Source organism: Streptomyces sp. NPDC005262, from assembly GCF_042872425.1.
Lineage (GTDB): Bacteria > Actinomycetota > Actinomycetes > Streptomycetales > Streptomycetaceae > Streptomyces.
On record NZ_JBIAKK010000024.1, the window covers coordinates 56349 to 98197 of the forward strand.

The following is a 41849-nucleotide window of genomic DNA, read 5'->3' on the forward strand; positions in this document are numbered from 1 at the left end:
AGGCCTGCCGTAGCTGTGCTGAACTGATCCTTGTGCGGGCGCCGAGATGCTCGACAGTAGCCGCATTGTTGATCGGGACATCAACCGGGCCGCCGGGCAGCAGGTAGTCGATGGCCGTGGTGCGCTGGTTGTCGTTGGTCAGATCGGTAGTCACGATGCGAACCTCAACACTCGACGTGCTTGCTCCGATGGCGTTGGCGGTTTCGTCCAGTTGGTCGGCGGTGAGTGCGGTCTCGCCAACAAGTCCAGCCGTCATGCATGAGGGTTCCTTTCAACGCGGAGTGTGGGATGGGCTCTCCCACGCCCCGTGGCGCATGACGCGACTCCGATGAGCGAGAGGGGCTACGGGATTGCCTCTGCACCTGTCTGATGAGCGTCGATCCTTCGCGCTGTCTTACCGAAATTTCGCTATCACCTTTGACGGCGGCCGCTCGACAGCAGGTCAGCAACCCCAACCACCCTGGTTGAACCGTTCGCTTGACCGGCCCGGTCACTGATCGTTTCAGAATGAGTTATTGAGAGGTGAGAGCAGGTCAACTCCCCAGACTCGCGAGGCTGAGTACTTCTGTCCAGACGTCGATTGAGCACGACCTGGCAAAGCCATCCGGCGTTCCGACGTGGTTGCCTGTAACGGCGCCTCCGAAGCGCGCGACACGTTTGCCGCAGCACGGCCAGGAAGGTAGTGCCGACGGGCCATTGGCCCTAGACCTACTTGGCGCATCGTCGGCTCACCATCCTTAAAGGTGCGCCGCCCCTCGGCGTCGTACCACGCTCACCGGCGCAGGCAGCGGCGGGAGGACGCCGCGGTCGCGGTAGACCGCCTCGACGACGTGGCCGTGCTGATCATCCGACGCACATGACGGCGCCCGCGTCCTCACACACCCTCCGTACGGACCCGACTGCAGGACCCCGCTCTCGCTCATTCGCCGAGCGGTGTGTTTGTCAACGGTCATTGAAATGCCCAGGTGGGTGGTCGGTGGGTGTCGGGGCTGGTGGCCATCAGAAATCCATGCCTGTGGCCAGTGGTGTTCCTGGGGTGGGGGTCAGTGCAAGGGGACCACGCCCTTGCCGGCGAGGGCTTCGGCGAGGCGGTGCGAGTCTCCGGTGGTGGTGACGAGGTGAGCGTGGTGCATGAGTCGGTCGGTGCTGGCTCCCGCGAGGGTCTTGGGCATGATCGTGTCGAAGCCTGAGGGGTGAATGTTGCTGGTCACCGCGATCGATCGGCGTTCGTAGGCAGCGTCGATGATGCGGTAGAACGCCTCGGCGGCGTCCTCCCCGACCGGCAGCAGGCCGATGTCGTCCACGACGATCAAGTCCGCGCGGCAGATCCGGGCGACGGTGCGGGCGGTGGACCCGTCGACCTTGGACTTGCCGATCGCGGCGCTGAGGGTCTCCAGGCTGAACCAGGCCACCTTGAGGTCCTTCTCGATCGCGGCCTGGGCCAGGCCCTCGGTGAAGTGGCTCTTGCCGGTGCCCGAGGGCCCGGCGATCACCAGATTCTCCGCGCGACCGATCCATTCCAGGGTGGCCAGGGAGTTCTGGGTGGGTTCGGGGATGGTGGAGTCCTCGGCCCGCCAGGAGGCCAGGGTCTTGCCGGTGGGGAAGTTCGCCGTGGTGCGTCGCAGTCGGCGGGTGGCGGCGTCGCGGCCGGTGACCTCCTCGGTGATCAGAAGCCGCAGGACCTCGGCGGGGTCCCAGCGTTGCGCGCGGGCGGTGGCCAGCACGTCGGGGGCGGCTTTGCGCATGTAGGGCAGGCGCATGCGGCGCATCAGCCTGTCGAGCTCCTCGGGCAGTGCCGGAGCCTGGGGAAACGTCATGGTCGAAAATTCCTTCGCGGGTCATGGAGGGCGCCGATAGGCTCGACGGGTGATCAATTTGGTGGTGCGTGGAGACAGCGGAAAGGCCGTGGCCCGCGCCAAGGCCGGCGTGGATTGGATGGTCGGCTTCCCGGATTTGAGTGCGCCGGAGTTCCCGATGCTCTGGGCCCTGACTCCTTATGGGGATGCGGTCTTCAACCAGCGGCAGATTCCGCTGCTGCTGGCCGAGCTCGACCGGATTCCCGCTGCCTGCGGTGGCGAATGGGTCGGGCAGGCCCGCGAGTTGTGCCAGGTCGTCCAGCGCGGGACGCACCTGTATCTGTGGTTCGTCGGCGACTGACCGCGGTCAGTGTTCCGTCAACTTCCTTGTTGCCGTTGATTGTTGGTCCAGGGCCTGCCAGGCGATGGTGCCGCTCTGGACGGAGTGGGCCTCGTTCGCGCGTACGACCTCTTCAGTCGGTTTGCTGGCCGCGAGATGCTCCAGGATGGAGAGCAGGTCGTCGTCGGCGAAGCGTCCGGCGGTGGCCGCCAGCCCGAGGGCCTGGTCGACCTGGTCGGAGCCGATGACGGTGGCGAGCTCGACGGCGCGGGCCATCTTGGCGCGGATGCGGACCGCGCCGGCGGGTCCGGCCTCCTTGAGCCAGCGCCCGGCTCCCGGGCCGATGCCCACGAACGCGATCTCCGCTTCCGAGCGGGGTTGCAGGCGGGGCTGGTGGACGCTGCGGCCGTCGGGGTGGTCGGGATAGTGCGCGTCGATGATCTGCGGAACCCCCGGGGTGGAGAGCTGGTGGCGCCAGATCTCCGACAGGTCACCGGAGTGGGTGCGTGCGGTGATGGACAGTTCCTCGCCGAGCACCCGGCACCACACCCGGGCGCCGGTGTAGCCGGGCGGGGTGGAGTAGCGCACCGCTTGGAAGCTTATGGTGCGGTCCGAGCCGACCAGCCGTTCCTCGCCCAGCGCGAATGCCAGCGGCTCGGCGGGCAGGACGTGCAGCGTGGTGCGTTCGATGTCGAGGCGGTCCGCGGGTATCTGCCCGGTCGCCCGGTGGCGGCGTGTGTTCACCGCATCGCACCAGGTCAGGCAGGCATCCGCGAGGTCGGCGAAGGAGTCGTAGGCAGGCAGCAGGTTTGCGTCGGTGGGCACCAGGTCGGCCTTCGCGATCCGGACCGTGGCCTCCGCACCGCCCTTGGACTCGGGGTCGTAGGGCACGCAGCTGACCACTTGACAGCCGTAGTGTCGGCCGGCGGCGACCATCTGCGGATGCCGCACCGGGATTCCAGCGATGTGCTCGACGGTGACGGTCTTCGCGTTGTCGGTCAGCACGTAGGTCGGCGCCCCGCCGATCCGGCGCAACGTGGTGTCCAGGCAGGCGACCAGGGTGCCCAGAGTGCAGTCCCAGACCGGGATCACCACCCGGAACCTGGACCATGACAGCCATGCTCAGAACAACCACGTCCGCCGCCCGCCGATGCGCGGGCCCTCGCCCCAGTCGAACTGCAGCCACCGCCCCGGCTCGGGGATCCACGGACGGTAGGTCCGCCGTTTGCCCGCCTTCCATGCGGTCTTCGCCGCGTTCACCGCCCGCCGGGTCGAGCGCGGGCTGCCCCGGTAGCCCATCTTCACCAGCTTCTCGTGAACAACATCGGCGCGGATCGTCGCCTTGGACTGCTCGACCCACTCCTCGGTCTTCTCCAGGAACGCATCAATCATCTTCGGTCGCGGCTCGCGTTCGTACGGGTTGCGCCCGTCGGCGCGGGCTTCGACATACCGCTTGACCGTCTTCGGGTCGTGCCCCGTCAGGGTGGCCGCCGACCAGACCGTCTCGGTCAGGTCGTACGCCTCAAAGATTTCCATGATCTCTCTGTCAGACTTCGTCACAGGACCTCTTCGACCGGTTTGCTCATGCGTGGAAACATCAGCAAACCGGACGGAGGGGTCTCCTTCAGATAAGGGAGCGATCAGGAACAACAGGCCGTCCACCTGGATTTCCGGTGGCCATCAGCCTGGACTCGACTGGCCGCGCACCTGGAGCTTTCCATGGCCGCCGACAGTGTTCTGGAGGACTCAGTCAAGCCGGCCGCGGCAGGTGCCCTCCGGCCCTAATCACCCCAAGCCCTAGTTTGGAAGATCGCGTACGTGGATGACGCCTGGCTGCGGAGTCGCTGACCTGCGATGTCGTGCGGGATTCCCCGTGGCTTCCCCTTGTCCACCGGGGTGCGTGGCGGTCCGGGGGCCGTTTCGGCTGCTCGGTCGAGTGGCCGACATGGTCGCGGCTCGGCTGTCGCGTCGACTGGGCGCCGGGTTCCAGCCTCCGGTCGTGGCTCGTCGGGGCGGCGAGGCCCAGGCCGGGTAGGCCGAGAGTCGGAGGCAGGACAAAAAAGGGACCTTGAGGTCCACTCTGAATCCTGCTAGCGTTCGCACCGGTAATCTGGTCAATGTGGCGGAACAGGCGAGCGACAAAAACGGCTCCCGGTTGACTGAGCGCGGCCGGGCGACTCAAGAGCGCATTTTGAGGGCCGCCGCCGACATGATGTACGTCAAGGGTGTGGGTGCCACGACCCTCGACGATGTCAGGGCGGCCAGCGGAACGAGCAAATCTCAGCTCTACCGCCACTACCCCGACAAGGATGCGTTGGTGCGGGACGTCGTCGCGTTGCAGGCTGCAGAATTGCTCGAACGCCAGCACCAGCTACTGCGGCGGCTCAACTCCCTGCGCGGGCTGGAGCGCTGGCGGGACGCGGTGGTCGAACACAACGCGCTCCGAAACGGAGCGTACGGCTGCCCGCTCGGCTCCCTTGCAAGCGAGCTGGCCGATCAGGACGAAGAGGCACGCAAGGCGATCGCGCGGTACTTCGGCACCTGGGAAGGGCTGCTCGAGGCCGGGCTCGCGCGGATGAAGGACTCGGTAGTCCTCCGTGCCGACGCGGACGCTGGAGAGCTCGCCACCGGCCTCATGGCCGCCCTTCAAGGCGGCTATCTCCTTGCCCAGACGGCCCGGAACATCCAACCCATGAGGATCGCCCTCGACATGGCGATCGGCCACATCAAGACTTATGCCGTGCCTGCCGAGGGCGGCAATCCGCCCGCAGGGGACACGGGAGGACGCTAAAACCGTCCAGGACGAGGCGGCGCCAAGACGGCCCGGTACGGCACCACAGGCGGTTGCGTCGCGGTCCCCCTACCGGCTGGGCTTCACCATCCTCCCGGCAGGCCAGGGGCGCGACGGCGGGAGGACGTGTTCGTCCGCACGCCCCACTGCCCGCATGCGACCCCAGGTGCCGACGAAAAGCGGCGGCCCCCGCGTAAAGGCAGATCGCTTTCCGTCGAGCTCTCCGGCCGGACGAACGCGCACGGGCCGCCCGCTCGCCACTGCATGCCTTCCTCCACACCTGAGGCCACCGAATGGTTCGCCAACCGCCGCCAGTCGCGGTTGCGCGAGCACGCCGCCGCCCGCGAGGACCGTGGGTGCGAGCCTGCTTGCTGTGTCATGAAGAGTTGCCCGACCGCGGCCAGGACGGCGCCGGTCTGGCATACCAGCGCAGCGCCGTAGCAGCCGTGTAGCGCGAGGTGCCAGTGGGCTTGGCCCAAAAAAAGGGACTATTTAGTCCGGAAAATTGGAGCGACCTGCGGTACGTTTGGGGAAGGCGGTCCCTGGCGGACGGCCAAGTAGTCAAGCTTCACAAGGATCCCCAAGGCGGTAGGCACCATGTATGTGGGCGCCCAGTTCTCAGTGCTCGACCCGGTCCGGCTACACAGGCAGGGGGGCGAGGCCGGAACCGGTCAGCCGAGGCAGTGCGCCGTGCTCGCTTCGCTGTTGCTCAGGGCGGGCAAGCCTGTAAGCCTCTCGAAACTGGTGGAGGACGTGTGGGGCGACGACGCTCGACCATCGGCCGTAGGCTCCGAGCGCACGTACGTCTACAGGCTCAGGCAGGCACTTGGGGAGCAGAATGACCGCACCGTGAGCCTGGTCGACGGGGGCCGTCTGCTGCGCATCCAACCGGACGCTCTGGACCGGAACAGGTGCAAGGAAACGACAGCAAGGGCAAGGGAAGCCCGCAGCATCGGCGACTTGGCGTCCGCGGCGAGCCGGCTGACCGAGAGCCTCGAGATGTGGAAAGGAGTGACCCTCGCCGGGGCCCAGGGCCGTTCCCGGGCCAGCAGCGCAGCGCCGGCCCGCTGTGTACCTCGCAGACGTCGAGGGCATCCCCAACCGCGAAATCGCAGAAACGATGGGAACCCTGCGGGCACCGTGATGTCGCGCATCCGCAGAGGGCGCCAGCAGCTCCGCCAGCCGCTGCCGCAGTACACGCCCGGGCTGTGCACGGCGTGACAGCCTGCCACCGGCGTGGTGGGTCGCAGGCCTCCACGGTCAGCCTGCTCACCAACCAGTCGCCACGGTACGGGAAAGCGCGCCACCCGCCGTGCGTGAGTCCTTTTCCGAAATGCGTCGGAAGCCCTGTGCGTGAATCGCAGGATGCGCGCACGGCGAAAGAAAAAACAGCGACTTCGCGAAGACGTGCTGTAGGTGGTCTCGTGATTGGCTTGCCCGCACGAAATGACCTGGGGATTGAGAACCATGCACTCTGCGGATGTTAGAAGAACGTGTCGCTCGGCTCCGGATGGACATGCCGGAACCAACGGCAGCCCCCTGGCCGCAGGGCCCGCCACGGGCCGACGGCAGCTCGACCCGGAGTCCGCCGCCTGGGTGGGCGCGCTCGAGGGCGGCGGGGGGTCGCAGTACGAGCAAGCCTGCACGCAGTTGCACGAACTGCTGGTGCGGATCGCCATGGACGAAGTGTTCCGCCGGGGTCCCCGTTACCGAATTACCGGGCCCGAGCTGAACGATCTCGCCCACCAGGCGGCTGCCGACGCACTGATGAGAATCACGCACAAAATCCAGGAATTTCGAGGCGACGCCAGGTTCACCACATGGGCGTTCCGATTCGTCGTACTTGAAGTGTCCAGCAAGCTGGGCCGCCATTTCTGGCGTCTTTCAAATACCTGGTTCGATTTGGACGAATGGGCGCAAGTGCCCGACCGCTCCGGTACCGACCCGGTCAGCCACTGGCAGGCGCGAGAGCTGGTCGAAGCCGCGCGCAACGCGGTCGAGACAGCACTGAGCGCCCACCAGCGGCAGGTCTTCACCGCTGTAGTCAACGGGGTCCCCCTGGAAACGCTCGCCAGTGAGCTGAAGACAAACCGTAACGCGCTCTACAAGACGATGTTTGACGCCCGTAAGAAACTGCGAGCTCAGCTGATAGCCGGCGGACATCTCAGCGCTGCCGACTGATGCAGCGGCGACGACGTCGGCCCGAGCAGCGCTGACCTGGGGCTCGCACCGCAGCCGAATACGCCCCGGGGGCCTGGCAGTCGTCCTCCCGGCGCGGACGGGAAAGACTGCGCCACCCGCAACTCACCTTCCCGAAGGGCCGGAAGTAAGAAATCGCCACCCCCGGGCGCTCACCTCCGAAGGGGCCCACGGGGGCAGACCCTGACAAGTAAGGACGGCGGCGCTCGTCGGGCAGACGGCCCTCGTGCACCTGAGCGAGTACGTACCGAGCGCCTCGGAGACAGTGGAGGTTGAGATGGCGTCCGTAGGGCTCGGCGGCCCAGATGCGGACGATACCCGCGCCGGGCATGTCGACGGAAACCCGGATGTTTGATCGGGAAACGGTCCATCCGTGTGGACGGACGCGCGCATACCCGCCGGTCATGACCAGCGCGGATTTGGCCGCCTGTGTCGCACCGTCCGCGCAACTGTCTCCGCTCCCTGTCGGCTTCCGTCACTGTTGCCGGCGTACTGGCGCGGCCGTTCGTGGCGGTCATGCGATAGACGCCACCTCGAGCCTCGGCCGGCCGGTCGGGGCACTCGGATCGATAGAGGAGTTGATCACCTTGGACGGACAAGAGCTGCAGAAGATCGCGGGCGACTGCACTGCGGAGCTGCCCGGCGCCGACCTGGAGCATCGTTTCGGCCCCGACTGGGACCTCTACAAGGTGCGCGGCAAGGTCTTCATGCTCATGACCGACATGCCGGGTCGCCCCGTCGTGATCCTGAAAGCTGATCCGGACGACGCCGCAGCCCTGTGTGAGCGGCACGCGGACATTACCCCCGGCTATCACATGAACAAGAGGCACTGGATCACGGTGGGAGGCGGGGGCACCATCGACGAGAAACTGGTGAAGGAACTCGTGATGGACTCCTACCGTCTCGTGGTCGGCGGGCTTCCGAAGTCCGAGCAGCCCGTGGATCCGCGCACCTACGGCCGCCGCGTCTAACCCGCGTCATGCCCATCCGCGGCGAGAAGCTCCAGGACAGAGCGCGCGACGCAGCACTGGCGCTGCCCGGGGTCAGTCCCCGGCGCCCGTTCACCGTGCTGGACGTCTGCAAGGTGGCGGGCAAGGTCTTCCTGATCATCACGGACGACCCGGACGAACGCATCGTCACCCTCAAGGCAGAACCGGAGTACGGGCGGCTGCCGCAGCACGAACACCCGTCGATCGCCGCGGGCCTGCCAATCAGGCTTTCGTTACCCGGCCCTTGGCGGAGTAGTCACCCCGAGGTGGAGCGCCCTGGTCGCCACGCTTCCCGATAGGCCGATCACCCTCGCCATCGACGGACCTGCCACCTGGACTGGTCTGCGGCCCTCAAGGTGCTGAACTCGGCGCTGGAGGGACGCGGGCTCACCGCCTCGGCAACCGATCTCCGGGCCGGCCTCGCCCTCTGACCGCGGATCCTCCAGCGCACAGGGTCCGGGCTCGCCGACGACCTGGACTTCGACCGGCTCGCCAAAGGCACCCTTGCATCCGCCGTGTTCTTGGACCGCGCAGGTATGCCCCACTTGGCTCAGGAGGCACCGACCGCCTGAGAAGTGTGTCGTGGAACTGCGAAGGTGGGCTCAGCCCCGAGCGAAGGCGGCGATGTGGTCCAGGGCCATGTCCAGCGCGACGGCCATCGGCTCGGAGCTGTGAGCGTTCTGTGCGAGCACGTAACCACCCTGCAGAGCAGCCAGCAGACCAGTACCCAAGCGTTGTGGGTCCGCGTCCTCGGCGAGTACGCCGAGGACGCGGAGCCGGGTCAGTGTTTCGATGAGCATTCGCCGCCAGGCATCGAATGATGCGTTGAGCGCTTGGCGGGACCGCTCGTCGTTGTCGGACATCTCAATCGACATTGCGCCCAGCGCGCATCCGTATGAGCCGTCCTGCAACGAGTTGGCGTGGACCAGGGCGTCACGCCAGCGGCGCAGACCGGTGAGGGTCTTCACGCCGCGCAGACGCTGTTCCTCGCGGGCCAGGACGAACTTCGACTGCAGGTCGATCACGGCGTGGATCAGCGCGAGTTTGTCCTCGAAGTGGTAGTACAACTGCGACTTACTCGTGCCGCTCGCCAGCCGGACGTCATCGAGCGTGGTGGCGTTGACGCCCCTGATGTAAAACAGTTTGGCCGCCGAATCAACGATCCGTGAACGGGTCTCCAGGCCGCGCGGCGTGGGGCGAGCATCGCTGGTTCCGGGCACGGTGTCTCCCTCGGGCATGTCACTCACTCGTGCTGCTCCGCCGCGGAGCGCATCACGACCGCGGTGCCTTCGACCTCCAGGCAGAGACTGAGCAGGATCAGTTGTGGCACCAATACGAGCATATACGCCGGTCGGTGACTGATGACGTCCTTGCGAACCCTTACGTAAGCGCCGCTGTCATCGCGGTCTGCAAACCAGGACCGGACCAGGCCGACGTCGCTCAGTCCGGCGCCCACCCGCCGCAGCGCCTCGCACACGTTGTCCGAGGCTTGCCTGGCCTCCTCGGCGAAATCCTCCGGCGGGGTTCCGTCCGGCCGCGATCCCGAAGTGCCGGAGCGGACGACCTGCGTGGCGCCGGCCGGGATCGTGACCGCATCGGAGTGAGTGCCGATGCGGCGCGACGTCCTGGCGTCGATGAGCTGTGCTGCAGCGGTCATATCAACCAGAACCTTTCGTAGACGGATGCGAGACGGAGTAGCCGGCAGATCCGAAAGACCTTGCCCTCCCTCCAGTCCGCCCTCATCAAGCTTTGGACTAAATCGTCCACAAAACTCGATCGACCAAGCCCTGAGCCGGACTACCTCGAGTCGGTTTGAACTCTGCCACTCCGGCCGGTCGAGTCGCTCGTTATGCCGCCCTCACATGGCGCTGACCTGCAAGTATAGCGATCCGTTGCGACATCTGCCTGCCTGTAGGCAAGCTGACGTGCACGGTTCGTCCGGGGAGGGGTTGCGCTGAAGTTTCTGGTCTGTATAGTCCTTCTTAAGTGGTGTTCGAAGTGGCGAAGAATCTGGAACTCGGCACCGACGGAGTTACCCCTCGCAATGCAGGTCAGTCACCAGGCGCCCGGCGCAAACGAGGCCACCGGCCAGGCTGCAGCCGGCGTCGGGCCTGCGGCGGAGCTCCGAAGCACTACGAGCCCGACCTGGGCTCTACGACGACTACTCACACCCCCCGATCGGAGTCGATTCGCCGTGTCACGACTGAATGTTCCTTCTCCAGAGGATGTGCCTGACGGCTCGCAGCGGATACTCGACAACGTTGGTGCGCAGCTGGGCTTCGTCCCGAACATGTTCAAGACCATCGCGTCGAACCCGACCGTTCTTGAGGTCGTTACGAACCTGCAAGGCGCCTTCAGCCGGGTTCTCGATGCGAGGACGCGGCACAGCATCGCGCTGGCCGTGTCTCAAGCCAACGGCTGCAGTTACTGCCTGGCGATACACACCCATGTAGCGACCGAATTCGCCGGCATGTCGAGCGACGACATCGAGCTCGGCCGCATCGGGAGCTCCGTCGATCCCAAACGCGCCGCGGCCGCTCGCTTTGCGCAGCAGGTGGTCGAGAGCCGCGGGCGGGTCAGCGACGCCGAGCTCGCGGGTGTGCGGGACGCCGGGTACACCGACTCGCAGATCCTGGCGATCGTCGCGGTGGCGGTGCAGTTCCTGCTCACCAACTTCATCAACAATGTCAACCAGACCGACATCGACATCCCCGCCGTCGACTCGGTCGCGACGACCGTGCCCCAGTGAATCCGCAGCCGGACCCGACAGGGCCCGGCGCGGCACACGAGAGCGTGATCGAGCATATGTGCCGCTCCTAGCTCGAAGTTGCCTCTTCGGCAGGGGAGGGGTCATCGAAACACCCCACTGCCGTGTTGTTGGAGAGCCGGGCCCTGCTGTGGGCCAGGACCGCGAGTCGATCCACGCTTTCTTCGCCGCCCGTCGCCGCGCAGGAGTCTTCGAGTACTGGGTGGCCTGACGCGACACCAGCGGGCATCAGTTGACCTGGGAGTACGCGCGCCAAGCCGACGGGCGAACAGACGTCGAGTCCAAGGACATCGTCCACGGATTCAGCGCGCATCATCTCGTCCGTTGGGGCTGGGGCGACTTTAAGAAGCTCCACGCCGCCGCCAACAACACCCCACCCACCGGTTGATCTTCGAAACCTCGACGCGCCCCAGGCGCACAGCCGGCAAACCCCTCACTGAGTCAACGATCATTCAGGAAGGCTCGACATGCCGGGCTCCGAACTCTATGAGAAATTCATGGCGCTGCACACCCGCGACGGGGGCCTCGTCATGCCGAACGCATGGGACGGCCTCTCGGCGCTGATGCTGGCCGATGCCGGTTTCGAGGCGATCGCGACATCGTCTGCGGCGATCGCCGCCACGCTCGGCCGCCTCGACGGGCGTCACGAAATCACCCGCGAAGAGCACCTTGAGCATGCGCGGCTGCTCGGCCGCCTCACCGGGCTGCCCGTCAACGGAGACTTCGAGGACGGGTATGGCGACATGCCTCAAGACGTCGCCGCGACCGTTGAGGCCGCCGTGGAGTCTGGCCTGGCCGGTATCGGGGTGGAGGACACCTCGGGCGATCCCGAAAAGCCGATCCGTGACTTCGACGAAGCAGTCAATCGCGTACGTAGCGCGGTCGACGCTTCGAAGGGGCGCATCGTCGTTACCGGCCGCACCGACAACTTCATCCAGGGACGGCCCGATCTTGACGACACCATTCGGCGTCTGACGGCCTTCGCTGAGGCGGGCGCGGATGTGGTCTACGCGCCGTTCCCACCCGACCGCGAAGCACTCGTAGCGATCGTCACCGCGGTCGCCCCGACACCGGTCAACGTCCTGGTGTCTCCGTCGGACAAGGTGCTGACCGTCGCGGAACTGCAGCAGGCCGGGGTCAAGCGCATCAGCCTGGGTCCGTTGCTCTACACCCACGCGATGGGCGCACTCGAACAGGCCACGAAGGCGCTCCTCGCGGGCGACCTCACCTCGGCGACGACAGGTATGAGCTTCGCGCGCGTCAACGAACTGCTTGCCCACGGCAAGAAATAACCCAAACAGCACGAATCACTGACTCTTCACCCGGTGATCGCAAGACAAAGGCAGGTTGGCATGAATCTCGACAAGCTCATGAACAAGCACCTCACCAGGTACTTCGACCCCAGCAAGACCATCCCGGAGGAGACACTTCAGCAACTGCTGGGGTTCCTGCGCTCCACGCCGTCATCGACGAACGTACAGCCCAACCACTTCTATGTCCTCGCCACGCCCGAAGGCAAGGAGCGGCTGGCGGCCAATCTCGGCGAACGATTTCAGGACAACAGCGAGAAGATCCTGAACGCTTCACACACCGTCATCCTCACCACCAGAGCGGATCTTCCCGACAGCCACCTCGATGCGGTGTTCACCAAGGAGAGGGCCGACGGGCGGTTCGCCGACCCGGCGAAGCACGAGCGGTGGGAGTTCATGACCCGCGACTTCCTCAACTTGCGCAAGTACGGCTACAAGGACGTGAACCACTGGATGGAAAAGCAGACCTACCTGGCCATGGGTCTGACCATGATGGCGGCCGCTGAGCTCGGCGTCGAAGCCATGCCGCTCGAAGGGTTCGACCCGACCAGTGTCGACAAGGCGTTCAAGATCCGCGAGACCGGACACACCACGACAGTGCTGCTGGCCCTCGGCTACCCCGACCCCGCGAAGGTGTACGCCAGCCCGATTTCGCGCTTCGAAACCGACCGGATGTTCACCTTCGTCTAAACATCCCGGCACCGGGACCGACTGTGGCGGAAGTCCGCAGGCCGCGGACACTCCTGGTCCTTGCGGCCGGCCCACCCCGGACAACCAGACCGGCGGTCGGCGCCGCCGGTCATCACGGCCCGCGCGATGTCGGTCGCGGGCGCCGGCCGGCGCCCCAACCGTTGGCGCCCCGGATGACCCAACAGCGTCGGCGGACCTCCCACTCGCCCGGCAGAGAGTTCTCCGACCCGCACCGTGGGGTCGCCGAACGACTCGGCACGGAACTGCTGGCGGTAGGCGTCGACGAGATCCACACCGCGCCAAAGTAGACCGCGATCTCGCCGACGCCGATCGGGTCGGGCGGCACCTCTCGCAGCGCCTCGACATCCACGGCGTACCGCTCGTCGAGCGCCGAGGCCTCCGCGACACGCCCTTGACCTCAACAGGTTGAAACAAGCGGCGGCGAGAGCGACGGAAGCGCGGACTGATGGCTACCTGCCGTCGGCGGCAACGCTGCTGTCTGAGGCGCCGGGGATCTGGGAACCGGTCGGTCGGACTGAGAGCGACAAGAAAGATCTAGTGTGAAGGCGTGCGGAATGTCCAGTTCGACACCGCTGCCGGATTTGGGTTTCCGGCCTGTACCTCCTGGTCGGCCGGACCGAGTGAGAGGACAAAGATTTGCTGTGAAGGCGTGCGGAGTGTCCAGGGCCGAAAAGGAAGTGGCCCTGCTGGAGTTGCCCGAACCGTCATCTCCCGAGCCCGGTCAGATCCTGGTGGCGGTTGAGGCGGCCGGGGTCGGCCCGTGGGACGAACTGGTAATCGACGCCAGTTGGGACGTGGGACTGCGCCCCCCGGCAGCACTGGGAGTCGAGGGCGCAGGCAAGGTGCTGGCCGTCGGTGCGGGTGTCACCGGGTTCGCCGTAGGCGACCGGGTGCTCGCACACGAGGCCCCGCTGCCCGGGGGAAGCGGCTTCTGGGCCGAACGCGTTCTGATCAACGCGGAACACGCGGCAGCCTGCCCACCAGGGTTGGACGCCGCACACGCAGCGGCACTGCCGGTCAACGGGCTCACCGCGTTGCAGGCCCTGGAGAAGCTGGACCTCAGCCGAGGACAACGACTCCTGATCACCAACGGAGGCGGGGGAACCGGAGCCCTGGCCATCCAACTCGCCGCGGCCGACGGCATCGAGGTGACCACAACCGCGTCTGCTGCCGCCGCAGAGCGCCTGCTTGGTCTGGGAGCGATGGAGGTCGTCGACTACCACGACCCGAACTGGCCGGCCAAGGTACGCGGCGGGTTCGACGCTGCCCTCATCATCGCTGCCGGCACGGCGGACACGGCCCTGCCATTGGTGCGGGACGGCGGCCAACTGTGCTCTCTGACCTCGGACGCGCCACCGGAGGAACGAAGCATCACGAGCTGGGACCTCTACGTCGAGCCCAACGCCGCGCAGCTTGTCCAGCTGGCGGAGCAGGCCGCCGCGGGAACCTTGAAACTCGCACCGGAACCCCTTGCGCTGAGCGAGGGACCGGCTGCGTTCACACGGGTGGTTACCGGACGGGCCGGCGGTAAGAAGATCGTGCTGACCCAAGCATGACCCGACCGGGCACCGCCCCATCCCGATGCTGGGCCACGGTGCCCGCCAGGCGGGATCGAGGAGTCGTCAGGCTGAGATAGAAAGGTTCACCAGGCCGCAGCCGGTGGAGCGGGTTGCCAAGCCAATTGGACGTGGGACGCATCCGGTCGGAAGTGGTGCAACTCCTCGTGTCTCCAGTGCAGCGGTACTCAGGGCGCCCGGCCGAGGGGCCGTCAGCGGACCCGGTCGGCGGACTGGTGCACCAGGCCGAGGTGCGTCGGCACCTCGGAGTCGTCGGCGACCGGTACTTCGCTCAGGCGGCTCATCACGACGCGTCAGTGACGGTCATGGCAGCAGAGAGCCTGCCCTTGGACGTCAACCCAGACGTCCACCTCCGGCAGATGCGGCGAAATATCCTGCTCCGAGGCATCGACATCGACGCATACATCGGCTGGACCGTCGAACTCGACAGCGGCGGCGGTCCCCTGATCCTTGCCGTCAACCGTGCTGCACGACCCTCCGCGTGGATGGACACAGTCATCGGCCCAAGGCGCACAGCGGGCACTCCGAGGTAAGGGCGGCGTCCGATGCACACCGCTGTCGGACGGCGTGCTCCGTGTCGGCAGAGCGAGCTTCTGTGTCGTCAAGCAGTCCATCAGCCGTGTGAACAAGGTTGCAGGTCCCCACAGCTAGCAGGACGTAGTGCCCCGCACGCTCACTCCTCCCCCAGAGGGATGGCCAGCGACGCGGCGCCGCTCATGTCGAGCCAGGCAACGCCCTTTGCACGCACGACGCGCAGCACGACCTGACCACACTGCTGGCAGCGTGCAACAAGGCCCGGAGCGCGCCCATACACGTGCAGACAGGCGAGCGGCGCCGTGCATCCACAGTGCGTGCATCGGCTCGTCGCGGCAGTCACGTCGACGACGAAGATCTCGGATAGGGGCCCCGCCAGCGCATTTCCATCGATGTACCCACCGGGGGCGCTGGCCGCATCCGGATCGTTGGTCTCCAGAAACACCATCTCAACCTCCGAAGCGTTCGGTGCGGACACGTTCTGGGGCGTGCCCGAGGAGCACCAAGTAGGCAGCTGCCTTCTCGACGAAGCCTGTGGGCCCGCAGACGTAGCAGGTCGGCTCAGAGTCAGGGGGCCAGCCGTTGCGGACCAGGTCATGGGGGGCGACACGCCCTGGCGGCCGCGGCGCATCCGGTGGGGCTTGCCGGGTGTAGAGGTATGAGATGTCCACTCCCGGCGATCCCTCACGGAGCTCGGAGCGATACAGCAGCTCGTCCGGGCCCCGGACGGAGTACAGAAGCCGAAAGGGGGCTCTGCTGCCGGCCATTTCGCGGGTGCGAATCATGCACATCAGCGGTACAAGCCCCGAACCGCCCGCAACCAGCAGGACCGGGTCCGTTTGCTCTTGTCCCCAGACGAACCAGCCGCCGACGGGGCCGCGTAGTTCCAGCTGGTCGCCGGGTGCCAGCTCGTCCACCAAGTACGGCGACACCTCACCATCAGGCAGGCGCTGGACCGTAAGCTCGAGGCGCTGACCATCGGAGGCAGACGCGATCGAATAGCTACGTTGGGTGCTGTAGCCGTCTTCCGCGGTCAACCGCACGTCTACGTGCTGACCAGCCAGGTGCCCTGGCCAATCAGGCACGTCCAGCACCACTGTGACCGCCGTGGCCGACTCCACGCGCCGACCCGTCACCTCAGCAACACGCCAGCGAAGCCGGTCGCCTAGTCTCCCTGGTACCGCTGTTCTCGCCATGGGTCTCCGTAGTTGTGGTAGCCGACGCTCTCCCAAAAGCCAGGCGTGTCGCTCTCCCGCAGTTCGATCCCGCGCACCCACTTGGCAGACTTCCACAGGTACAGGTGGGGTACGAGCAGCCGGGCCGGCCCACCGTGTTCGGGCGCGAGGTCATGGCCGTCGTAGCTGTAGGTGATCCACGCCTTGCCATCGAGCAGATCCTCGAGCGGTACGTTTGTGGTGTAGCCCCCGTACGAGGTGACGAGGGCGTGCTCGGCGGCCGTCTCCACATCCGCGAGCAGAACGTCCAGGGATACTCCTCGCCACTCGGTGCCGAACTTCGACCACTTGGTCACACAGTGCAGGTCGACCGTCGGAGATTCCGACGGAAGCGCCATCAAGGCAGCCCAATCCCATGTATGCCGCCGTCCGGCCTCAGTGGTTACGGAGAGCTCCCAGGTGCTCTTCTCTACGTGAGGCGTGGGCCCGGCGGACAACACCGGGAAGCCGGTGGCCTCGTACTGCCCAGGTGGCAGCTTCGTGCCTTCGGGCGGCCTTCGCCCGTGAAATCCGCGCGAGATGATCGTCATGCTCGCCGTCCCTGTCTGTCGGTTCTCGTACAGCCGTTGCGACGGCTTTCCGATTAGCGTCTGCAGGAAGTCTTCTCTTACCCCATGTCACCGGGCGGGCGAGGCATTGTCAGCGCCAGTGACAGTCGGACACGCCTGAAGAGTGGCCGCGAGCCCTAGTAGTCATGCATGCGCTCAGCGAGCGGGGAGGGGCGCCTGCACTCAACGCTACCTGGGTATCCAGGCAGGCGCCGCCGCTACCGGGGCACTGGGCGGCCAATCAGTCAAAGCCACACCTACGGCATGAGCGCGCTAAAGCCACACCCAGGCCCCTGGGTCTCCCGATCGTACGAAGGACCGGAATCAACCCGCCAACAAGGTAAGGAGCGCTTCAGTTGGCCCCATCGGCCATGTAGAGCGCTCAGCTCGCGAGGCCCTGCCCAGGGAAGCGTCCAACGGCGCATCCGTATCCGAGAGGTGGTTCTCTGCGGAGACTGCGGCCTGGGAGGGAGTACGTGGGCTGAACTGCGACGGCTCGGGGCCAGGCGGACCGGGCGTTGTGGCGTTGGCCGTGCGCCCCCTGTTAGGTCTTGCTCCGCGCCCGCCGGCGCCGGCCTGGCGGCCGTCCAGACCGGCGGACGGGGCGACGTCACGCAGGGACGCCGAGCGGCGGGTGCTCGAGCACGCGGGGCTTGTACTCGACCAGCTGGATGCGGCCGTCGAAGGTGCGGTGCTCGATCATCTCGAGGGCAACGTCCGGATAGCCGTCGTAGATGCGTTCTTCGCCCGTGGCCCCAGTGATCACCGGAAACATCACAACCCGGAAGCGGTCGACGAGTCCGGCACGTAGCAGGGACCGGCACAGGCTGAGGCTGCCGATCGTGCTGAGGAGCCCCGAGCCGCTCGACTTCATGGCGCGGACCGCGTCGACGGCGTCGTCGCGGACGAGCGTGGAGTGGGCCCACGTCAGTGGCTTCTCGAGTGAGGAGGAGAACACCACCTTGGACGCTTGCGTGAGCTCGTCGACGGACGCCTCTTCTTCGGGCCTGAACTCGTCTTGGCCATTCGGGACCTCGCCTGCGGCGAAGCCCGACATAAGGCGGTAGGTGTTCGCTCCCATGAGGTAGGTGGCCTCGGGCTGCTTGCCGAGCCATGCGAGGTACTCCGGGCCCTCGAGGCCCCAGAACCCGGGCCATCCCTCTCCCGATGCGTGGCCGTCGAGGGAGGTGATGAAGTCGACGAGAAGCTCCGACATGGCGGTGTCCTTTCCTGGGGTGTCACGAGCTTGGACCGGCCGGGAGCCACAAACTCATCGGCCGCGCTGTGGAGTAACGAGAAAGCCCATGACGCTGCAGCCGATCAGGTCGGCGGAGCGCCCCCCGCGAACGGCCCGGGCCAACCGTCACGCTGATGCTGCGCGGTGGGGGCGACTGTGTCGTCTGGTGTCGGCTGCGCCTGCCACGGTGGTGCAGCGCCGCCAGCGGCGGGACCCAGTGCGCGAGCGGCCGCACCCTGAGCTATCTGCAGTTCTTCCTGCTCGGGCGTCTCGCGGAGGCACCACAGGGTCGGACGCGGATGCCCGACCTGGCCGACACGGTGATCCACAGCCGCAGCGGTCTGAGCTACCAGGCCACCAAGCTGGAGAGCGCCGGACTGCTGCGCCGCGAGCCTTCTCCCGAGGACGAGCGCTCAGTCACCGCCGTCATCACCGACCAGGGACGCGCACTGTTGGAGAAGGTCCTGCCCGGCCACGTCGCGGTCGTCGAGCAGGGCATGTTCGACGCACTGGACGACCAGCAGGCGGACGCACTGGCCGACGCGCTCGGAGCGGTCCGTGACCGGCTCCGCACACTGACTCCGTCCTCCGCCGAGCGGCGCCGCAGCCGGAACTGACCCCGGGCGCCGCCCACCTGCCGCCGCCCGGGCCCGGATGAAACGGGCGACGGTTCGCCCCGCGTCGCGTCTCGCGGCTTCCCGCCGCGCACTGGCCTGCGCTCCGGCCCTCCCGTTCGCTCCTGGCGGTGGGCGGCAGCCCGGGGGCCTGCGTGGATGAGGTTTTCGCCAGGCGCAGGGTCAGGCTCCGGAGCGTTCCGATTGGGAGGGGCGAGGCCAGGGGACCTACGTGCTGTCCTCGGCATCCGCCGGCTTCGGCAGCAGGCTGTGCATCATCGCGCAGTCGTGCGGGCCCTCCAGGCCCTTGATGGCTCGGGTGACGGCTTCGGCCAGCGCGCCGGAGGCGTCTCGGAGGAGCTGCTGTGCCTTGTCGGTGAGTGTCACCTGGATGCCCCGCCGGTCGCCGCAGGCGGTGCTGCGGGTGATCAGTCCGGCGTGCTGGAGGCAGGCGACCTGATAGGTGAGCCGGGTCTTGGGGCGGCCGAGGCGTTCGGCGATCTGCGTCATGCGCAGGCCGCTGGCGGGCCCGTCGGCCAGGAGGCACAGCACGAGGAACTCGTCGTGGGAGATCCCGAGCGTCTCCTTCACGCGGGAACGCAGTTGCTGCTCGATCGCGCCGGCTGCGGCCAGCAGTCCCATCCAGGCCCGCAGTTCGGGTGGCAGCAAGGCGGACTCGCCGGTCGCGTCATGTCCGGGCGGGTCGGCGGGGAGGGAGGCCATGGTGCCCCAGTGTACCTGTTGTTCAAATTTGGAGTATCGGCCTCCAGTCATCCAAATTTGGACGACTGGAGGAGGCGCCGCGCGCCCCACCTCCGGTCCACTCACCTCAGGCATCCCATCAGGAGGACCGCATGTCCATGGCAGTCGAAACCGGCACCTGGCAGCTCGACCCCGCCCGTTCCACCGTCGGCGTCCGGCACAGGACGATGTGGGGCATGGTCACGGTGAAGGGCACCTTCACCGGTCTTGCGGGCGGCGGCGAGGTGGGCCCCGACGGTTCTGCCAGCGGTTCGGTCACTCTGGACGCCACCTCCCTGGACACCAAGAACGCCAAGCGCGACACGCACCTGCGGTCCGCCGACTTCTTCGACGCGGAACGGCACCCCGAGCTCACCTTTGCCGTGCACAGCGCGACTCCCGGGGACGACAGGACGGTCCAGGTCGCCGGTCAGCTGACCGCGCGGGGCATCAGCCGCCCACAGTCCTTGACCGCGCACCTCACCGAGGCGAGCGCCGAAGCAGTCACGCTCACGGCGGAGTTCACCGTGGACCGTGAGCAGTTCAGCATGGGCTGGAACCAGCTGGGCATGATACGCGGCGCCACCACCGTCACCGCATCCCTCCGCTTCGTCCGCGCGACGTCCTGAGAGGGTCCCGCCCGGCCGAGACTGCTGTCGGCGAACAGGGTCCGGCGGGGCTGCGACGGCGTAGCCGGGCGGGGGCCATCCCCGCGGGTGCGCCGAGCAGAACGTTCTCCCCGGCCCCATCACGTACGGCCGAGGGCCATCCCTGCGGGTGCGGGGAAGGCCCAAGCATGAAGCACACGACGCTCGGGACTCTCCACCCGGCGGACTCGGTCAGCACCGACGGGGAAAAGGGGACCTGGTATCGGGCGAGCCTGCAACACCGCTCCGCGTTCGGCCTGAAGTCCGGTACCACGGGCTGGGTCACGAAGACCGGCATCGAGCCGCAGGTGTGTATGCAGTCGGACTGACCGAAGCGATCGACGAGGTGAGCAGCCGGCCGCGTGCGAGTGGAAGCGGTCGCCCACCCGCACTGCCGTGTCCGGCTGCTCTCGGGGTAGGCGGAAACGGCGGTGGCGTGGCGCGGTCAGCAGACCCGCGGTCCGGCGTCCGCGGCGCGCACCGGGTGCACTTGTGGACGTAAGCAGCCACGAGGATGCCGACGAACAAGATCGCTGCCATCGCCGCAGCAATGTGCACCGCCCTGCTGGGGCCCTTCGGCTCAGGGATGTCGGCACCCGGCCGGCCGGAGAGGTGCTGCGCGCTGGTCGCCGGTTGCCCTCGGCTTTCCTTCCAGGCTCCCTGTGCCGGGGAGCCGTTCGGAGCGGACCGCGCAGGAACTCACGGGCGAAAAGCACCTGCGGAAACCGCAGAACGACCCTCGCCGCTCCTTGCACAACCCTCCTCCACGGTCCAGCCGGCTCAGGGGAGGACACCTGCCGGCGTGCGCACGGCCTGACGCAGACGGACGGCGTCCTGGCTGGGGGACGCACCGAACTGACGGCGGTACTCCCGGCTGAACTGTGACGGGTTGTCATAGCCGACGCGGTGGCCGACCCCGGTGACGTCGCCCGGGTGGGTGGCCAGCAGCAGCCGGGCCTCCTGCAGCCGGATCTGCTTCTGGAACTGGATGGGACTCATCGCGGTCACCGCCTGGAAGTTGCGGTAGAAGGCGGAGACGCTCATGCCGGAGAGACGCGCCACGTCCTCGACCCGGAAGGGCTGCGCGTAGTGCTCGCGGATCCAGCGCACGGCCCGGGAGACGTAGCTGAGGCTGCTGTCGGCGAGGCCGAGCTGGCGAACCGTCGCGCCCTGCTCACCAGTGATCAGGCGCCACAGGATCTCGCGTTTGACCAGCGGGGCCAGTACGGCCCGGTCGCGGGGCTCGTCGAGCACGCGCAGTAGCCGGACCACTGCGTCGAGCAGTGCAGCCGGAGCGTCGCTGACAGCGATCCCCGACGGCGCGCCCCCGCTGGTGCGGGGAGTGTCTCCGGGCCCGGCCTGCAGCAGCAACTCGGAGACGGCGGACGGCTCCAGCATGAGACCGAACCCCAGCGCCGGCTGTTCGGGGTCGGCCTGGGTGAACTGTCCGGTGACGGGCAGATCGACGGATGCGACCAGATACTGCCCGGGGCCGTACTCGTACACCCGGTCGCCCAGGGCGAGGCGTTTGGTGCCCTGGGCGATGACCGCCAGCACGGTCCCGGACATCGAGGGCGCCGGCGGGTCGGGCCGGTCGACCTTCGAGATGAGGACGCCGTCGATGGCCGTGGTCCAGTCGGGCCGGGCATGCCGCGCCAGGAGGGTCCGGAGTTCTTCGAGGTGCATGCGTCCATTGCAGCACCATTTCGTGCCGCGGCTCCCGTATCCGAGAGGATCGTGCAAGTACAAGCGAGCATCGTTCTAACGTTTTCGCAGGTCACGTCGGTTGAATGGAATCACCTCACTCCATCACCGAGAAGAAGGCATCCATGATCGTCAACTACGGCTTCAACGCGACCCTGACCGCCAAGCCCGGAATGGGCGACCGGCTGGTCGACCTGCTGCTGACCGGTCTGAACGAGGGCAGCCCCGGCGCGAGCGAATTCTGCGTCGTCTACCTGGTCTCCCGTTCCACGTCCGACTCCGACGTCGTCCACGTCACCGAGGGCTGGACCAGCGAGGAGGACCACCACCGGATCTTCGCCGGCGAGGCCGCCCAGGCAATCCTGGCGCAGATAGACGGACTGCTGGCCAAGGAGTCCCAGTACACCGACTACGCCCCCGTTCGCGGCAAGGCCGCCTTCTGACCCGCCGATCGCCTTACGCCCCGCGCCTCAGCCGCCTCTGGCGCCCGCCAGGGCGGCCCTCGCCTCGCCCGGCTGTCCGGCACCACCCCACGAAAGGCAACGATCATGACCACGGCACGACCCGACCTGGACCGTGAACTGCGTGAACTGCTCGCCGACATGCCCCTCGTGTCCCAGCTCAGTCCAGAGGTGCTCACGCAACTGCGCCGGCTCCCGTCGACGCCCGTCGAGCCCCTCCTCGCACACCGGCACGTCGACCGGCGCGAAGTCACCGTGCCCGCCAAGGACGGTGCCCCCATCCTGCTGTCGGTCCTCAGCCCCGCGAACACCGATCGCACCACCACCGCACCCTGCGTCTACTGGATACACGGCGGCGGGATGGTCATGGGCGACCGCTTCTCGCAGATCGACATACCGCTGGAGTGGCTCGACGAGTTCGGCGCGGTCGTGGTCTCCGTGGACTACCGGCTCGCACCCGAGGCCACCGGCACCACCTTGGTCGACGACTGCTACCAAGGACTGCTCTGGGTTGCCGAACACACCGCCGAACTGGGCATCGACCCCGCCCGGATCGTCGTCGCGGGCGCCAGCGCGGGCGGCGGCCTCGCCGCCGGCGTCACCCTGCTGGCCCGCGACCTCGGCACCCCGGAGATCGCCGCGCAGATGCTGATCTGCCCCATGCTCGACCACCGCAACGCCAGTACCTCCAGCCGCCAGCACTCCAACGGGCCCGGCGTCTGGACCCGCGAGATGAACGAGTTCGGATGGCGCTGTGTCCTCGGCGACCTCGCCGACGACGAGGTCACCGAGTACGCCTCACCCGCGCTGGCCGACGACCTCTCGGGCCTGCCGACCACCTACATCGACACCGGCTCCGCCGAAGTCTTCCGCGACGAGGACACCGACTACGCAACGCGCATCTGGGCAGCCGGCGGCCAGGCCGAACTCCACGTCTGGGCGGGCGGCTTCCACGGGTTCGACGCACTGTACCCGCAGGCCCACATCTCAGCCACGGCCCGCCGGACCCGCACCGACTGGCTCACCCGGGCCCTGCCCCCGAACCCCGCCGCATAACGCCGACGGCTCACACACAACACACACCACCGCACCCCAGGAGGAAAACACCATGAACGTCGCCATCGTCACGGGCGCCAGCTCCGGCATCGGACGAAGCACCGCCATCGAGATCGCCAAGCGCGGCACCGGAGTCATCCTGACCTATGCCAACAACCCACAAGGAGGGCTGGAAACGGCAGCCGCCATCGAGAGGGAGGGCGGTACGGCCGTCGCACTGCCGCTCGACGTAGGCGAGACCGGCACCTTCGCGGCCTTCCGCGACACGGTGGCCGACGTGCTGCGCGACAACTGGAAGCGCGACACCTTCGACCATCTGATCAACAACGCCGGTTTTGCACACACATCGTTGATCGAGGATACGACCGAGGAGACATTCGACAGGCTCATGCAGGTCCTGCTCAAGGGCCCGTACTTCCTGACGCAGAAACTGGTGCCCCTGATGGCGGACGGCGGGGCCATCGTCAACACGAGCAGCAACTCGGCGGCGACGGCCGGCCTGGAGCCCGGCTACTCGGCCTACGCATCCATGAAGGGCGGCCTGAACGTGCTGACCCGGTACATGGCCAAGGAATTCAGCACACGCGGCATACGCGTCAACGCCGTCTCACCCGGATCGACCCGCACTCGGATCGCCGACGACGCCTTCACCCGGTTCCCCGAGGTCGTCCCGGCCCTCGCCGCGAGGACCGCCCTCGGCCGGGTCGGCGAACCCGACGACATCGGCGCGATGATCGCCACACTGGTCTCCGACGAGAGCCGCTGGGTCACTGCCCAGAACATCGAGGTATCCGGCGGCTACAACCTCTGACGGTCGACCCCAAGGGGCCGGCGCAGGAGTTCCTGGCCGTCAAGGTCGGTGGGGGATGAGACCGCAGGTGCGTACGCGACCGGCGGTCCGGCGCAGCACCAGGTACGCGAGGGTGCCGGAGTGCGTCGGCAACGCCGCCGGCGTGCGGCCGCACTACCCGTCTCTGCGTGCGAGCCTGTTAAGGGAGGAGCCATGTCGCAGCGTCTCGCTGAACTTCGCCGGCTGGTGCGATCGGGCCGGGCATTGGTCGCCATCCCGATCGCGTGGATAGTTGCGGTCTCCGTGATCGACGTTCTTGCACCGCCCGACATTCATCTGGGGCCGCTGCTCGTTGCGGCCCCGGCGATCACGCCGTTGTTCGGCGGGCCCTGGACGGTGGGTCTGGTTGCTGCGCTGACGGTGGTCGCGCAGACGATCATCGGGTTGCTGCGCGATTCTGACGGGATGCTGTCGGCCAACCACGAAGCACAGATCATCGGCCTGATACTGGTCGGCGCGAGCCTCGTGGTCTTCTGTGTACTGCGGGAGCGTCGAGCAAAAGAGCTGGCGCAAGTACGGTACGTGTCCGAGACCGCCCAGCGTGTGGTTCTGCCGCCGCTACCCAAGCAACTCGGACCGCTGCACGTCGCCTCCCTGTACCTTGCGGCGGAGGCCGAGGCCCGAATCGGCGGGGATCTGTACGCGGCGGCGCGCACCACCTCGGGCACCCGGCTGATGGTCGGCGATGTGCGAGGCAAGGGGATGACCGCGGTCAATGACGCCGCTTTGCTGCTCGGAGCGTTCCGCGTCGCGGCCCACCGCCAGGCGAGCCTGGGTGATCTGGTGGCCTACCTCGACCGAAGCGTGTGCTGGGACCTGATCGAGCCAGGTGAGACGAGCTGCTACGGAGAGACGTTCGTCACCGCCACCATCCTGGACATCCTCGACCGGGACGGCCGAGTCGAGATGGTCGCCTGCGGGCACCCGCCGCCGGTCGTCCTGCGTGACGGCCGACCGACGACGATGGACGCCCCTCATCCCGCACCTCCGCTGGGCCTGGGTGAACTGGTGCATCCGCGGTACCACGTCGACAGCTTCCAGTTCGAGCCGGGAGACCTTCTGCTGCTGTACACGGACGGCGTCACCGAGGCCCGCGACTCCACCGGCACTTTCTACCCGCTCACCGAGCGCATCACCGGCTGGACCGAGAGCGACCCTGACGCCTTCCTTGTCCGCTTCCGGCGCGATCTGATGCACCACGTCGGCGGACACCTGAACGACGACGCCGCCATGATCGTCGTAGAGCGTCCCGCCACGCGCCGAGCCTGATCACCCGGTCCCTCTTGCACCACGCACACTTCGATGGTGGTTGAGCTCTGCGGCCACAGCGGCAAGGTACTTGCCGCTGTGAACGGACAGATCGGTGCCCTTGGGGAAGTACTGGCGGAGCAGGCCGTTCGTGTCCTCGTTCGAGCCGCGTTGCCAGGGGCTCCTGGGTCGCAGAAGTACACGGGTATGCCGGCCGCGGTGCTGATGTGCGGGTGGTGGGCCATCTCGGTGAGCCTGTCGGCGATGTAGACGCGTTCGTCTCGGGTGAGGTACCGAGACGACGAAAGAGCCCGGTCAGCCCGCACTCTGTGTGCGGGCTGACCGGGCTTCTTCTTCGTGGAGTTCGTGCCGTTGCGCCAGCGCCAACCGGTTCGTCGGTCGATGCCGACAAGGCGGCACGCTTCTGCACTGCTGACGCCGAGCTTCATGAGGCGGAGGTATTCCTCCCGCTCACGGACCAGCTTCTTCCGCCCGTCGTTTTGGCGGACCTTCCCGATCTCGCGGGTGTTGACCCCCGAGTCCGTAGGTCGGCGGCTGGCTCACAGCCAGGCCCGAGGAACCCGTCGGCGGTCTCGATCCCGTCCTCCTGGCGCCCGGCGAGGTGGTGACGGTGCCCGAGAAGCCGAACTTCCCCTCCGCCCCGGCGAATCCCTCCTCGGCGCCGGACTGCGGGCAGGACTCCTGCCGTACTCATGCCTGGAAGACATCTGCGACACGTGCCGCGCCAAATCCACCGGCCGACCGGTCCGCCTGGACGAGTGCGACCTCGAACAGACCGACATCGACGCCGGCTACGTCCTCACTGCCGAACCCGACGCGCGGATGACGCCGTCGTCATCGACTTCGGCCGGGCGTGAGCGCCGCGAGGCGGAACGGCTTCACCTGTCACTTCCTCCATCCGCTTCGCTCGGGCGCATTCGGCTCGATATCCGCCTTGTCTGGCGGTGCCGGGGTGGCGCCGGTCGTCGACTTCCTCCCAGCCAGGCAAGAAAGGCGAGGACGAACACCCCTTCGACAATCAAGGACAGGGGACCGTACGGCGGCTCCCAGCCGGGTTCGTAGTAGCCATCCGGCAGGCCGACAGTGCGCGACAGCAGAAAGCCGATGATCATGCCGAGGCTGACAAGGGCCCCGGTCAGCCAGGCGACCATGGGGCGCTTCAAGGTCACCAGTGCCAATGCCACGACGAGCATGACGGCACTGCCCACGGTGAACAGGACGCCGACGTAGAGCTTCTCCTCGAGGTGGTCAGGAATGAGGAGGCCGTGCAGCACCACGTTGGCGAGGGCGCAGCTCGCTCCCAGCCCTCTGAGAGAGACTTCGCTGGCAGAGGTTGAGTTCATGGTGGCTCCAGCCGTTCATGTGAACGGAGCAGACCAGCCGGGGAACCGGAGCGGAAAGCCCGCTCGCGCCGGCTGCAGGTGAGGGCTGTCTCCCGAAGGTTCAGAGACTCAGCACGATGGCGGCACTGATTCCGCCGAGGCCCAGGGCAAAGGCACCCTCGGCCCAGCCGCCCGCACCCCAACGGAAGAACCGGTCAACGGCCAGCCGGCCGGGACCGATCATGGCGACGGCCAAGGCGACAACGGCGATACAGACGCTGTACTCCACGCCGCCGCTGGTCTCCCACAGACCATGGGCACCGGTCACGGTGGCCATGGCATTGATCATCACGCCAATCAGGGCAGCGGCCGCGAGAGGGGTGAACAGCCCTGCAGCCAGGCCCAGACCACCGAGGAATTCGGACAGACCGCCCACCAGGGCGAAAATCTTTCCCGGGTGGTAACCAAGGGCTTCGAACCCCTTACCAGTTGCCGTCAGGCCCATACCCTCGAAAAGCCCGAACAGCTTCTGAGCCCCGTGGCCGGCCATCAACAGCCCGAAGGTCAGCCTGATCAGCAGCAGCCCCCAGTCCGATGCGGATGACCCCGGCGTGGCGGTGATCGGCGCTGCCGGTTCTGCGCGAGCCGAAGCCCGATGCGTATAACTCTTCGTAATCATGACGTGCTCCGGTGAGCATGTGAATACGGCGCTTCCTCAGCCCGGACCGCGCCAAGCCACCGATCGACGGCGAGCGTTCACGCCACATCGCGGAAGGATGCTTCCAGGCTGCGGCCTCTTCGTCGGCTCACCGGCCGCAAGCGGTTCCGGGGCCAGAGGAGCCTTGTGCCTCGCCGTCCGCGCGGAGTTCGACGCAGCACGCGCCGGGCCGCGGGGCGAGCACCGCTGTGGTCTTGTCGCTTCCCAGGCCGTGCAGGTAGCCGGCCAGGAATGCCTGATTGACGGCGCAGACCAGTTCCGGGGCCTTGGCCGCCAGGGGGTGGAAGGGGCAGTTGCGCAGCCGCAGCAGGGTAGGCGCGGTGCGCTCCGGCTCGTACCCGAACTCCTTGAGCGTGTTGGCGGCCAGGCTGAGCTCCTGCTCGGCGCCGAGCAGGCCGGGACGTACGAGTTCCCGCTCGGTGCTGCCCAGGGTTTTCCCGCGCCGATATGCCACGCGGAGTGCGGTATCGCGGGCCGATTCGGCCCCGGCCTCGGTCAGGACGGCCTCGGTCAGGACGTCGGCGAGCATTTCGTAGTGGCGCTCGGGGATGCTCACCGCGATGGCTTCGACCACCGGCTCGTAGACCTTGGGCCTGCGGCCGACCTTGTGGATCATCCCGACAGGGGACTCGTAGTGCGATCGGAGCAGGCCGACTGTCACCAGCTTGTCCAAGTGGAACGCCGCCAGCTTGCGGGAGATCCCGAGGCTTGCGGCCACCTCTTCGCGCGTGACCGGACGCCGCTCTTGCCGAATGAAGTCGAACATGCGGCGGCGCTGATCGTCGCCGAGGGCGGCGAGAGTGGTCAACGAGGTGTGATCCAGTCCCACGGCTCCATAATATCGCCAACGAGATTGGGCGAAACTGTCAAACTTCCATTTTTTGGGGTGAAAGTACCGGTGGTGCCGCAGCAGGCCTCCGGCGGGCGCTGTCACGTCGGCTGGCCGGATGGGATCTTCTTCTGGTTGATCACGGTGGAGGGGGATTGTTCGTGGAGAGTGCGTCGCCGTCGTACAAGGGTCACCGGTACCCGGTCGAGGTGATCTCCCACTGCGTGTGGCTGTATTTCCGCTTCCCGCTCAGCTTCCGCGAGGTCGAGGAGCTCATGTTCCAGCGCGGTGTGATCGTCTCCTACGAGACCATCCGCCGCTGGTGCGCCAAGTTCGGCCAGGCCTATGCGAACGGACTGCGTCGCCGCCGGCCCCGGCCCGGCGACAAGTGGCATCTGGACGAGGTGTTCATCAAGGTCAACGGGGAGCGGAAGTACCTGTGGCGGGCCGTCGACCAGGACGGCAACGTGCTCGACACCCTCGTGCAGAACCGGCGGGACAAGGCCGCCGTCAGACGCTTCCTCCGCCGCCGAATGAAGACGACCGGCACGGTGCCGCGGGTGATGGTCACCGACAAGCTCCCCTCCTACGGCGCCGCCCACCGCGAGGAACCTCGTGATCGGCTGCTGCTGCGGCGTCGGCGAGCCGCTGGTGTGTGTGTGTCATGGCTGGTGCAGGTCGTGCTGCGGTCCCGCGGGCCTGGTCGAGCGCCTGGCCACACGGTAGTCGGGCCGGTGCCGGGGCGGTGGCGGCAGCGGGCGGGATGCAGTCGCCGTGCCGGGGCGGGGATGAGCTGGGTGGGACGCCAGTAGCGGTTGAACGCGGTAAGGGACCCAGCCGTCGTTGGCCATCATGACTGCGCTCTGGTGCCGTCCGGGGTAGTCGACGCGCAGCGGCGTATATCTGGGGGCTTGTCCGGCGAGAGTGAGCGCGTGGACCTCGTCGGGGTGGAGACGGCAGACGTGGGCGACGAGTCGCTTTCCCTTCAGCGGGCCCCTACATAGTCCAGGTCGACGGCAACCTTTCCACATCTGTCATGAGCGAGCCGTGGACGGGCCATGCACCCGACTCGGCGAGGGCTTCCCGGCCGATCGGAAGGGTAAGGGACTTCAGCGCACCCTCGATCGCACCGCGCCGCCGCTCCCGAGGGCCCCCATCCGGGGGGGCCGGCCACCGCGTGCGGCTCGACGAGCCCCTGGACGGCCACACCCGCCGGCTCCAGAGTCTTGGCGTAGCGGTCGACGAACTGCCGCCCCCGACGGGCCACCCGGACCTGACATTCAGGCTGCGGAAGACCCGGTCCCTCGCCACCATCTGCCCGATCACCCGCATTGCGTAGCGCGGACGCTCCGTACATCCCCGCAAAGAATCATCACGGTAGGGTTGCAAGTCGCCATGACCCCACTCGTCGCGGGAGGCTGTTTTGCGCGTCCTGATCGGCGTCATCGGTGCGCTGATCGTCCTGGGGGCGTTCTCATCGGTGCTGCGCACGTTGCTGATTCCCCGGCCAACCCGGTCCATCTTCACCCGGGTGCTGCACAAGATGGTGCAGGTGCCGTTCCAGTTCATGGCGGACCGCTGTCGCAGCTCCGAGACCAAGGAGCGGGTATTGGCGCCGGTCGCGGCCGTGTCCATCCTGTTCCACTTGGTCGGATGGCTCGCCGCCGCCTGGGTGGGCTATTCGATGCTCCAGGCGGCCATCAGCGGATTCGGTGTGATGGACGCGCTGCGGGAGACGGGCGTGGCTCTTTTCACGCTCGGCTTCGCCAGCAGCCGTCACGTGGAGCTGACGATGCTCGACCTCTGCGCCGCTGCGACCGGGCCCATCATCATCGGCCTCCAGATCGGCTATCTGCCAGCTCTGTACAGCGCCTACTCCCGTCGCGAGGCCGAAGTGACAACGCTGCAGGCACGGGCCGGCAGCCCGCCCTGGGGACCGGAGATCCTGGCCCGCTATGCACAGATCGGGCTGACCGATGACATCACGGAACTGTTCCGCAACTGGGAGCGCTGGTCGGCCGAGGTCAGTGAGAGCCACACCAGTTATGTGGTGCTGAGCCGCTTCCGCTCGCCGAGAGCCAACGACAACTGGCTGATCTCGCTGCTGGCCGTCATGGACGCCGCAGCCCTGCAACTCGCCCTCAACCCCAGCCGCCCGCAGGGCGATGCTCGACTGGCGTTGCGGGCCGGCTTCGTCTGCTTGCGCAACATCGCCCAGGTCTGGCGTCTTCCGTTCGAACCGGATCCTTCCCCCGACGCGCCCATCCAGCTCACCTATGAGGAGTTCGCCGAGGCCGTCGCCCATGTCACTGCGTACGGCTACGCCGTCGAACGCACCCCGGAGCAAGCATGGCCGCACTTCAGGGGCTGGCGTGTCAACTACGAAGACCTCGCATATCGCTTCGCTTATCTCCTGGATGCCGTCTCCGCCCCCTGGTCCGGACCGCGACGTACTTCCAAGGAGCACATCGCCCCCGTCACCCCCGTCGACCGCAAGCCGAACGTCTCCCTTTGACGGTGGTACTGCGGGTGCCGAATAGTCATCCGTCGAGGTCACAGCTTTGATCGCTGATCTGCGGGGCTCGGGGGGATCATCGCGAAGTGGTCGCCTGCTCGGCGCCGGGACGGCATCATGACCTGTCGTGCTGCTGCGTCTGGTCTACCTCGCTGCGACCAACATCCCGGTGATCCTGCGCCTGCTGGGGGTGAGCGGACGCGAGAAGGAGATCGAGATCGGCGTGCTCTGCCATCAACTGCTGGTCCTGCAGCGCGAGGTCGGCAGGCTCACCTTCACCGCCACCGACCGCGCCGTACTCGCCGGCCTCCTTCACCGCCTGCCGGCGGACAGACTGCGACGCCTGCTGTTGCTGGTGCGGCCGGACACGATTTTGCGGTGGCACCGCAACCTACTCAAGCGCCGCCACGCCGCCACGCCGCGGTGAGCCGACCACATCGCCAAGGACGACCACCCACCGTACGGTCGATCCGTGCCCTGGTGCTGCGCCTGGCCAGGGAAAACCCGCCGTGGGGGTATAGGAGGATCCACGGCGAACTCGCGGCCCTCGGGATCAAGGTCGCCGCATCCACCGTCTGGGAGATCCTCAAGGAGCATGGCATTCCGCCCGCGCTCGAGCGGCAGAGCACGACCTGGGCCGAGTTCCTGCGCGGCCAGGCCGAGGCGCTGCTGGCCTGCGACCTGTTCGAGGTCCGCACCCTGGCCGGGGCGCGCCTGTACGTCTTCGCCGTCATCGAGCACACCACGCGCCGCATCCGGATCGTGGGCGCCACCGCCCACGCCCCGGCGGACTGGCTCGTCCAGCTCGGACGGAACCTGTTCATGGACCTCGAGGACGCCGGCAGCCGCGCCAGATTCGTCATTCGGGACCGGGACGCGAAGTTCACCGCCGGCTTCGACGCCCTGTTCGCTGAGGCGGGTCTGGAAGTGGTCAAGACCGGGATCCGAATACCGCGAATGAACTCCATTATGGAGCGCTGGATCCAGACCTGCTGCCGCGAGCTCCTCGACCGCACCCTGATCTGGAACCAGCACCATCTCCTGCACGTGCTCGATGAGTTCGAGACCTTCTACAATGGACATCGGCCACACCGGGCCCTGGGCCAGGCCGCTCCACTGCGCCCGCTGCCCGCCCTGACCCCCGCCGAGGTCCTGGAAGTCGTGCCGGTGTTCCACCCCGTGTGGGCCGACGCCGACCCGGCCCACATCGCCTTTGCCGACGAGCAGACCGCACACGGCAACTTCCGCGCCTGGGCCCAACTCACCGCCCACACACGCACCGCCCTGGAACGCACCGGCCGTACCCGCCCGGATCAGGACCTGCTGCGCTGGGCCTTCAGCCGCCTCGCACGACCACCCTCGAATCGTTGTCCCGGCTGGCCGTGGTCTTCGACGGCACCGATGACGCCGTCCACACCCACAGCGCGCTGGCCGCCCACGACCCCCCGGCAGGCCGGGTCACCCTCCATCCGGGACCGGGCACGACCAGCGACACAGCTCTCGCCCACGACCTGCTGGCCGCGCTGGGTAAGCCGCCACAGCTCTCCGGCCGTTTCCCCGCGGGCCGCCAGCCGGTCTGGGAGGCCGCGACCGCCTGGGTCCACGCCCTGCCCGTCAACCGCCTGACGGTCCTGCGCGCCCACCGCCTGACCGACCGCCGTCTGCGGGCATTCCTCCAGCTGTGGGACAACACCGCTATCCACATGACGCTGGTCGTCCACCGCCCGCGCCTGACGGCCGCCCTGCACCGCAGTCTCGCCTTCGTGCCCCACCCCCGCGCCGCCACTCTCGCCGAAGCGCACGCCCTCCACTTCGACGGTCACCCACCTAAGGCCGGCGCCGCACCGCGGACCGCGGCAGTGCCCCTCCCCGCGCCGGCCCGGATCAACCTTCCCTCCCTGGACCGGCTCGTCTCCTACGACAGCCCGAGCCCGTGCCTGGGTCCCTGCACACCCGCTCCCATCGACTGGAGACACCGGCCCGCACCCGAGCCCCTCACCTGCGCCCAGGCGGCGGAGGCCGCGCGGCGTATCCACGCCACCACCGCCCACCCGCAGTTGGCCGCGGCGCTGGCTTCCACTCTGTTCACGGGCGCCTCCTTCCAGCAGCTGGCCACCGCCCGCAGCGACGACTTCTACGACGCCCCCGGCCTCCTCGCCCTCCACGACCGCACCCGCTTCACCGACGGCTGCGCCACCCACCCCGTCCCGCCCTGGGCCGGAGCCTTTCTGCGCGCGGCCACCCGCTACGCCAACCTGACCGGGACCATCCACATGCTGGCCGGCCCGGGGGACCGGCCCGCCGTGCTGGGCCTGGCCGATAAGGCCCGACTGCGTCCGCCCCAGCCGCCCGCGGCCGTGCGCACCGGGAAGCGGGGATCGGTGGTGTGGGACTGGCGGGAGGCACGGGAAGCACACGGGTACGGGCCGGCGCCGGCCGACCGCTGACCGGCACCGGCTCGTCCCTGTGGTCACAGGAGGGCGAAGTCCATGAAGTCGATGTCTTCGAGGACCACTTGCAGGCCGTGCGCGCGCCGGCCGCCGTCGCGGAAGTAGGCATGTCCCAGTGCACGGGAGAGGACCAGATGGTGCCGCTTCTCGCCGACGCCCGCGTCCAGGGCGGCGAACATCTCCCGTGTCACCGTGCCGGACAGACGTGCCGTGATGAGCCGCAGGCGGGGATCATCGGAGGTACCGGCACCGGCCCAAAACCCGAACCGGGCCCGGGCATGGACGACCACACCGTGTTCCTCCGCCTTGGCCCCCCGGCGCGCACGGATCCTGGGCTGCCACCGCGCTCGCACGAGATCCGCGATCGCCTTCTCATGGCGGGCGCTGGGGCGCCTGCTGCCGCCGGCCTTGCGCGTCACCCACCGCTGCACGGTCCGCTGGGACACACCCAGGACAGCGGCCACCTGCCGGGTCGAGCCACGCTCCCAACGCAGCAGCGCCGTCAGCCGGCTCGCTGTCGTCGACGGCACCGGCTGCGTGTACAGGAGCCGCTCCAGCCCCTCGCTTATCTCCCCCATGACCCAAACCTTTCGACGCCGCACCCTGAACTACCGCTGGTCCATCACTCCCACGCCCGGACAGGAGAGGCGACCGCAATCGTGGTACCGGTGACGCAGAGACCTCCATGCGGTAGAGAAGTTCGTTTACTTCCGGACCACCTGCCGCACGACCAACTTGGGCCCGCCGCCGGGCGCTGCTTGGGTGGCCTGCGACAGCTCGGTACGGGCGTGGGTTCCAGCCGGCGAGCCTCCCGCGCCCGGGCCTGCCGGGCACGGACCGCTCCCGCTCGACCACCACCCCCGCCGGGTCCGTGCCCGGCCAGCCGGTCCCGGCCTCAGCCATGCGGATCCCGTTGAGGCGGCTCTCCAAGGTAAATGCTTGCCGGGGCTTGACGTGGATCCCGACGTTCCATCACTCTTTCACTACTTGATTAGTGAAAGGGGGGTTGTTGTGATCGAATACCGGATCGACCGGGGGACCGGCGTAGCCACTTACCTGCAGATCGTCCAGCAGGCGAAGCAGGCCTTGCGGCTGGGCTTGCTCGAGCCGGGCGACCGGCTACCCACCGCCCGAGAGGTTGTCGAGGCAACTGCCATCAACCCGAACACCGTGCTCAAGGCCTATCGCGAGCTGGAGCGCGAGGGCCTGGTGCAGGCACGGCGCGGCCTGGGCACGTTCGTGCAGAAGTCGCTGGGGGCGGCAGCGGCTCAGTCGCCGCTCGCCGATGAGCTGGCCGACTGGATGAGGCGAGCCCGCACGGGGGGGCTCGCTCGCGAGGACGTCGCCGCACTGTTCAGCTCCGCTCTGGAGCAGGAGTTCACCGAGGGAGAGCAATGAGCAAGGAACCAGCTGCGCTTGAAGCGCGAGGGCTCGTGATGCGCTACGGCCGCCGCGATCCGGTCCTCAGGGACTGCTCCTTCCGGCTGCCCGCCGGTCGGATATGCGCACTGGTCGGCCCGAACGGAGCCGGCAAGTCCACGCTGCTGGCACTGGCAGCAGGCATGCGCCGCCCGACGCAGGGGACACTGCGGGTGCTCGGGGCTGGCCCGGCCGAGTCCCGGCCGCGGATCGGCTACGTGGCGCAGACTCGCCCCCTGTATCCGCAGCTCACCGTGGCGGCCACACTCCGGCTGGGCGCCGAACTCAACCCAGGGCGCTGGGACCAAGAAGCCGCCGAACGCGCCGCGTACGGCGCCGATCTGGACCCGAGGGCCAGGATCCGCACCCTCTCCGGGGGCCAGCGCACACGAGTCGCCCTCGCGCTAGCCCTCGGTAAACGCGCCGAACTGCTGCTGCTGGACGAGCCGATGGCGGACCTGGATCCGGTTGCTCGCCACCAGCTGATGGGCGCCCTGCTGGCCGTGGCCGTGGAGCACGGCACCAGCGTGGTCATGTCCTCCCATGTCCTTGCCGAACTGGAGGGCGCCTGCGACTACCTGCTGCTGCTCGGTAGCGGGCAGATCAGGCTCGCGGGGGAGAGCGAGGACGTCTTGACCGCGCACACCCGCCTCACCGGCACCTCGCCCGACTTCGCGCCGCACACCGTCGTGGAGTCCGGCGCGACCGGCCGCGGCCACACCGCGCTGGTGCGCCCGCAGGGTCCGGTCGATGCGGCCTCGTGGCTGGTCGAGCAGCCCTCCATGGAGGAGCTGATCCTGGCCCATCTGCGCAACCCCGGCGCTCCCGCCCTGTTCACGGGGAGCGCCTCGCCCGCACCGAGCCAGGAGGCTGTCGCATGACCACTCTCTCGCACTCCCCGCGCCGCGGCCTGACCTGGGCGGTGCTGCGGCTGCACCGGGTGCCGCTGTGGGTCTGGGCGGTGATGGTCATCGCCGGTGCCGGCGGGCTGATCTGGCTCTATGCGCTGGGGCAGGAGGCTGCTCCGCACAGGGGGCACTGTGGTGTGGGTGGCGCAGGGACGCTGGAATACGCCGTAGAGATGCGCTGCGAGCGCAATGAACTCGAGTCCGCAGAGATGCGCTACGAGGGCCATGAACTCGATTTCGCCCAGCTCCTGGCCTGGCTGCCGTTCGGCGCCGCCTGCGTAGGCGCTGCGCTGATCGGCCGGGAGCTGCAACGTGGCACCGCCACCTTGGCGTGGACCCAGTCCGTGTCCCCGGCCCGCTGGCTCGCCGTGAAACTGGCTGTCCCGGCGGTGGCGCTCCTCGGTGGTATGACGGCGCTGACCCTGATGTTCCGGTGGGTATGGGTGTCCGGTCCCGACAGCGGAGTCAACCGGTGGAGCAGCATATACTTCAACGCCGCCGGATCAGTGGGCCCGGCGTACGTTCTGCTCGGACTGATGCTCGGTGCGCTGGCGGCGTTGCTCACGCGGCGCACCCTCCCTGCGATGGGTCTGGCCTTGGTCGGCATCGGGTTGGCGTACAACCTGGGCGACGGAGTCCGGTCCTCTCTTTGGCCGGCGAGCGAGGTGCGTGGCCCGTGGGACGCCGCACTCAACCATGTCTATCAGCTCGACTTCGGGATGATCATGGAGTCCGGGAAGCATGTCAGCGGTCTGGACTGCACCGACCAGGCCGTGCCGGGCGATCTCAGTACGTGCCTGTCGGATCACGGGGCAGTCGACTTCTATGCGAAGTTCCACCCGACTTCGCACTATTGGCCGATCCAATTGGTCGAGACCGGCATCGTCCTGGCCTTGGCTGCCGCCGCGGTGGCGGCCGCGTTCTGGGTGCTGCGGCGCAGGCTTCCTTGACAGCCTGCTCTGGGGCGCAGGTTTCCACGACCAGCTGCGCCCAGATCCTGCCTCAAGCTGGCGGACCCAGTTCGATGACGAACCACGGGAGTTCGTCGGCGTCCGAGCCGGCCGCCACCGTCCACGTCCAGGACAGTCCCACGGCCGCGCCGGCTTGCGGGATGCCGACGTCGACGTAGCCGGTCAGTACCTCGGTGCCGCTTGCGTCGCGCCAGGACACATGGTCCTGGGTCCACGACAGGATCTTTGGAGCGGCATTCAGCCACGCGAGGAGTCGGGCTTGGCTGTCGGTCATGGAAACCTCCGCCGGTTATCTCCGGCGCCGAGTACCGCAGTGCGCGGAACAACTTGCGAGCGTGGGTGTCAAGAGGGGGCCGGGCGGCGTGCTGGGCCGGGGATGCCGGCGGTTGTGTCGGACATGGCGGGTGCGAGGCCTGGCTGTATGAGTGCCCCCGCGCTGTGACCTGTCGGGCCTGGTCGGGGGTAGCGATGTCTATCGCGCGCCTGGGAAGCCGCCGGTCGGCGGGCTGGGCCTGGTGGCTTTCGCGGTAGGCGGTGTCCGACACATTGCGCGGAGACAGGCACGGGCATCGCAAATCGCGAGGGCTACGGGTTCTGCGCTGGTCTGTCGCCCGTGCGGTCAGAAGAGCGAGTCCGGCGCGTGGTCGGTGTGGGTGTTGGTGGACAGGGCGTGGTGGCGGAAGCGGGCGGCGTGGAAGTCGGGGTGGGTGTGGAGGAGGGCGGCGACGGCTTCGGTGATGGGTTCGCGGTCCTGGCGGGTCAGGGGAAGGGTGCGGATGGCCTCGGCGAGGTCGATCCAGGCCCGGCGGAGGGTCTTCGGGCAGTCCGCCAGGGCCGGTCGGCCGGTGTGCCGCGGGTCGGTGGTGGCGGACGGCAGGCCGGTGGCGGGCCGGGCGGTCCGGCTGCGATCGTCGAGCCCGGTGCCCTCGGTGAACTGGCGGCCGCGCTGGCGGCCGACGTCGCCGGCGCGCTTGAGCGCGGTCTTCGCGGAGCGGGAGTGGTCACCGGACTTGATCTCTCTGATCAAGGAGGTCAGGACGGCCAGCTCTTCGTCGAGGTCGGCGGCCATCTCGGCGGGCGCGGTGGCGGCGGCGGCTTTCACCGCGTCGCGCGTCCGGCGCAGCTCCTCGAGGGCCTGGGAGGGGTCCTTGCGCCTGGGGGCGGCGGCAGCGTGCCGCTTGGCCTGCTGGGCGTGCTGGAAGACGAGTTCGGTGTCCACGCGGGGATCAGGGGTGCGGGTGGCGGCCACGCCGGCGGTACCACCTCGGCGTCCAAGGGGACGGTGGCGGTGTGCTGCTTGAGCGCCGGCAGCTCCGTCCAGGACAGCTCCAGGGCGCCGAGCCGCACGGGGCCCAGCGGGGGGCCGGCCGGCAGGTCGAGGACGAGGGTCAGGGTGCGGGTCTCCCCGGAGTACAGGCTGCCCAGCTCGACCAGGGGGCCGTCGGTGGTGGCGGTGACGGGCAGTTCGTTGACGAGGTCGACTCCGCGTAAGGCCGGCTCCATCCGCAGCAGCAGGCAGACGGCCTGGGCCGCCTGGGCCAGCAGGCCGTCGACCTGGGCTGCGATGAACTGCGCGGCGGCGTCGGTGTGCTCGGCCATCCCGTCGTTGCCGCGACCGTCACGGGCCAGCGCGGCCAGCATGTGCTCGTCGTATTCCTGGCCGATGCCGAGCGCGGAGGTGGTGATGCCCCGGTGGAACGCCTGGTCGGCCTTCTCGCCGAGGATCTCGGGGTCGGTGACGCCGCGGTTGGCGTGCCCGTCGCTGACCAGTAGCACGGTGGCGCCGGCGTCTCGAGCGACCTGTTCGGCCTCCTGCAGCCCTCGCAGGTAGCCGGCGGACAGGTCGGTGGAGCCGCCGGGGCGCAGTGCCGAGATGGCGGACTTGACCGCGTCCTTGTCCGTCAGCGGGCCTGCTGGGACGACGACCTGGACCTGGTCGTCGAAGGCGACCAGTCCGAAGTTGTCTTCCGGCCGGAGGCGGCCGAGCACGTCCTTGAGTGCGGTCTTGGCCACCTCGAGTCTTTCCCCGTGCCCCATGGAGCCGCTGTGACAAATCCGCTATGGATCACCGCATGAGTGATGCGTTGAGCTGCTGATCTAGTGATCGTTGCAGGATTGCTGGTCGTCGTGACGTATCTGCCTGAGCTGGTGTTTCCGCAGAGGTCCAGAAGGCAGAGAGTCCTCTGAAGTGCGAGTTCAGTGATCGTGTCGGAATGCAGTGATCGCCGCAGGATTCCCAACCTGACAGTCGCCACGAGCCGCACCACGACACAAGGCGAGCGTCGCCGGCATGGGATGCAACTGGCCACCAGGCCGAAGACCAAGGGTGACGCCAACACCTGCAGTTCGGGACCGCCCGGCCAGGGCCGTCGGGACCGGATGGGTTGCGCCCGCCCGGTCGACGTGCGAAGGGCTCCCGGGCGGGCTCCACCGACCACGCTGCCCTGACTGCCAGTCATACCGGCGATGACCGGGCGGATACGTGAGCTGAACGGGTCGCCACGTGGCGCGCAGACAGCCCTTCCGACGCTGGCGAAGCCCGCACAGCGGCGCCACTGCGCGTCGCGGGTCCGGCCCGGTCCGCCGAACGAGCCGTGATGCGGCCGCCCGCGAGCATCAGCCACGGCCATACCGACATCGACCCGCGTGAGTGCAGGCCGCCTTGTGGCGGCCCGACGTGGCCGAACGCCCCGCATCCTGCAGGGTTCGCAGTCCCTGCCCGTGCCCTGGCGCGGGCGTTTTGCTGTGCAGTGCAGGACCAGGGCGATCACCTCCGGGTCCGCGCGGTGCGGACCCGATATTCCCAGCGGGTTCGCCGGCGCGGGTCACGACGTCGCCCACGGACTCCGGCCGGAGTCCGCCGTCCATCCAGCTCGAGTGCAGCCTCCGGAAGGCGGGACCGACCAGGTCGTCGAGGATCTCCGATTCAGGGCGTGCGGAACCAAGGGCAGGAAGGGCCGTAATGACGAACGCCCCGTCGATAGGCGGGGCGTGTCTGGTGGCAGACCATCAGCTGCGGGGGCTGCTTATAAGGTCGGGAAGCGGTGGGTCAGCGGCGCAAGGTTTTGAGCGTCCCCCTTGGTCGGGCCCGAGCGCGCGCCCGGCCAGGGGCTTACGAGGCGTCTCCGGCGCCGCCGCGCGGACACTTCGGCTGAGCGGGCTGAGCGGTTTGCGATGCTTGCGCGTTCCCCGTGCGCAGCGACTGGAAGTAGTGGGCGAGCGCCCAGGTGCCGATGCGGTTGCCGGCCCGGCATCCGGTGACGTCCGAGGTGCGGAAGTGGATTCCGCCGTACACACGGGCGTTGATCATGTCTTCGTTGAGCTGCTCGGCGTACTCGTAGTGCCGTGTGGTGCCGGTGACGTCGGAGGTCACGTCGAGGTCGACCCGCGAAGTGCCGAGGACCCCGGTCACGACCCGCATCACGGCGCCCGTGAGCGCCGTGTGGCCACTGACGTACTCGGGGTGCGGGGGCGTGACGAGCAGCGGTTCCCACAGCGGGTCCGCTTCGGTCGCGGGGTTGCCGTCCGTGTCGGCCAACTGGATTGCCGTGATCGGCCGCCAGAAGCCGTACCGGAGCTTGGAGTCCCACGCGGTGATGACGGCATCGGTCGCCGCTGTGTTCGCCGCGGCGAACAACCGCGCTGTCTCGGCGATGCCGAGATGATGCCGGGCGGCATGGTCGCGGAGGGCCGTCTGGATCTGCACCATCAGATTGCCCCCGTAGAAGAGGGCAGTCTCGGTCTGGGCCGCGGTCCTGCCTGAGCCGGTCCTCGCGCCCATGGTCTTCACTTCGTTCGCGTCCTGGGCATAGCGGGCTGAGGACAGGGTGGGCGGCTTGCCGGGCCGGAACTGGGCAGGGGAGGTGAGCAGGAGCGGCCGAAGTCTGCCGAGCCAGGTGTCGATGAAGGGCAGCCGGGCGGGCGGGGTGGGGCGCCAGACGCCGGGCGCGAGTGGCTTGGTGAAGGGCACGTCCACGAACCGGCCGTCGCCCTCGCGGAGGTCGATGATGCGGGCGGCAGCACGTGCCCCGAAGGCCACGCCCTGGTCCTTCGCCGGGCCGCTGTCGATCTTGGCGAGGGAGGCGGCGTACGCGGTGTCGAGCTGGGCCTGCGAGTTAGGGAAATAGGCGAGCAGGACGTGGTGTGCCGCAGTTACGGCCGACGCCTCGGGAGACGCCGTGGAGGGGCCGCTCTCCCGCCACTTGTACGGGGCGTAGTTGCCCTGAATACCGACCACGGCGTTGTAGACAGCGGCGGAGACGAACCCGTGCCAGATGGCCACCTGCCCGGAGGGGCGGGTCGGGCCGAGGTTGGCGCTGATTGTCTCGGTGGCGATGGCGTTCCAGTTGCGGATCGCTGCGGGGTCCGCCGAGGGCGGCTGGCGGTGGTCGGCGGCGGCTGTGGGGCCGGCCGGGGCCACGAGGGCAACGAGCGCGAGTAGTGCGACGGCGCCGATGGCGGCCCGTAGGCCTGAACGAGAAGGACGGGAGGAACGGGAGGAGCAGGAATGACGGAATGAGAAGGGGTAATGCTGGCGCACGGAGCTCTCCCTTGATTCGGCGGGCCGAATTTGCACCGAGTGGAGAGTTGGATCAAGCTCAACCGCCGTGTCCCGGGCTTCGCAAGCCGAACGACGCTTGCGGTTGCTGCCGTTCGGGTTCGCCGTCACGAAGCACTTCTGCAACAGCAGCTTCCGCTTCTACGGCACCGAACAGGGACTGACGTGCGGCGTTGAGGATGAACAACACCCGCTTCCGCGGGCCACTACTCACTGATGCGTACCACCGTGAGCGTGATGTTGTCGAGGCCGCCCGCCTCGATGCCGGCTTGCCGTGTGACTTTCCGGCCGCTACGAATGGGCCACGACTTCGCCGGCCGTGACCTGGGGAGGGCTGGGGAGCAGGGAGGCGAGTCGGTCCCGTACGAAATCCGCCGCCCTGTCGGTCGACTCCCCGGCGCCGGCCGGGTCCTGGAAGACACTCGTGGGGTGGCTTCTCGCCCGGGGAGGGCGGCGCCACAGCGACCATCCGGAGTTGCGCTGCGCCGTACAAAGGTCGGCGCCATGGTCCAAGTCGTGCCCCTCGCGGAAGCGGGGCACTGCGTCGCTCTCGCCGGGGGAGGAGGCAGCCTGCGCGCTCTCGTCCAAGCGGCCCGCGGCCTGAAGGAAGGCCGCCGCTGATGGTCTGCGTGTGAGTGTCAGTAGAGAGTCGTCGGCTAGATGTCAGTGGTGGAGCGCTCGTGACCTGCTAGAGATCTTTAAGGGTGTGGGTTACGCGGGGGGTCGTGACGGCTGCCGTGGGCCGCGCTATGCCAGAGGGATGAGGTATCCCGATGGCGGAGG

Annotated in this window: 42 protein-coding genes and 4 pseudogenes; 27 read left to right on the forward strand and 19 right to left on the reverse strand. The window is 68.0% G+C overall.

The genetic code is table 11. The annotated features are described in order from the left end of the window. Window positions 1–1043 precede the first annotated feature (1043 nt). A complete protein-coding gene (istB, locus tag ACFYP5_RS36115) occupies window positions 1044–1817 on the reverse strand; it encodes an IS21-like element helper ATPase IstB (protein ID WP_389043729.1) in 774 nt (257 codons plus the stop codon). A 49-nt stretch (window positions 1818–1866) separates the two neighbouring features. Between istB and ACFYP5_RS36120 the strand changes: the two genes are divergently transcribed. Beyond that, complete coding sequence (locus tag ACFYP5_RS36120) at window positions 1867–2157, forward strand: hypothetical protein (RefSeq protein ID WP_389043731.1); 291 nt, start codon at window positions 1867–1869, stop codon at window positions 2155–2157. Between the two features lie 6 nt (window positions 2158–2163). On the opposite strand, the pseudogene istA reads toward ACFYP5_RS36120, so the two are convergent. Continuing rightward, window positions 2164–3672: pseudogene (istA, locus tag ACFYP5_RS36125) on the reverse strand (IS21 family transposase). A 583-nt stretch (window positions 3673–4255) separates the two neighbouring features. Here istA and ACFYP5_RS36130 point away from each other — a divergent pair. From ACFYP5_RS36130 to ACFYP5_RS36150, 5 genes are all read left to right on the forward strand, one after another. Further along, the gene (locus ACFYP5_RS36130) at window positions 4256–4927 is read left to right on the forward strand and encodes a TetR/AcrR family transcriptional regulator (RefSeq protein WP_389043734.1); all 672 of its coding nucleotides are present in this window, start codon (window positions 4256–4258) and stop codon (window positions 4925–4927) included. Between the two features lie 597 nt (window positions 4928–5524). Continuing rightward, window positions 5525–6148 (forward strand): winged helix-turn-helix domain-containing protein, encoded by a 624-nt coding sequence (locus ACFYP5_RS36135; protein ID WP_389043737.1) that lies wholly within the window; start codon window positions 5525–5527, stop codon window positions 6146–6148. Window positions 6149–6523: 375 nt separating this feature from the next. Next, window positions 6524–7108, forward strand: a complete 585-nt coding sequence (locus ACFYP5_RS36140) for a sigma-70 family RNA polymerase sigma factor (protein WP_389043739.1) — start codon at window positions 6524–6526, stop codon at window positions 7106–7108. Between the two features lie 605 nt (window positions 7109–7713). Next, window positions 7714–8097 carry an MmcQ/YjbR family DNA-binding protein gene (locus ACFYP5_RS36145; RefSeq protein WP_389043829.1) on the forward strand — a complete coding sequence of 128 codons (384 nt, stop codon included), beginning with the start codon at window positions 7714–7716 and terminating at the stop codon, window positions 8095–8097. Between the two features lie 8 nt (window positions 8098–8105). After that, window positions 8106–8414 carry an MmcQ/YjbR family DNA-binding protein gene (locus ACFYP5_RS36150; RefSeq protein ID WP_389043741.1) on the forward strand — a complete coding sequence of 103 codons (309 nt, stop codon included), beginning with the start codon at window positions 8106–8108 and terminating at the stop codon, window positions 8412–8414. A 303-nt stretch (window positions 8415–8717) separates the two neighbouring features. Here the strand turns inward: ACFYP5_RS36150 and ACFYP5_RS36155 are convergent, their stop codons facing one another. Both ACFYP5_RS36155 and ACFYP5_RS36160 read right to left on the reverse strand, forming a co-directional pair. Then, window positions 8718–9335, reverse strand: coding sequence for a TetR/AcrR family transcriptional regulator (locus ACFYP5_RS36155; protein WP_389043744.1), 618 nt, complete (start codon window positions 9333–9335; stop codon window positions 8718–8720). 23 nt (window positions 9336–9358) lie between these two features. Next, window positions 9359–9772 (reverse strand): RidA family protein, encoded by a 414-nt coding sequence (locus ACFYP5_RS36160; protein WP_389043745.1) that lies wholly within the window; start codon window positions 9770–9772, stop codon window positions 9359–9361. Window positions 9773–10405: 633 nt separating this feature from the next. On the opposite strand from ACFYP5_RS36160, the gene ACFYP5_RS36165 reads away from it, so the two are divergent. The 6 genes from ACFYP5_RS36165 to ACFYP5_RS36190 all read left to right on the forward strand — a co-directional run bounded on the left by ACFYP5_RS36165 (window position 10406) and on the right by ACFYP5_RS36190 (window position 14459). Further along, window positions 10406–10864, forward strand: a complete 459-nt coding sequence (locus tag ACFYP5_RS36165; RefSeq protein WP_389043747.1) for a carboxymuconolactone decarboxylase family protein — start codon at window positions 10406–10408, stop codon at window positions 10862–10864. A 250-nt stretch (window positions 10865–11114) separates the two neighbouring features. After that, the gene (locus ACFYP5_RS36170; RefSeq protein WP_389043750.1) at window positions 11115–11270 is read left to right on the forward strand and encodes a hypothetical protein; all 156 of its coding nucleotides are present in this window, start codon (window positions 11115–11117) and stop codon (window positions 11268–11270) included. A gap of 79 nt (window positions 11271–11349) precedes the next feature. Continuing rightward, entirely contained in the window at window positions 11350–12174 is an 825-nt protein-coding gene (locus ACFYP5_RS36175) for an isocitrate lyase/phosphoenolpyruvate mutase family protein (protein WP_389043753.1), read from the forward strand. 60 nt (window positions 12175–12234) lie between these two features. Next, the gene (locus ACFYP5_RS36180) at window positions 12235–12882 is read left to right on the forward strand and encodes a nitroreductase family protein (RefSeq protein WP_389043755.1); all 648 of its coding nucleotides are present in this window, start codon (window positions 12235–12237) and stop codon (window positions 12880–12882) included. Between the two features lie 173 nt (window positions 12883–13055). Next, window positions 13056–13190, forward strand: coding sequence for a hypothetical protein (locus ACFYP5_RS36185; protein WP_389043757.1), 135 nt, complete (start codon window positions 13056–13058; stop codon window positions 13188–13190). Window positions 13191–13559: 369 nt separating this feature from the next. Next, complete coding sequence (locus tag ACFYP5_RS36190; RefSeq protein WP_389043760.1) at window positions 13560–14459, forward strand: NADP-dependent oxidoreductase; 900 nt, start codon at window positions 13560–13562, stop codon at window positions 14457–14459. Window positions 14460–15153: 694 nt separating this feature from the next. Here the strand turns inward: ACFYP5_RS36190 and ACFYP5_RS36195 are convergent. The 4 genes from ACFYP5_RS36195 to ACFYP5_RS36210 all read right to left on the reverse strand — a co-directional run bounded on the left by ACFYP5_RS36195 (window position 15154) and on the right by ACFYP5_RS36210 (window position 18013). After that, window positions 15154–15462, reverse strand: coding sequence for a DUF6510 family protein (locus ACFYP5_RS36195; RefSeq protein ID WP_389043763.1), 309 nt, complete (start codon window positions 15460–15462; stop codon window positions 15154–15156). Between the two features lies 1 nt (window position 15463). Further along, window positions 15464–16210: a ferredoxin reductase gene (locus tag ACFYP5_RS36200; protein WP_389043766.1), complete on the reverse strand. Its 747-nt coding sequence runs from the start codon at window positions 16208–16210 to the stop codon at window positions 15464–15466. Then, a complete protein-coding gene (locus ACFYP5_RS36205; RefSeq protein ID WP_389043768.1) occupies window positions 16180–16779 on the reverse strand; it encodes a sulfite oxidase-like oxidoreductase in 600 nt (199 codons plus the stop codon). The genes ACFYP5_RS36200 and ACFYP5_RS36205 overlap by 31 nt, the downstream gene beginning before the upstream one ends. A gap of 628 nt (window positions 16780–17407) precedes the next feature. Next, the gene (locus ACFYP5_RS36210) at window positions 17408–18013 is read right to left on the reverse strand and encodes a dihydrofolate reductase family protein (protein ID WP_389043771.1); all 606 of its coding nucleotides are present in this window, start codon (window positions 18011–18013) and stop codon (window positions 17408–17410) included. A 155-nt stretch (window positions 18014–18168) separates the two neighbouring features. Between ACFYP5_RS36210 and ACFYP5_RS36215 the strand changes: the two genes are divergently transcribed. Further along, complete coding sequence (locus ACFYP5_RS36215; protein ID WP_389043772.1) at window positions 18169–18651, forward strand: MarR family winged helix-turn-helix transcriptional regulator; 483 nt, start codon at window positions 18169–18171, stop codon at window positions 18649–18651. Window positions 18652–18876: 225 nt separating this feature from the next. On the opposite strand, the gene ACFYP5_RS36220 is transcribed toward ACFYP5_RS36215, so the two are convergent. Beyond that, window positions 18877–19371: a MarR family winged helix-turn-helix transcriptional regulator gene (locus tag ACFYP5_RS36220; protein WP_389043774.1), complete on the reverse strand. Its 495-nt coding sequence runs from the start codon at window positions 19369–19371 to the stop codon at window positions 18877–18879. A 131-nt stretch (window positions 19372–19502) separates the two neighbouring features. Here ACFYP5_RS36220 and ACFYP5_RS36225 point away from each other — a divergent pair, with 131 nt between their 5' ends. Then, complete coding sequence (locus tag ACFYP5_RS36225) at window positions 19503–20018, forward strand: YceI family protein (protein ID WP_389043777.1); 516 nt, start codon at window positions 19503–19505, stop codon at window positions 20016–20018. Between the two features lie 167 nt (window positions 20019–20185). Continuing rightward, complete coding sequence (locus ACFYP5_RS36230) at window positions 20186–20365, forward strand: hypothetical protein (RefSeq protein ID WP_389043779.1); 180 nt, start codon at window positions 20186–20188, stop codon at window positions 20363–20365. A 451-nt stretch (window positions 20366–20816) separates the two neighbouring features. Here ACFYP5_RS36230 and ACFYP5_RS36235 read toward each other — a convergent pair whose 3' ends face one another. After that, the gene (locus ACFYP5_RS36235; protein WP_389043781.1) at window positions 20817–21722 is read right to left on the reverse strand and encodes an AraC family transcriptional regulator N-terminal domain-containing protein; all 906 of its coding nucleotides are present in this window, start codon (window positions 21720–21722) and stop codon (window positions 20817–20819) included. A 143-nt stretch (window positions 21723–21865) separates the two neighbouring features. Here ACFYP5_RS36235 and ACFYP5_RS36240 point away from each other — a divergent pair, with 143 nt between their 5' ends. The 4 genes from ACFYP5_RS36240 to ACFYP5_RS36255 all read left to right on the forward strand — a co-directional run bounded on the left by ACFYP5_RS36240 (window position 21866) and on the right by ACFYP5_RS36255 (window position 25376). Next, window positions 21866–22183: a putative quinol monooxygenase gene (locus tag ACFYP5_RS36240; protein WP_389043831.1), complete on the forward strand. Its 318-nt coding sequence runs from the start codon at window positions 21866–21868 to the stop codon at window positions 22181–22183. A 105-nt stretch (window positions 22184–22288) separates the two neighbouring features. Further along, window positions 22289–23257 carry an alpha/beta hydrolase gene (locus ACFYP5_RS36245; RefSeq protein ID WP_389043782.1) on the forward strand — a complete coding sequence of 323 codons (969 nt, stop codon included), beginning with the start codon at window positions 22289–22291 and terminating at the stop codon, window positions 23255–23257. A gap of 52 nt (window positions 23258–23309) precedes the next feature. Continuing rightward, window positions 23310–24068: an SDR family NAD(P)-dependent oxidoreductase gene (locus ACFYP5_RS36250; RefSeq protein ID WP_389043784.1), complete on the forward strand. Its 759-nt coding sequence runs from the start codon at window positions 23310–23312 to the stop codon at window positions 24066–24068. Between the two features lie 192 nt (window positions 24069–24260). Beyond that, entirely contained in the window at window positions 24261–25376 is a 1116-nt protein-coding gene (locus tag ACFYP5_RS36255; RefSeq protein ID WP_389043786.1) for a PP2C family protein-serine/threonine phosphatase, read from the forward strand. 39 nt (window positions 25377–25415) lie between these two features. Here ACFYP5_RS36255 and ACFYP5_RS36260 read toward each other — a convergent pair. After that, window positions 25416–25615 (reverse strand): annotated as a pseudogene (locus tag ACFYP5_RS36260) (IS30 family transposase); the annotation flags it as partial. A 187-nt stretch (window positions 25616–25802) separates the two neighbouring features. Between ACFYP5_RS36260 and ACFYP5_RS36265 the strand changes: the two are divergent. Then, window positions 25803–26168, forward strand: a pseudogene (locus tag ACFYP5_RS36265) (2Fe-2S iron-sulfur cluster binding domain-containing protein); the annotation flags it as partial. An 86-nt stretch (window positions 26169–26254) separates the two neighbouring features. On the opposite strand, the gene ACFYP5_RS36270 reads toward ACFYP5_RS36265, so the two are convergent. The 3 genes from ACFYP5_RS36270 to ACFYP5_RS36280 all read right to left on the reverse strand — a co-directional run bounded on the left by ACFYP5_RS36270 (window position 26255) and on the right by ACFYP5_RS36280 (window position 28245). Beyond that, the gene (locus ACFYP5_RS36270; protein ID WP_389043836.1) at window positions 26255–26719 is read right to left on the reverse strand and encodes a hypothetical protein; all 465 of its coding nucleotides are present in this window, start codon (window positions 26717–26719) and stop codon (window positions 26255–26257) included. 100 nt (window positions 26720–26819) lie between these two features. Next, complete coding sequence (locus tag ACFYP5_RS36275) at window positions 26820–27377, reverse strand: DoxX family protein (protein ID WP_389043788.1); 558 nt, start codon at window positions 27375–27377, stop codon at window positions 26820–26822. A gap of 127 nt (window positions 27378–27504) precedes the next feature. Next, window positions 27505–28245 carry a helix-turn-helix transcriptional regulator gene (locus ACFYP5_RS36280; protein ID WP_389043791.1) on the reverse strand — a complete coding sequence of 247 codons (741 nt, stop codon included), beginning with the start codon at window positions 28243–28245 and terminating at the stop codon, window positions 27505–27507. A gap of 161 nt (window positions 28246–28406) precedes the next feature. On the opposite strand from ACFYP5_RS36280, the gene ACFYP5_RS36285 reads away from it, so the two are divergent. The 4 genes and pseudogenes from ACFYP5_RS36285 (at window position 28407) to ACFYP5_RS36300 (ending at window position 33207) form a co-directional block, all read left to right on the forward strand. Next, window positions 28407–29057: an IS6 family transposase gene (locus ACFYP5_RS36285; RefSeq protein ID WP_389043794.1), complete on the forward strand. Its 651-nt coding sequence runs from the start codon at window positions 28407–28409 to the stop codon at window positions 29055–29057. A gap of 611 nt (window positions 29058–29668) precedes the next feature. Continuing rightward, window positions 29669–30760: a hypothetical protein gene (locus ACFYP5_RS36290; protein ID WP_389043796.1), complete on the forward strand. Its 1092-nt coding sequence runs from the start codon at window positions 29669–29671 to the stop codon at window positions 30758–30760. A 127-nt stretch (window positions 30761–30887) separates the two neighbouring features. After that, window positions 30888–31891 (forward strand): annotated as a pseudogene (locus ACFYP5_RS36295) (integrase core domain-containing protein); the annotation flags it as partial. Between the two features lie 572 nt (window positions 31892–32463). Then, window positions 32464–33207 (forward strand): hypothetical protein, encoded by a 744-nt coding sequence (locus ACFYP5_RS36300; RefSeq protein ID WP_389043797.1) that lies wholly within the window; start codon window positions 32464–32466, stop codon window positions 33205–33207. Between the two features lie 23 nt (window positions 33208–33230). On the opposite strand, the gene tpg is transcribed toward ACFYP5_RS36300, so the two are convergent. Then, window positions 33231–33788, reverse strand: a complete 558-nt coding sequence (tpg, locus tag ACFYP5_RS36305) for a telomere-protecting terminal protein Tpg (RefSeq protein WP_389043800.1) — start codon at window positions 33786–33788, stop codon at window positions 33231–33233. 433 nt (window positions 33789–34221) lie between these two features. Between tpg and ACFYP5_RS36310 the strand changes: the two genes are divergently transcribed. Genes ACFYP5_RS36310 through ACFYP5_RS36320 form a run of 3 tightly spaced genes read left to right on the forward strand, consistent with a single transcriptional unit; the run spans window position 34222 to window position 36487 of the window. Continuing rightward, a complete protein-coding gene (locus ACFYP5_RS36310) occupies window positions 34222–34608 on the forward strand; it encodes a GntR family transcriptional regulator (RefSeq protein WP_389043801.1) in 387 nt (128 codons plus the stop codon). Next, entirely contained in the window at window positions 34605–35510 is a 906-nt protein-coding gene (locus ACFYP5_RS36315) for an ABC transporter ATP-binding protein (protein WP_389043804.1), read from the forward strand. Before ACFYP5_RS36310 ends, ACFYP5_RS36315 begins: the two co-directional genes overlap by 4 nt. After that, window positions 35507–36487, forward strand: coding sequence for an ABC transporter permease (locus ACFYP5_RS36320; protein ID WP_389043807.1), 981 nt, complete (start codon window positions 35507–35509; stop codon window positions 36485–36487). Before ACFYP5_RS36315 ends, ACFYP5_RS36320 begins: the two co-directional genes overlap by 4 nt. 52 nt (window positions 36488–36539) lie before the next feature. On the opposite strand, the gene ACFYP5_RS36325 is transcribed toward ACFYP5_RS36320, so the two are convergent. From ACFYP5_RS36325 to ACFYP5_RS36340, 4 genes are all read right to left on the reverse strand, one after another. Beyond that, window positions 36540–36782: a hypothetical protein gene (locus ACFYP5_RS36325; protein WP_389043809.1), complete on the reverse strand. Its 243-nt coding sequence runs from the start codon at window positions 36780–36782 to the stop codon at window positions 36540–36542. 345 nt (window positions 36783–37127) lie between these two features. Further along, on the reverse strand, window positions 37128–37610 hold the full coding sequence (locus tag ACFYP5_RS36330) for a hypothetical protein (protein WP_389043811.1): 483 nt from the start codon (window positions 37608–37610) through the stop codon (window positions 37128–37130). Continuing rightward, the gene (locus ACFYP5_RS36335; RefSeq protein ID WP_389043814.1) at window positions 37607–38545 is read right to left on the reverse strand and encodes a VWA domain-containing protein; all 939 of its coding nucleotides are present in this window, start codon (window positions 38543–38545) and stop codon (window positions 37607–37609) included. Before ACFYP5_RS36335 ends, ACFYP5_RS36330 begins: the two co-directional genes overlap by 4 nt. 1075 nt (window positions 38546–39620) lie before the next feature. After that, entirely contained in the window at window positions 39621–40928 is a 1308-nt protein-coding gene (locus tag ACFYP5_RS36340; protein ID WP_389043838.1) for a vanadium-dependent haloperoxidase, read from the reverse strand. Window positions 40929–41849: the final 921 nt, after the last annotated feature.

Bases quoted from the DNA above. Each gene is read 5' to 3' on its own strand.
- istB (WP_389043729.1), bottom strand. From the start codon at position 1,817: ATGACGTTTCCCCAGGCTCCGGCACTGCCCGAGGAGCTCGACAGGCTG.
- ACFYP5_RS36135 (WP_389043737.1), top strand. From the start codon at position 5,525: ATGTATGTGGGCGCCCAGTTCTCAGTGCTCGACCCGGTCCGGCTACAC.
- ACFYP5_RS36150 (WP_389043741.1), top strand. From the start codon at position 8,106: ATGCCCATCCGCGGCGAGAAGCTCCAGGACAGAGCGCGCGACGCAGCA.
- ACFYP5_RS36160 (WP_389043745.1), bottom strand. From the start codon at position 9,772: ATGACCGCTGCAGCACAGCTCATCGACGCCAGGACGTCGCGCCGCATC.
- ACFYP5_RS36165 (WP_389043747.1), top strand. From the start codon at position 10,406: ATGTTCAAGACCATCGCGTCGAACCCGACCGTTCTTGAGGTCGTTACG.
- ACFYP5_RS36175 (WP_389043753.1), top strand. From the start codon at position 11,350: ATGCCGGGCTCCGAACTCTATGAGAAATTCATGGCGCTGCACACCCGC.
- ACFYP5_RS36180 (WP_389043755.1), top strand. From the start codon at position 12,235: ATGAATCTCGACAAGCTCATGAACAAGCACCTCACCAGGTACTTCGAC.
- ACFYP5_RS36185 (WP_389043757.1), top strand. From the start codon at position 13,056: ATGACCCAACAGCGTCGGCGGACCTCCCACTCGCCCGGCAGAGAGTTC.
- ACFYP5_RS36195 (WP_389043763.1), bottom strand. From the start codon at position 15,462: ATGGTGTTTCTGGAGACCAACGATCCGGATGCGGCCAGCGCCCCCGGT.
- ACFYP5_RS36200 (WP_389043766.1), bottom strand. From the start codon at position 16,210: ATGGCGAGAACAGCGGTACCAGGGAGACTAGGCGACCGGCTTCGCTGG.
- ACFYP5_RS36205 (WP_389043768.1), bottom strand. From the start codon at position 16,779: ATGACGATCATCTCGCGCGGATTTCACGGGCGAAGGCCGCCCGAAGGC.
- ACFYP5_RS36210 (WP_389043771.1), bottom strand. From the start codon at position 18,013: ATGTCGGAGCTTCTCGTCGACTTCATCACCTCCCTCGACGGCCACGCA.
- ACFYP5_RS36215 (WP_389043772.1), top strand. From the start codon at position 18,169: ATGCTGCGCGGTGGGGGCGACTGTGTCGTCTGGTGTCGGCTGCGCCTG.
- ACFYP5_RS36220 (WP_389043774.1), bottom strand. From the start codon at position 19,371: ATGGCCTCCCTCCCCGCCGACCCGCCCGGACATGACGCGACCGGCGAG.
- ACFYP5_RS36225 (WP_389043777.1), top strand. From the start codon at position 19,503: ATGTCCATGGCAGTCGAAACCGGCACCTGGCAGCTCGACCCCGCCCGT.
- ACFYP5_RS36230 (WP_389043779.1), top strand. From the start codon at position 20,186: ATGAAGCACACGACGCTCGGGACTCTCCACCCGGCGGACTCGGTCAGC.
- ACFYP5_RS36235 (WP_389043781.1), bottom strand. From the start codon at position 21,722: ATGCACCTCGAAGAACTCCGGACCCTCCTGGCGCGGCATGCCCGGCCC.
- ACFYP5_RS36240 (WP_389043831.1), top strand. From the start codon at position 21,866: ATGATCGTCAACTACGGCTTCAACGCGACCCTGACCGCCAAGCCCGGA.
- ACFYP5_RS36245 (WP_389043782.1), top strand. From the start codon at position 22,289: ATGACCACGGCACGACCCGACCTGGACCGTGAACTGCGTGAACTGCTC.
- ACFYP5_RS36250 (WP_389043784.1), top strand. From the start codon at position 23,310: ATGAACGTCGCCATCGTCACGGGCGCCAGCTCCGGCATCGGACGAAGC.
- ACFYP5_RS36255 (WP_389043786.1), top strand. From the start codon at position 24,261: ATGTCGCAGCGTCTCGCTGAACTTCGCCGGCTGGTGCGATCGGGCCGG.
- ACFYP5_RS36270 (WP_389043836.1), bottom strand. From the start codon at position 26,719: ATGAACTCAACCTCTGCCAGCGAAGTCTCTCTCAGAGGGCTGGGAGCG.
- ACFYP5_RS36275 (WP_389043788.1), bottom strand. From the start codon at position 27,377: ATGATTACGAAGAGTTATACGCATCGGGCTTCGGCTCGCGCAGAACCG.
- ACFYP5_RS36300 (WP_389043797.1), top strand. From the start codon at position 32,464: ATGACGCTGGTCGTCCACCGCCCGCGCCTGACGGCCGCCCTGCACCGC.
- tpg (WP_389043800.1), bottom strand. From the start codon at position 33,788: ATGGGGGAGATAAGCGAGGGGCTGGAGCGGCTCCTGTACACGCAGCCG.
- ACFYP5_RS36315 (WP_389043804.1), top strand. From the start codon at position 34,605: ATGAGCAAGGAACCAGCTGCGCTTGAAGCGCGAGGGCTCGTGATGCGC.
- ACFYP5_RS36320 (WP_389043807.1), top strand. From the start codon at position 35,507: ATGACCACTCTCTCGCACTCCCCGCGCCGCGGCCTGACCTGGGCGGTG.
- ACFYP5_RS36325 (WP_389043809.1), bottom strand. From the start codon at position 36,782: ATGACCGACAGCCAAGCCCGACTCCTCGCGTGGCTGAATGCCGCTCCA.
- ACFYP5_RS36335 (WP_389043814.1), bottom strand. From the start codon at position 38,545: ATGGGGCACGGGGAAAGACTCGAGGTGGCCAAGACCGCACTCAAGGAC.